Raw genomic sequence first — 57,671 nt, 5'->3', positions numbered from 1 at the left:
CTGCGGGTCAGCTCCGCCGGCGGCTTCGTCCCCCCGCACCTGCTCCTCGGCCGGCTCCCGGAGACCAGCGTGTACGCCGACGGCCGGGTGATCTTCAACGGCCCGGTCCCGGCGGTGTATCCCGGCCCGGCCCTGCCCAACCTGCAGTGGGGCACGCTCTCCCCGGCGAACCTGCGGCAGCTGCTCGACAAGGCGGTCGCGGCCGGCGTGAAACCGGGCACCGATTTCGGTCAGCCGGGGGTCGCCGACGCGCCGACCACCGAGGTCACCGTCGTGACCGCCGACGGCAAGCGTACGGTCGGGGCGGTTGCCCTGCGCGAGGCCCGGCCCGACGACCCGCAGCTCACCAAGGCCCAGCAGCAGGCCCGCAAGAAGCTGCGCGCCTTTGTCGACCAGCTCGGCGACCTGACCACCGCGATGATGACCGGCGAGCCCCAGCCGTACCGGCCGGTGGCGCTGGCCGCGATCGCGCAGCCGTGGGTCGATCCCGGTGACCCGACCGGCCGCCCGCGCAGCGTGCCGTGGCCCGGCCCGGCGCTGCCCGGCGAGAAGCTGAGCCCGACCGTCGACCCGACCTGCGTCGTCGCCACCGGCGCGCAGCTCGACGCGGTGCTGGCCGCGGCCGCGGACGCCACCGCGAACACCCCGTGGGTCTGGGAGAACGCGAGCTGGTCCGTGCTGCTGCGCCCGCTGCTGCCGGAGGAGACGGGCTGTGCGGACCTGAAGGCCGCCCGGTGACCCCGATCGGCGAGCCGTTCGACCCGTCGCCGGGTCAGCGGCCCGACACGGGGGTCACCGGCAGCGGCGGGCCGGGACAGGCGACGCCCGTCCCGGCCCGCGCCGCCTGCCGGCCCTGGCTTACTGAACGCCGAGCAGATCCACCACGAAGATGAGGGTCTCGTTCGGCTTGATCACGCCACCGGCCCCGCGGGCGCCGTAGCCGAGGTGCGGGGGGATGGTCAGCTTGCGGCGGCCGCCGACGCGCATGCCGACCACCCCCTGGTCCCATCCACCGATGACCTGACCGGCGCCCAGGCCGAAGTCGAACGCCTCGCCGCGGTTGTACGACGCGTCGAACTCCTTGCCCGAGGAGAACGCGACCCCCACGTAGTGGACGGTGACCTGGTGACCCGGCTTGGCCTCGTCGCCGTCGCCGACGACCAGGTCCTCCGAGACCAGCTCGGCCGGCGGCTCACCCGTGATGGGGCCGACGTCGGGCTTCTCCATGTGAACTCCTCCAGTTGTGTGACTCCCTGGCCATGCAACCACAGCGTGAGGTTTTTCCGGGCAGCGCCACCCTCGGTAGTGAACGACTGGGGCCTGATCTCCGTACTCTTCCCGGAGGAGGCCCACTCATGATCGTCGTTCGCCGCACCGCTGCCCTCGTCGTGGTCGCCGTCGCGACCCTGTTCCCGGCAGCGCCGGCGCTCGCGCACGGCGCGCCGATCCAGCCGATCAGCCGCACCGCGGCCTGCGCCACCGGCGGACAGCAGGCGGACGCGGCGGCGTGTCAGGCGGCCCGCGCGGCGAACGGGCGGCCGTTCGGCACCTTCGACAACCTGCGGCTGCCCAACGTGAACGGCCGGGACCAGGAGTTCGTCCCGGACGGCAGCCTGTGCAGCGGCGACCTGCCGGAGTTCCAGGGCCTGGACCTGGCCCGCACCGACTGGCCGACGACCAAGCTCGACGCGGGCAGCACGCTGACCATCCGCTACCGCGGCACGATCCCGCACCAGGGCACCTTCCGGGTCTACCTGACCAAGCAGGGCTACGACCCGAAGCAGCCGCTGGGCTGGGCCGACCTGGGCAGCAAGCCGATTCTGACGGTGCAGGACCCGCCGCTGCGGGCCGGCGCCTACCGGATGAGCGCCAAGCTGCCCAAGGACCGCACCGGGCGGCACGTGCTCTACACGGTCTGGCAGACCTCGAGCACCCCGGACACCTACTACTCCTGCTCGGACCTCCAGCTCAAGGCGCCGCCCGCGGCGCCCGCCTCGACCGGGCCGGCCAAGGCCGCCGCGGCGCCGAAGCCGAAGGCCTCCCGCTCGGCCGAGCCCGGGGTGGTCGCCTCGCCGCAGGAGGCCGCCGGGCCGGCCGCCGCGGGCGGGCCGCGGGAGAGCGAGGAGACCTGGCTGCGCCCGGCCGCGGCGCAGTCCGACGACACCCAGGACCGGGTGGCGCTGGGTCACCAGATCATCATCGCGGCGCTGATCGTGATCGCCGGCGTGCTGTCCGCCGTCGGCTTCCAGCGGTTCCGCGCGAGCCGCCGGCCGTAGCACTGCCCGCTACCGCGCGTTCGATAGCGTGGCGGCGATGACGAGCAGAGTGCGGTGGCTGAGTGCCGGGATTGTCCTGCTGATCGTGCTCGCGGGCGTGGTGATCCGGCAGGCCGTCGCCGGCCCGGCGGCGCCCCGCGCGCTGCCGTCCGTCCCGGCGCTGCCGAGCGCCTCCACCGGCGCGCCCGCCGCCTCGCCGAGCGTCCCGGCGCCGTCCGCGAGCCCCGGGAGCTGCGCCGACACGATCCTGGCGGGACTGTCGGCGCGCGAGCGGGCCGGTCAGGCGCTGATGGTGGGCACCTCGGTGGCCGGCCCGCGCGACCTCGGCCCGGTGGTCGCCCGCCACCGTCTCGGCGGGGTGTTCCTGGCCGGGCGCAGCACGCGTTCCGCCGCCGGCCTGCGCGCGGACATCGCCGCCCTGCAGGGCCGGGCCGCCACGCCGCTGCTGGTCGCGCTCGACCAGGAGGGCGGCAGTGTGCAGACCCTCAAGGGCCGCGACTTCCCGCTGATCCCGTCGGCCAAGCGGCTGGGCGCCGGCCCGCGGGCCAAGCTGCGCGACACCGTACGCGACAGCGCCCAGCGCCTCGCCGGGATCGGCGTGACCGTCAACCTCGCGCCGGTCGCCGACACGGTCCCGGCGAAGCTGGGCGAGGGCAACCCGCCGATCGGTGGCTTCCACCGGCAGTACGGCTCCGACCCGGACCGGGTCGCCGAGGACATCACCACCGTGGTCGCGGCCTCGCAGGGCGCGGACGTGCTGACCATCGTCAAGCACTTCCCGGGGCTGGGCCGGGTCAGCGCCAACACCGACACGGCCGTCCGGGTCGTCGACAACACGACCACCGCGGACGACCCGTACCTGAAGCCGTTCGTGGCCGGGATCAACGCCGGGTCGGCCGGGGTGATGATCTCGTCCGCGACGTACCCGAAACTCGACGGGTCGGCCATCGCCGCGTACTCCAAGCCGATCGTCACCGGCCTGCTGCGCGACCGGCTCGGCTTCACCGGGCTGGTGATGTCCGACGACCTGGGCGCGGCCGACGCGGCCTCGTCGCTGCCGGCCGGCGAGCGGGCCGTGCGGTTCGTGGCGGCGGGCGGCGACCTGGCGCTGACCATCCGGCCGCAGGACGCGGCCCCGATGGCGGCCTCGCTGACCGCCGCCGCCCGCAAGTCGCCGGCGTTCGCCGCCCGGCTGACCGACGCGGCCCGGCACGTGCTGCGGGCCAAGGAGCGCGCCGGCCTGCTGAAGTGCTGACCGCGCCCGTATCCTGACCGCGTCCGCACGTCAGGAGGCCCGCAGTGACGCGTCCGTGGTGGCAGTGGTTCCTCGGCTGGCTCGGGTTCGCGGCGCTGCTCGCCACGCTGGTCTTCTATGCGGCCAGCGGCCTGCTCGCGCCGGCCTGGGCCGTGGTCCTGCTGCTGGTCGTCTGGCTCGCCCTGGTGCTGGTCGCGGCCGGGCTGCTGCGCCGGCGGCAGCCGCTGTGGGTGCTGCTGACCCCGGTCGCCGCGTGGCTGATCTGGTTCGCGGCGCTGACCGCCGGGGAGACCTGGCTGGGCTGGACGGGCTGAGCGTCAGCCGGCGGCGCGCAGCCGGGGTGATCTCGGCACGGGCGCGCTGCTGGTCGACGCCGAGCGCGGCCAGGGCGCGGGTGGCGGGGCGTCATCACTCCACTGTGCACGTCGGTGTTGACCTGGAGCGCGCTCCAGGTCCTAGCGTCGTCGGCATGGAAACGATCGAACTGGGCACCACCGGGCAGCGGGTCAGCCGGCTCGCGCTCGGCGCCATGCAGATGGGCAACGCCACGAACGAGCCCGACTCGGTGCACATCCTGGACCGCTACCTCTCAGCCGGCGGGAACTTCATCGACACCGCCGACTGCTACGAGTGGTGGGCGGCCCGGGGCAGCCGGGGCGGGGAGAGCGAGGAGCTGCTGGGCCGCTGGCTGCGCCACGGCGGGCGGCGCGACCAGGTGTTCCTGGCGACCAAGGGCAGCGGGCTGCCGGAGTACTCGCCGGAGCTGTGGGCGGCCGACGGCACGCCGAACTGGGACCTGGCCCGGCGCACCTTCGCGGGCGCCGGCGGCGACACGCTGCGGCACGCGCTGGACGGCAGCCTGCGGCGGCTCGGCACCGACCACGTCGACCTGTACTACGTGCACGTCGACGACCCGGGCACCCCGCTGGAGGAGACCCTGGAGGCGCTGGCCGGCCTGGTCCAGGCCGGGAAGATCCGGTACCTGGGCTGGTCGAACGTGCGGACCTGGCGGCTGGAGCGGATCCGCGGGCTGTGCGACCGGTACGGCTGGCCGGCCCCGGTCGCCCTGCAGCAGCAGCACTCGTACCTGCGCCCACGGGCCGGCAACGACTGGGCGTCGATCACCGGCGCCGAGCAGCTCGACTACCTGGCCGCGCACGAGGACCTGACGCTGGTGGCGTACTCGCCGATCCTCAAGGGGATCTACGACGACCCGGCGAAGCGGACCGGGCACTGGGCGATGCAGGCGTACGCCGGCCCGGACGCCGACGCCCGGCTCGCGGTGCTGGCCGAGGTGGCCGCCGAGGTCGGGGTCACGCCGAACCAGCTGGTGCTGGCCTGGTTGATGCGGCAGCCGCCGCGGACGGTGCCGCTGGTCGGGCCGCGTACCCCGGAGCAGTTCGAGGCCGTGCTGCCGGCCCTGGACGTCAAGCTCGACGAGGACCAGCTGCACCGGCTGAACGAGGCGGGAGCCTAACCCGGCTTCGGCCGGAAGCTGTCGAAGATCAGTTGCAGGTCGTCGCGGTCGGCCTTCCAGCGGGCGTCGCTGGTCTCCCACCAGATGCCGTAGGCCTGCTTCTTCGAGGTGATGAAACCGCGGTTGTTCACGTGCCGGCGGTTGCTGCCGTCGAAGGTGAACTCCCAGTCGGCGGCCTTCCGCCAGTACTTCACCGAGTCGATCTTGATCTCGTCATAGTCGGGGAAGTCGCCGGCGGCGACCCGGTACCTGGCCTTGCCGCGCCAGTCCGCCTCCGGGTCCGGCTGGGGCTGGTCGGTCTGGTCGATGCCGAGCACGTGGCCCTTGCCGTCGCGGAAGTAGACCATCGTGCCCCGCTTGGACTTGGTCCAGCCCTTCGGCACGTAGACCCGGAAGCCGGTGGGGTCGCGGTAGTCGCGCCAGCCGGCGGGCAGGGCCGGCCGGGCCACGGGGGTGCCGGCCTGCCCGGTCGCCGGGCTGGTCGCGGCGGTCCCGCCCGGCGCGGATCCCGACGGTACGGCGCCCGGCTGCGCGGCGCCCGGCGAGACGGGCGTCCCACCCGGGGCCGTGCCGGTCGTCGGCGCCGCCGCGGACCGGGTGGGCACGGCGGCGGGGGTGTTCCGGGGCGGGCCGTCGCCGTCGCGCTGGGTGTACCAGGCGGTGCCGGCGCCTGCCAGGACCACGGCGGCGACACCCGCGGCCAGCACGGACCGGCGCCGCCGGGACCGGGATGCGGGGTCGGCGACGGCTGACCCGGGCACGATGCCGGGTGCCGTGCCGACCGCTTTGCCGGGCGTTCTGCCGGGCGCGGCGCTGGGCGCGGTGCCGGCCGCTTTGTCGGACGCGGTGCCGGGCGCGGTGCCGGGCGCGGTGCCGGGCGCTGTGCCGACCGCTTTGTCGGGCGGGGCGGCGACCGCTTTGTCGGGCGGGGCGGCGACCGCTTTGTCGGGCGGGGCGGTGGGTGCCGGGCCGGTCGCTGGGCCGGGTGCGGCCGCGGCGTTCCCGGGTTTCCGCTGGCGGGGGATGGCCGGTGCGGCGGCCGTTTTCCGGCTCGGCCGGTTGTGCCAGGTCCACCGGGTTCCCGCCGGCGGCTCGGCGTCGTCCGGCCGGTCCTGCTCGTCCGTCCGGCGCGGTTCCGCCGGCGGCTCCCCGTCGGCCGGCCGGCTCTGCCAGGGCCAGCGCCGCCCGGCCGGGCGGCCGCCGGAGACCGCCTCCTCCAGCAGGCGCCGCGTCTCGGCGAGGTCGATCCGGGCCGCCGGGTCCTTGCGCAGCAGCCCGTTGAGCACCGGCGTCAGCACCCCGGCCCGCCGGGCGGTGCCCGGCTCGTCGGCGGCGACCGCGGTCAGCGTCTCGATCACCGACGCCCGCTCGTACGGCGAGTGCCCCTCCACCGCGGTGAACAGCGTCGCGCCCAGTGACCACAGGTCGGAGGCGGGCAGCGTGGTGCCGTCCCGGACCCGTTCCGGCGACATGTACTGCGGCGAGCCCATCACCATGTCGGCGCTGGTCACGATGCCGTCGCCCTCGATGCTGGCGATGCCGAAGTCGGTGAGCACCACCCGGCCGTCCTCGCCGAGCAGCACGTTGCCGGGCTTGACGTCGCGGTGCCGCACGCCCGCCCGGTGCGCCGCGTCCAGGGCGCCCAGCACGGCCAGGCCGATCTCGGCGACCCGGCGGGGCTCCAGCGGGCCCTCCGCGGCGATGACGTCCTGCAGGGTGCGGGAGCGCACGTACTCCATGACGATCCAGGTCGCGCCGTCCGCCGCGACCACGTCGTACACCTGGGCCGCGTTCGGGTGGCTGATCCGGGCGGCCGCCCGGGCCTCGCGCAGGGTGCGTTCCTGCACCGCGTCGCGGTCGGCGGCGATCATCTCGGCCGGCAGCACGATCTCCTTGATCGCGACGTCCCGGTCGAGGACCTCGTCACGGGCCAGGAAGACCCGGCCCATCCCGCCCCGGCCGAGCGTCTCGCCCAGCCGGTAGCGGCTGGCGACGACGACCGGGCCCACTGTCATGAAGCTCGCTGTACCCGATGACGGCGCCGGTCACTCCTGCTGCCCGCGAGGGAGTCGGCCGATCGCCGCGGCGCGCTGCCGCAGGTACTCCGCCGAGCTGGGGTAATCGCTGGGCCGGCGCAGCGGTGGGTCGAGCACCTCACCGTCCACCGGGCCCGCCCGCCACCGGACAACACCGCAGCTCCGGCAGGGTGATCGACACCCCGTGCACGCGGATCTCCAGGATCCCTGCCCCGGCTGGGCCGCCGTGGTCGGCAGCGACGACCATCGGACCTTTCGCCGCCGTAAATCAGACAGGCCGGAGTCCACCGGAAGTGGGCCCGATGACCTCTAGGGTGGTAGGTACCAGGCCTTGGGAGGAAACACATGCGGATCAGTGACGTTCTTCGTGTCAAGGGCGGGCGAGTGGTGACGGTGTCCCCGGAGACGCGCGTCGATGCCCTGCTGAAGGTGCTGGCCGAGAACCGGATCGGCGCCATCGTGGTCTCCGCCGACGGCTCCCGGGTGGACGGGATCGTCAGCGAGCGCGACATCGTGCGGGCGCTGGCCGTGCGCGGCGCCGCCGTGCTGGCCGAGCCGGTCACCGCCATCCACACCGCGGACGTGCACACGGTCGAGCCGGAGGCTCCCCTGGAGGACGTGGAGCGGCTGATGACCGAGCGGCGGTTCCGGCACGTGCCGGTCGTCGTGAACGGCGAACTGCGCGGCATCGTCAGCATCGGCGACGTGGTCAAGGAGCGGATCGGCGAGCTGGAGACCGAGCGCTCCTCGCTCGCCGGCTACATCACCGGCGAGCGCTTCTAGGTCACCGTCGGGCGCCGGCGGCCGGGCCGGGCCGCCCGGGGACGGCCGTGGTGCCCCCGGGCCGGTCCGGCGTGAGCCGCCGGGTCACCACGTGCAGCGCGAAGAGCGCGTAGCCGGCCAGCACCGGCACCAGCGCGGGGTGCACGAGCGCGGCGAGCAGCGCGGTCAGCAGCACCACGCCGGCCGCCGCCGTGGCCGCGCGGCCACGGCCGGGCACGGTGGCCAGCGCGGCGCGCCAGCCGTGGTCCGGGTCCGCGCCGACCGCCACGACCACCAGCGCCCCGTAGCCGGCGCCGGCCGCAGCGAGCGTCACCGTGAGCACGGCCAGCGGGGCGCCGCCCGGCACCGCGCCGCTGCGGACGGCCAGCAGGTCGACCACCAGCAGCAGCCCGGCCGCAGCGGCGATCAGGCCGGCCAGCAGCCCGGGAACCAGCGCGCGCCGGAACACCGCCCAGCAGGCCCGGGCGGTCGGCCACCGGTCGTGCTCGAGGTGGTGGTGCACCGCGGCGCTGCCGGCGGCGACCGCGGCGCCCGCCGTGACCAGCGGCAGCGCCGCGAGCGTGACCAGGAATCCGAGCAGCGCCAGATCGGTCGCCACCCGGACGGTCTCCCGCCAGTCGCGCCTCATCCCTTGAGCCCGCTGGTGTTGATGCCCTCGACGAGCATCCGCTGGAACGCCACGAAGAACAGGAACACCGGGATCAGCGACAGCAGCGACATGGCGAACATCGGGCCGACCGAGCTCTCGCTGGTCGAGTCGATGAACAGCGTCAGCGCCACCGGCGCGGTGTAGTCCTCCAGCGAGGACAGGAACACCAGCTGCCGGAAGAAGTCGTTCCAGGTCCAGATGAACGAGAAGATCGCCGTGGTCACCAGCGCCGGCCGGCTCAGCGGCAGGATGACGTGCCGGAAGATCGAGTACGGCGACGCGCCGTCGATCTTCGCGGCCTCGTCCAGCTCGCGCGGGATGCCCCGCATGAACTGCACCATGAGGAACACGAAGAACGCCTCGGTGGCCAGGAACTGCGGCACCAGCAGCGGCAGGTACGGCCACTCGCCGCCGACCCAGCCGAGGTTCCGGAACAGGATGTACTGCGGGATGATCAGCACGTGTCCCGGCAGCAGCAGGGTGGCGATCATGATGGAGAACCAGAACTTGCGCAGCCGGAACCGCAGCCGCCCGAAGGCGTACGCGGCCAGCAGGCAGGACACCGTGTTGCCCAGCACGGTCAGCCCGGAGACCATGGCGCTGTTCAGGAAGAACCGGCCGAAGTTGACGTCGAACTTCTGCCAGCCGGAGCCGAAGTTGCCCGGGGTGAAGCTCTCCGGGATCAGGCCGATGTTGCTGGCGATCTCCTCGGGCGACTTGAAGGACGTACCCACCATCCAGATCAGCGGGTAGAGCACGACCGCGAGGATCAGGATCAGGACGAGCAGGCGCAGCCGGCCACGCATCAGTGCTCCTCGGCGTCGGAGTAGTGGACCCAGAACCGGCCGGTGCGGAACAGCACCACCGTGATCAGGCCGATGGCGAGCAGGAACACCCAGGCCATCGCCGAGGCGTAACCCATGTCCAGCTCGACGAAGCCCTTGATGTAGAGGTTCAGCGTGTACATCAGGGTGGAGTCGACCGGCCCGCCGGTGCCGTTGCTCAGCACGAAGGCGGACGTGAAGCCCTGGAAGCCGTTGATCGTCTCCAGCACCAGGTTGAAGAAGATCACCGGGGACAGCATGGGCAGGGTGACGTTGCGGAACTGCCGCCACGGGCCGGCGCCGTCGACCTGCGCGGCCTCGTACAGCTCGGTCGGCACCTGCTTGAGCCCGGCCAGGAAGATCACCATGGGGGCGCCGAACTGCCAGATGGCCAGCAGCATCAGGGTCTCCAGGGCCCACTCCGGGTCGTTGACCCAGGGCGCGCCCTCGATGCCGAACAACCCCAGGAACGAGTTGAAGGCGCCGTCGCGGTTGAACATGCTGACCCAGACGATGGCCAGCGCCACGCTGCCGCCGAGCAGCGACGGCAGGTAGAACAGGCCGCGGAACACGCCGATGCCCCGCATGGCCCGGTTGAGCAGCAGGGCCACGCCGAGCGCGGTGGCCAGCTTGAGCGGCACCGCGACCAGCGCGAACGTCAGGGTGACCCGGACGGCGTGCCAGTACGACGGGTCGGCGGTGAACATCCGCTCGTAGTTGTCCCAGCCCACCCAGTTCGCCTCCGACAGCGGCGTGAGCACGTCGTAGTCGGTGAAGCTGAGGTAGAGCGAGAGCAGCATCGGGATGGCCGTGATCGCGAGCAGCCCGACCAGCCAGGGGGACAGGAACGCGTACCCCGGGAGGTTCTCGGAGTGCTTGCGCCGCCGGTGGCCCGGGCCCTGCCGTGTGGCAGGACCCGGGCGGGCGGGTTCGATCCGGCTCTGGGCCGTTCGCACCGAGGTCACGACAGTCGTCAGCCCTGACCGATCGCGGCCTTGGCGGCGGTGACGAAGGCGGTGCCGCCCTGGGCCGGCGTCTGGCGCCCGTACAGGACCTCCTCGGCGACCCTGGTCAGCTCGCTGCGCACCTTGCTGTGGCCCTTGAGCGGGACGGCCGGCGCGGTGCCGAAGGTCTTGCCCAGCTCGTTCTGGACCGCGATGGTCTGCTTCATGCTGGGGTCGGTGACGGTGTCGGCGACCACCTGGCGCACCTCGAGGTTGGCCGGCAGGCCCCGGTCGGTGCCCAGGATCTTGCCGGCCTCCGGGTCGTTGGCCAGGAAGTTCAGCACGTCGACCGCCTGCTCCTTGTGCGGGCTGCCGCGGAACACCGAGAAGTACATCGAGGCCCGGGCCCACTGCGCCTTCGGGTCACCGGGGTACGCCACGACGCCGAGCTCGTTCTTGGTGTTCTTCTTCATCTCGGGCATCTGGTTGGCCCACACCCAGGAGGTGGCGGCCTTGCCGGTGACCACCAGCTGCTTGCTGATGTCGGTGGCGTTGCCCTCGTGGATCACGTCCGGGGTCGGGGTGGCGCCACGGTCGCGGGCGCCCTTCCAGAGCTCGAACCAGGCGGTGACGTCCTGCTCGGTGAAGCCGAGCTCGTTGCCCTTGTACAGGTCCTTGCCCTGCTGCCGGAGCCAGACCCAGAACGCCTGGTAGACGGCGCTCGCGTCCTGGGTGCCCGGCACCTTGGCGGCCTTGGACACGTTCGCCGCCCAGGCGATGTAGTCCTCCCAGCTCATCCCCGTGGTCGGGGCGGGCAGCTTGAACTTGTCGAGCACGGTCTTGTCGTAGACCAGGCCCTGGGTGTTCTCGCCGGAGGCCACCCCGACGAGCTTGCCGTCGACCGTGCCGTACTCCTTGAGCCCGGGCCCGAACTTCGACACGTCGAGCTTGCCGTCACCCGCGTACGAGGTCAGGTCGAGGGTGACGTTGCGGCCCGCGTACTCGGCGATGTAGTTGTCGTCGATCTGGAACAGGTCGGGCGCGTTGCCGCCGGCGGTCAGGGTGGCCAGCTTGTCGAAGTAGCCCTGGTTGGCCTGCCAGGTCTTCTTGAAGGTCACGTCCGGGTGTTTCTGGGTGTAGAGGTCGAGGGCCTGTTCGGTCAGCTTGGCGCGGCCCTCCGCGCCCCACCAGAAGATGGACAGCTCGACTTTCTTGTCGTCGCCGGCATCGTCGTCGCCACAGGCGGCGGCGCCGAGAGCCAGGGGTATGACCAGGGCCGCGGCGAGGAGCCGTCGACGGGTCGCGGTACCGTGGCGACGCGTGGTTCGCGCGTCCGCCGGCGGGGCTTTGTCGGGGTACATGGTGCTCACTCCTTGGCGTAGGAGGCGACAGCTTCGGGGGCGGCGGCTGCCACGTCGCCCGGGTCCGCATGGCTGTGCGGATCCGGGCCCGGTCCCGTCGAGTCGCGGATGACCAATGCGGTCTGAAGGCTCGCGTGTGCAGTGGTGCGACGGTCGTCGCCATGCGCGAGAAGCATGTCGACGGCCGCTCTTCCCGCGGCGGCGGCAGGTGTGGCCACCGTGGTCAGCTTGGGATGGATGAGGCGGCTCAGCGCGATGTCGTCTATGCCGACGACGCTGATGTCCGCCGGGACCCGCGCGCCCTGGGCGTGCAGGCCCTCGATGAGGCCGATGGCCATGAGGTCGTTGTAGGCGAGCACGGCGCTGACGCCGCTGCGCAGCACCTGCTCGGCCACCGCTACGCCGCCCTGCTCGGTGGGTGGGTTGGGGCCGAAGACGGTCAGATCGGCGCCGCCGGCCCGGGCGGCCAGCGCCGCCGAGCGGCGGATCTCCTTGCTGGTCCAGGAGCCGCGCGGCCCGGCGACCAGGCCGATCCGCCGGTGCCCGAGGCCGGCCAGGTGGTCGATCGCCAGCCCGGCGCCCTGTGCCACGTCCATCACGACCGTGGGCAGGCCGGTGATCTGCCGGTTGACCACCACCAGCGGCACCTCGCGGCTGAGCAGCTCGATCAGGCTGTTGCTCATCCGCGGGCTGCACAGCAGGATGCCGTCGACCTGCTTGGCCAGGGCCCGGACCAGGTCCTCCTCGACCGCGGCATCCTCGTTGGAGTCGGCCACGAAGATGTGGTAGTCGCGTTGCCGGGCCTGGCTCTCGGCGGCCTTGATCAGCGGCGGGAAGAACGGGTTGGCGATGTCGGCCACGATCAGCCCGACGTTGTAGGTGCGGCCGGTGATCAGCGCCCGGGCCGCCCGGTTGGGCCGGTAGCCGAGCTGCTCGGCACAGGCCAGCACCCGGGTACGGGTGTCCGGGTTGACCAGGTGCGGCGCCGAGAACGTCCGGGAGACCGTGGAGATGTGCACTCCGGACTCCCGGGCGACGTCGCGGATCGTGGCTGGCACGCCTGGCCCTTCCTTCGCGGTGATGACCTGTGGTCGGGGTCACTCTGGGGGCCAATTAATGCAAACGGTTGTAGCTGTGTCAACGGCCTTTTGTTGCAGGTTCATGACGGCTGTCCGCATCGCAGGTGCTCCCGACCAGCGCTAAAGACCATAAAAGCGGACGTACCAGCCCTGAATTCTTGACGCGGGCCGATCGACGTGTTTAGTTCTGCTGCAAACGTTTGCAGTGAGGAGACGCGGTGGACGAACGACGGCGCTACGCGTTGGTCGGTGCCGGGGCCCGGGCCGAGATGTTCCTGCGGGCCCTGGCCGTCGAGCACGCCGGCACGGCCGAGCTGGTCGGGCTGGCCGACGTCAACCCGAGCCGGATGGCCGCGCACAACCGCTGGCTGGCCGACCTCGGGGTGCCGCCGGTGCCCACCTACCCGGCCGCGGAGTTCACCACCATGCTGGCCGCGGAACGGGTCGACGAGGTGCTGGTCACCAGCGTTGACCGGACCCACGCCGACTACGTGGTGGCCGCCCTCGAAGCCGGCTGCGACGTCGTCACCGAGAAGCCGATGACGGTCGACGCCGAGGGCTGCCGGCGCATCCTGGACGCGGTCGCGCGCACCGGAAAGCGGGTGCAGGTCGCGTTCAACTACCGGTTCAACCCGCTGCACGAGGCGGTCCGCGAGGTGCTGGCCGCCGGCGAGATCGGCGAGATCGGCTCGGTGCACTTCGAATGGCTGCTCGACGTCCGGCACGGCGCCGACTACTTCCGGCGCTGGCACCGCGACAAGGCCAACTCCGGCGGCCTGCTGGTGCACAAGTCCGGCCACCACTTCGACCTGGTCAACTGGTGGCTCGGCGCGGCACCGGCCGAGGTGTACGCGCAGGGCCGGCTGTTCTTCTACGGCGAGCCCGGCCGGCGCCACGGCTACGCCCGGGACTACACCCGCGCGCACGGCGACCCGGCGGCCGAGGGCGACCCGTTCGCCCTGCGCCTGCGGGACAACCCGCGGCTGCGCGAGCTCTACCTGGACGCCGAGGCCGACGACGGGTACCGGCGTGACCTCAACGTGTTCGCGCCCGGCGTCAGCATCGAGGACGACATGGCGGTGCTGGTCCGCTACGACACCGGCGCCACGATGACGTACCACCTGACCGCGTACGCGCCCTGGGAGGGCTACCGGCTGATGGTCAACGGCAGCCGGGGCCGGCTGGAGCTGGAGGTGGTCGAGAGCGACCACGTCAGCCCGGCGGGCGCCAGCGAGGTCAAGGGCGCCGCGATCCACGGCGTGACCGAGGCCGAGGAGCGGGGCCGGTCGACGCTGACCGTACGCCCGTTCTGGGCCCCGCCCCGGCAGGTGCCGCTGCCCGCCGGCTACTCGCGGACCGGCCACGGCGGCGCCGACACCCGGATGCTCGACGTGCTGCTCGGCGCCGCCAAGGATCCCCTGGAGCGTTCCGCCACCGCCCGCGACGGCGCGCTCGCCCTGCTCACCGGCCTCGCCGCCAACCGGTCGATGGAGACCGGCGCCCCGGTGCGCGTGGCCGACCTGCTCGACCTCACCTGACCGTCGAATCCCCGAGGTGTCCATGTCCGACCTCATGTTCGCGGCCGAGCCCCGGCAGCGTGACATCGCCCGCGAGCTCTACGCGCTCGTCCGGGACCTGCCGCTGATCTCGCCGCACGGCCACGTCGATCCCGGCCTGCTGGCCGGCGACGAGCCGTTCCCCGACCCGGCGCGGCTGCTCATCGTCCCCGACCATTACATCACCCGGATGCTGCTCAGCCAGGGCATCCCGCTCGCCCGGCTGGGGGTGCCGAGCCGCACCGGCGTCGCCGTCGAGGACAACCCGCGGAAGATCTGGCGGCTGCTCGCGGACAACTGGCACCTGTTCCGCGGCACCCCGTCGCGGCTCTGGCTGGAACGCACGTTCGCCTCGGTCTTCGGCGTCACCACCCGGTTCGGCCCGGCGACCGGCGACGCGGTCTACGACGAGATCGCCGCGCGGCTGGCCGAGCCGGCCTTCCGCCCGCGGGCGCTGTTCGAGCGGTTCGGCATCGAGGTGCTGGCCACCACCGAGTCGCCGCTGGACGAGCTCAGCCGGCACGCCAAGCTCGAGGCCGACGGCTGGGGCGGGCCGGGCGGGCGGGTGATCACCACCTTCCGCCCGGACGACGTGGTGGACATGGAGTTCGAGGGCTGGGCCGAACGGATCGTCCGGCTCGGGGAGCTGACCGGCGAGGACACCACCACGTACCGGGGGTATCTGGCCGCGCTGTGGTCGCGGCGGCAGGCGTTCAAGGCCGCCGGGGCGACGTCGTCGGACCACGGGCACCCGACCGCGCGTACCGTGCAGCTCACCGGCGCCGACGCCGCCCGGCTGTACGAACGCGGTCTGCGCGGCCGGGCGTCGGCCGCCGACGCCGAGGAGTTCCGGGCGCACATGCTGGTGGAGTTCGCCCGCATGTCGATCGAGGACGAGCTGGTCATGCAGCTGCACCCGGGCGCCGTGCGCAACCACAACAAGAGCCTGCACGCCGTGCACGGCCGGGACGTCGGCGGCGACATCCCGCAGCCGGTCAACTTCGTGCAGGCCCTGCAGCCGCTGCTCGACGCCTACGGCAACGACCCCCGGCTGCGGGTGGTGCTGTTCACCCTCGACGAGGACACCTTCACCCGGGAGCTGGCCCCGCTGGCCGGCGGGTACGCCGCGCTCTACCTCGGCGCGCCGTGGTGGTTCCTCGACTCGCCGGACGGGTTGCGCCGGTTCCGTGACGCGGTCACCGAGACCGCCGGCTTCTACAACACCGCCGGGTTCACCGACGACACCCGCGCGTTCTGCTCCATCCCCGTCCGTCATGAGGTCTCCCGGCGGGCCGACGCGGCCTACCTGGCCCGGCTGGTCGCCGAGGAGCGCCTGCCGCTCGACGAGGCCGCCGAGACCATCGCCGACCTCGCCTACCACCTGCCGAAGAAGGTGTTCCGCCTGTGACCAGGATTCTCTCCGTCGACGTGCACGACGTGCGGTTCCCGACCGCCGCGGCCGGCGACGGCTCCGACGCGATCAACCGAGGCGACTACTCGGCCACGTACGTGGAGCTGCGGACCGACGGGCCCCACGTCGGCGCCGGCTTCACCTTCACCAACGGCCGCGGCAACGAGCTCACCTGCGCGGCCGTGCGGGCGCTGAGCCACCACGTGGCCGGACGGACGCTGAGCGAGCTGACCGCCGACCCGGCCGGGTTCGTCCGCAGCCTCACCGCCGACGTGCAGCTGCGCTGGCTGGGCCCGGAGAAGGGCGTCATCCAGATGGCGACCGGCGCGCTGGTCAACGCGGTGTGGGACCTGCGGGCCAAGTCCGCCGGCGCGCCGCTGTGGCAGCTGCTCGCCGAGATGTCCACCGACGAGCTGGTCGCCTGCGTGGACTTCCACCACATCAGCGACGCGATCACCCCGGCCGAGGCGACCGCGATCCTGGACAAGGGCATGGTCGGGATGGCCGACCGGCTCGCCGAGGTGGCCCGCGACGGCTTCCCGTCGTACACCACCTCGGTCGGCTGGCTGGGTTATCCGGACGACAAGGTGCGCGCGCTGGCCCGGCAGGCGTACGCCGAGGGCTGGCGGGCGATGAAGATGAAGGTCGGCGGGCCGCTGGCGGACGACGTCCGGCGGGCCCGGATCATCCGGGCGGAGATCGGCCCGGACGCGCTGCTGATGATGGACGCCAACCAGGTGTGGGACGTCGACGAGGCGATCGCGGCGATGACCCGGCTGGCCGAGTTCGACCCGTACTGGATCGAGGAGCCGACGCACGCCGACGACGTGCTCGGCCACGCCACCATCCGGCGCGCGGTCGACGAGCTGACCGGCGAGCGCTGCCGGGTCGCCACCGGCGAGGTGGCTGCCAACCGGGTGATCTTCAAGCAGCTGCTGCAGGCCGAGGCGATCGGGGTCATGCAGGTCGACGCCTGCCGGGTGGCCGGTGTCAACGAGGTGCTGGCGGAGCTGCTGATGGCGGCCAAGTTCGGCGTGCCGGTCTGCCCGCACTCCGGCGGCGTCGGCCTCTGCGAGCTGGTCCAGCACCTGGCGATCTTCGACTACCTGCGGGTGGGCACCTCGCTGGACGGCCGGATGGTCGAGTACGTCGACCACCTGCACGAGCACTTCGAGGATCCGGTACGCACCCGCGACGGCCGCTACCTGCTGCCGGACCAGCCCGGCTACAGCGCCACCATGCGTCCCGCCTCGATCGCGGAGTTCTCCTTCCCGGACGGCCCGGCATGGCGGTGACCACCACGCCGCTGCTCGGGCTGGACACGCTGGCCCGGCTGCCCGAGCGCAGCCGCCCGCTGGTGCGTCCCGGCGACGTCCCGGCCGGCATCGTGCACCTCGGGCTCGGCGCGTTCTTCCGGGCGCACCAGGCGGTCTACACCGAGGAGGCGATCGCCGCGGCCGGCGGCGACTGGGGCATCGTCGGCGTGGCGCCGCGCTCGGCGCAGATCATCGCCGACCTCGCGGCCCAGGACCGGCTGTTCAGCGTGACCACGATGTCCGGCGCGACCGCCGGCACCCGGGTGGTCGGTGCCCTGGCGGGGGTCCGGCACGCGGCCGCGGACCCCGGCGCGGTGGTCGCCCTGCTGGCCGATCCCGCGGTACGGGTGGTGACGCTGACCGTCACCGAGAAGGGTTACCGGCTGGACCCGTCGACCGGCCGGCTCACCGTCGACGGCGACCTGCGGGCCGACCTGACCACGGCCCGCGCCCCGGTCACCATCCCCGGGCTGCTCCTGCGCGGCCTGCTGGCCCGCTTCCGCGCCGACGGCGGCCCGCTCGCGGTGCTCAGCTGCGACAACCTGCCGTCGAACGGGCGCCGGGTGCGGAGCCTGGTGGAGCAGGCCCGGGCGCTGGTGCCGGGGGACACCACGGCGTTCGGTGAGTGGCTGGGCGCGAGCGTGACGTTCCCCGGGTCCATGGTGGACCGGATCGTGCCCGCGAGCACGCCGGCGACCCTGGACCTGGCGGCCGCCGCGCTCGGTGCGCGGGACCTGGCCGCGGTGCACGGGGAGCCGTACCGGCAGTGGGTCATCGAGGACCGGTTCCCGGGCGGGCGGCCCGCCTGGGACGTCGCCGGCGCGGTGCTGACCGACGACGCCGGCCCCTGGGAACGGCTCAAGCTGCGCACGCTCAACGGGGTGCACTCGGCGATCGCGTACCTGGGCGCGGTGGCCGGCCGCGAGACCATCGCGGCGGCACTGGAGATCCCCGGCATGCGCGCGGCGATGACCCGCTTCGTCGCCGAGGACGTGGCCGGCAGCATGCAGCCGCCGCCCGGCGTCTCGGTCATCGGTTACGGTGCATCGGTGCTCGACCGCTTCGCCGACCCGGCCATCGCGCACCGCACCCTGCAGGTGGCGATGGACGGCACCCAGAAGCTGCCGCAACGGGTCCTGCACACCATCGCGGACCGGCGCGCGGCCGGCGCGTCACCGCGCTGGGGCGCGCTGGTGGTGGCGGCCTGGATGCGGTACGCCCAGGGCGTCGCGGACGACGGCCGGGCGCTGCCACTCGACGACCCGCTGGCCGACCGGATCCACGAACGCCTGGCCACGGCCGGCGCGACACCGGCGTGCGTGGTCGAGGCCCTGCTCGGCCTGGACACGGTATTCCCGCCGGAACTCGCCGCCGACAACACGGTCCGCGAGCTGGTCGTGGAATGGCTGACCGCCCTGGAGAAACACGGCGTCGAGGCGACATTGGCAGGCGCGGCATGACGGCATCCTCTGGTGCCGGGCCGGCGGCATGCGGTGGTGGGGCGTCCTCTGGTGCTGGGCTGGCGGCAGGTGCTCGTGGGGCGTCCTCCGGTGTTGGGCTGGCGGTTAGCGGTGTTGGGGCGTGCTCTGGTGTTGGGCTGGCGGTTAGCGGTGTTGGGGCGTGCTCTGATGTTGGGCTGGCGGTTAGCGCTGGCGGGACGCCCTCCGGTTTCGGGCCGGCGGTCAGCGGTGGTGGGGCGACCTTGAAGGGTGTGGCATGACGGCGACCGTGGGGCTGATCGGCGCGAACGGGCACGGCCGGGCGCACCGCCGCCGGATCGCCGAGCTCGAGGGGACCGGGTCGGTGCTGTTGGTGGCGCTTGCCGACGTACAGCCGATCGAGCCGGACCCGCCGGTGCCGCGCGGCGCGGCAGTCTTCACCGACCACCGCGACCTGCTCGCGACGGCGGAGCCGGATGTGGTGGTGATCTGCACGCCGCCGCACACCCACCTGCCGATCGCCCTGGACGCCCTGGCGGCGGGCTGCGACGTGCTGCTGGAGAAACCCCCGGTGCCGAACCTCGAGGCGCACGCCACCCTGCAAGCGGCGGTGCTCTCCTCGGGCCTGGCCTGCCAGGTCGGCTTCCAGGCGCTGGGCTCGCTGGCGGCACAGACCCTGTTCGACGCGGTCGCCGCGGGCCGCCTCGGCGCGCTCGACAGCGTGGCCACGATCGCATCCTGGCGCCGCGACGACGCCTACTACGCCCGCTCGCCGTGGTCCGGCCGCAAGGTCGTCGACGGTCGCCCGGTGCTCGACGGCGCGCTGGTCAACCCGCTGGCGCACGCGGTGATGCAGAGCCTCGCGGTGGCCGCGGCGGCGGACGCGGGAGAGCCGGTGCTGCTGGAGGCGGAGCGATACCGCACCCGGGACATCGAGGTGGACGACACGGCATTCGCCCGGGTGACGTTCGCGAGCGGCCTGCGCCTGATGGCCGCGGTGACGCTGGCAGGCGAGGACTTCATCGCCGGCTCGGTGATCGTGACCGGCGCCGCAGACCGGGCAACCCTCGAATACCCGACCGACCGGCTGGAACTGCCCGGCCAGACCGGCCCGCCGGGCCGGACCGACCTGCTGGAGAACCTGGTGGCCCACCGCCGGAACCGGTCCGGCGTCGCCCTGGTCGCACCGCTGGAACGCACGGCGGGCTTCACGGCAGTGGTGCAGGCGCTGACCGGGCCGGGCGCGGACCCGCCGACCCCGATCGACGACGCGTTCGTGATGTCGGTGGGGGAGGGCCCGGAGCGGATCCAGGTGATCCCGGGCATCAACGAGGTGCTGCGGGAGGCGGCGGAGACGCTGAAACTGCCATCGGAGTCGGGGGTGCCGTGGGCGGTGCCGGCGTATTCGGTGGCGGTGCCGAGGTCCTTTCCCGGCCGGGGGTGACCTTCGCGCGGCCGTGCGGGTGGACAGGCCTTCGCGACCGTGCCGGCGGCTCGGGCGGAAAGGCCGGATTGATGTCGATGATCCGTCACTTTCTCCGGCTGCCGGGATGCATTTGTCGAGTGGCTGCGGGGAATGATGCTGCTCGGATTTGACGGCCGTTTCGGGGCGGGTGGAATAGGTTGATGTCGGCGGTGGACTGCTTCTTGTCGTGACGGCTTCTGCGGGGCTGCGGTCATTTCGGGGAAATGGTAGCGGTGAGGGATGGGAGTGCGCTCTCGTCGGTGCCTGGGTTGGTCGATGGCTCTCCGGCGCGGGCCGCACCGAGGACGCACAGTTGCTGCCGGTCCTGGCTCGGTCGGCTGGCCGGCGGTGATTGCCGGGCGTGCGTTGGCCGTTGGGCCGGCGGTGGTTGCCGGGCGCGGGTTGGTCGGGTTGTTGGCGGTGGTTTCCGGGCGCGGGTTGGTCGTTGGGCCGGCGGTGGTTGCCGGGCGCGGGTTGGTCGTTGGGTTCGCGGTGGTTGCCGGGCGCGGGTTGGTCGGGTTGTTGGCGGTGATTGCCGGGCGTGCGTTGGTCGGCTGGCTGGCGGTGGTTGCCGGGCGTGCGTTGGCCGTTGGGGCTGGCGGTGACTGCCGGGCGCGGGCTGGTCGGCTGGCTGGCGGTGATTGCCGGGCGGGGTTGGTCGTTGGGCTGGCGGTGGTTGCCGGGTGTGGGCTCTTGGTTGTTGCCGTTGTTGTGCTGGTCGGGCGGCTTGCGGTCGCGTGCACCGGCGACCCCGTGATCGGCTACCGGCTTGGCGGCGGGTGTCGGCCGCTGGTGGCGTGCGCCGACAGATCCCCCTCGGGCGCAGGTTGCCGCTGATGGCGTGCCGACGTGGGCTCGCCGGTCGGGCCTTGCTCCGGCTCGTTCGCGCGGCGCTGCGGGCCCCGAACGATCCGGCGCCGGGTCTGCCGGCCGGAACTCGCGGGACCTCACCCGGCGTAGGCGTTCGGCGTGGCGGCGGGCCAGTCCCCAATCGCGATGGCGCTGATGCACGCGGCGGAATTCGTCACCTTCCGGCGAGTAGTTGCGGGATGCGGTCCGGTCGCGCATAGCCGCCAGTTCCGCCGTGGTGAACAGTTGTAGCTGCCGCATGGGTCCATTATCTCGCGCCCGGCCGACAATTTTCGCGCTCGATCGTGCCAATTACCTGGGCTTCGAGAATGCATTTTGCAGGAATGCTGGGCCGCGCCTGGACTTTCGATCGACGGGGCGGTCGCGGCGGTCCGGCGGTCGAATTCCGATGACGGCAGCTGACTGCGGGGAACACGTCCCCGTGGCGGGACCTGCGGTGGTCACGGGTCCCGGCAACGCGCCGCCCCCGGCGATGCGGCCTGGCTGGTGGTGCTCACGCGGCCTGGCTGATGGTGCTCACGCGGCTTGGCTGGTGGAGAGCCCACGCGGCCTGGCTGATGGTGCTCACGCGGCCTGGCTGGTGGAGAGCCCACGCGGCCCGGCTGGTGGTGCTCACGCGGCCTGGCTGATGGTGCCCACGCGGCTTGGCTGGTGGAGAGCCCACGCGGCCCGGCAGATGGAGCCCCCGCGGCCATCCTCCGGGCCTGGGCGGATCGGGCCGTCGGGCGTTACCGGCTCTCGGGGGACAACCGGGCGATTTCCGCTGCCAGCGAGCGGGCGTCCGGGTGGTCCGCGCCGTGGACGCGGACCAGGTCTGTATGGAGCAGGTGGAGTTCGTCCAGGGCGCGCTTGTCCTCGCCCGCTTCCCGCAGCACGTCCGCCAGGAGCCACCGGGCCAGCAACGTGTCGATGTGGTCGGCGCCCAGGGCCGATGTGGAGTTCGCGCACAGGCTTTCGGCCAGGTCCCGGGCTTCCGGATAGCGGCCGGCGCGGCGGAGCCAGTCCGCGAGGTGGTAGCTGACGTCGAGGGTGCGGGAGCGATCCTCGCCGAAGGTCGCGCGGTGGTCGTCGGCCAGTTGCCGGAGCCGGGTGATCGCGGCCTCCGGGCCGTCCGTCTCGCCGCGCCACAGGGCCAGGCTCAGCCGGGTGTTCAAGGTGTCGCGGTCCCGTGGGCCCAGCACGCGGACGTAGCTTGCCAGCACCTCCTCCATCGCCGCCACCGCGCCGGCCGGGTCGCCGGAGTCGTGTTGCCAGAAGGCGATGCCGTGCCTGGTGGCCAGGGTGTTGACGGCGTCGGGGCCGAGCACCCGGGCGCGGGCCGGCAGCAGGGCCCGCAGCTCGTGCAGCGCCCGCGCCGGGTCGCCGGCCCGGCCGTACGACCAGGCGCGGTTGTTCCGGATCGTCAGGGTGTCGGGGTGGTCGGCGCCCAGCCGGGCGGTCGCGGTCGGCAGGAGGCGCTCCCAGAAGTCGGTCGACGCCGCCGTCAGGCCGTCCCGGGACAGGCTGTTGCCGGCCTGGAAGACCACCTGGTGCAGGCGGCCGGGCCAGAGCGCGTCGCCGGAGTGGTCGAGCAGGGCGAAGGCGTTGGCGCGCAGCACCCGTTCGAACTCGATGCGCTGGTCCTCGTCGGGCCAGCAGGCGAGCAGGGCGTCGGCGGCGGCGAGGGCGGCCTCGGTGGCGTCCCGAGGGGTCATGGACTCGCGGACGGCGCGTTGCAGGACCCGGTTGATCCGGAGCCTCGTGAAGCTGGTGTCGAAGTCGACCAGGCTGAGCCGTTGCAGGCAGTGCAGCGCGTCGCCGGCGTCGCTGTCCGTCGTCGCCCGGCCGCGCCGCCGGGTCAGGTGCCGGTTCGCGGCGGCCGAGGTGAACACCTCGGCGGGGATGCCGCCGGGGTCGAGCTGGGCGGCCAGTTCCAGGATGGGCCGGGCCAGGCCCTGCGGCGACAGCTCGTCGGCCCGTTCCACCGAGATGGCCCAGGTGCGCACCAGCGGCTCGGTGTGGTCGTCCGGCAGCGGCTTGGGCGCCACGTCGACCAGCCGGCTGTGGTGCAGCCGGTCCCGGTAGGCCTGGCAGTCGAGCCCGCGGTCCTTCATGAACGCGGTTGCCTGGGCCATCGCGATCGGCAGGTGACCGAGGTCCGCGGCGACCAGCCGCGCGGCGTCCCGGCCGGCCGACGGGAACCGGATCCGGCGGTGCAGGTAGCGCAGCGCCTCCTCCGGCTCGAACGGGCCCAGGTGCAGGAACTGCCGGTCCTCGCCGTCCAGGGCCGCGTCCTGCCGGTTGGTCGTCACGATGGTGTGGCCCCACTCGGTGGTCGGCGGCCACAGCCCGCGGATCTCGCCGGGATCGGTCAGGTCGTCGAGCACGGTCAGCCAGCGCCGGCCGTTCGGTTCGCCCAGCGACGCCAGCAGCCGGTCGGCGGCGGTCGCGGCATCGGCCTCGCCGCCGACCCGCAGCACCCGGGCGGCCTCGGCGTAGCCGGCGACGATCGTGGCGCGGGTGGACGCCGCGATCCAGATCAGCGCGTCGAGTTCGTGGGCGTCCCACACGGACCGGGCGATCCCCGCCGCCAGCTGCGTCTTCCCGACGCCGTCCAGACCGGAGATCACCACGGTGGCGTGGGCGGCGAGGAAGGTGCGGGCCGTCTGGGCCGCGCTCCGGTGCTGGTACGCGCCGGCCTTGCGCGGCAGCCGCCCGGCGATGCGCGGCCACTCCGGGTTGCCCTGCCCGAGCCGCGCGATCTGGCGCTCCATCTCGTCGAAGTCCTCGTGCCACTCGTCGAGATCAAGATCGCCTTCGCGGTCCCGGAGGAGGTAGCAGGCGCGCAGGAACGTCTCGCCGAAATCCCACCGCACCGCTGTCCTGCCGGTGATCCGGTCGGCGATGGACGTCGGGGGGTAGGTGTGGCCCAGCCGCGTGGTCAGCTTCGTGAGCCGGCGGAGGGAAGCCCCGGACCGGGTCTTCTCCTCGTGCAGGCGCTTCGCGAAGGCGTGCTTGATCCGGTCGGCGGGGTCCGGGCCGTCTTGATCACTACGCGAGTGCTCGGGGTAATCACTCATGTACCGAATGTAGGCGACGGCGGATGGGTGCTGTCGAGACGGCAAGTCCGCGAAAACTGTTCGGGTTTGTTCGGCGTGATGGCCGTACCGGATGTCCGGGCTTGACGATGGAACGACCCATTCACGTGGATGAGAGGAAGTTCATCTCATGTGGTCCTGGCTTCCCGACGCCGCGTCGGTCCTTGACTTCGTCAGCGCCGCGCTCGGTGTGGTCCTGGCCGCCCTGGCCGTCGCCAAGAAGGTGCGGCGGGAGGAACCACCCGCTCCGGGGACGGATGACGAGGGCAAATGATGCACGGCTACGGGGCTGCCTCCGCGCCCGGCAGCCGCCGCCGAGCAGCGGCCACCCGCGCGGCGAGGCCCGGCCTCGCGCGTACCTGTTCGACCGCGTCGTCCAGCAGCTCCAGCTCGGACAGCACCTCCGCCAGCTCGTCATCGTCGCCGACCACCTCGTCCGGATCCGACGCCAGCAGGCACTCGACGACCGGCACCAGGTGCGACCGGGCGTCGAAGTACTCGCTGGACCGGATCGTTCTCAGCAGCTGCCGTACGTCCGCCGCCGGCAGCCGGTGGGCGTCGGTGCCGAGCGCGTGCAGCACCAGGCCGATGGCCGGAGCGGCCGAAGCGATGGCGCTGCCGGGCGGCCCCCACGCCCGGATCGCGACCGCGGTCACCGCCCGGCGGTACGCGGTCAGCAACAGTTCCGCCGGCTCGTCGGACGCCGAGGCGAGCCAGAGCCGGACCAGGCTGTGCGCGATCGACTCGGCGTCCTCGGGGCCGTGGATCGCGAAGGTCACCACGGTGTCCGGCAGGCGCTCGATCAGCGGTTCCACGACGTGCCGGAGGGCGTCGTCGCTGAGGGCGTTGATCAGGTGCATCGACTTCAGCACCGGGCCGAGCGGGAAGTAGTTGCTGAAGCCGCCGCCCGGATAGGAGTCGCGGATGTCCTGGTCCGGGCCGTGGCGGTGCGACCAGTACGGGTCGATGTCCGCGACGTGGTTCTCCGCCGACGCCGCCAGGATCAGGTCGCGGCGGCCGTCGCCGGCCCAGCACCGGGTGATCTCCATGGTCTCCATGGCGTCCAGCCACATGTCGCTCGGCACCGCCGCCCGCCACTGCAGGGCCGTGCCGCGCAGCCAGTCCGCCGGGTCGCTCGCGTGCCGGAAGAGCTCGGTCGCCCGCACCGGCTCGCCGCAGGCCAGGGTGAGCAGCATGAGGTTGAACGAGTACGTCGCCATCCAGTGGTCGATGCGCTTGTCCACCGGCTGGTACGGCCGCCGCACGTATTGCGGACGGGTGACCGCCACCCGCAGCCGTTCCACCAGCCAGTCCCGCAGGGTCGCGCTGCCGGACCGGCGCAGCAGCGCGGTGGCGAACGGCAGCACGGTGGTGCGGGCGGTCAGCGGGGTGAACCCGAGCAGCGACTGCACCAGGTCGTCGTCGTCCGCGGCACCCAGCCGCAACGTCCGGGCGTTCGCCCGCGCGGCCGCGTCCTGCACCGCCTGCACGACGAGCCGGGCCACCAGGTACTCGCCGAAGGTGGCGTGCAGGAACTCGTACGTCTGCAGGGTCTGCTCGTCGCGGCGGGCCTCGGCCCGCTGGATGAAGAAGAACCGGCCGACCATCTCCTGCCCGGCGGTCAGCGGCGTCCGGAACGCCTCGGTGCGCGCCGGCGCCGACGGGTGCAGGCCCAGGCCCGCCAGGTCGGCGTCGAGCTCCGCCGTGGTGGCCCACAGGCGCAGGCGGTGGAACATCGCGAAGGCGACCACGGACAGCCGCAGCAGCTCCGCCTCGACCAGCTCGGGCATGGCCTGCTCGGGCCGGCCGGCGTGCACCCGGCGCACCTCGCGGTCGGCGAACTCGGTGAGCAGCCGCTCGTAGAGCTGGCCGGTGTCGAAGCTCTCGCCGTCGTCCTGCAGCGCGTTGCCGGCGGCGTCGTAGAGCGCGAGCATCAGCAGCAGCAACGGCTGCGACGCGAGGTCGGGGAAGCGCCGCAGCACCGCGACCGGCAGCGGCCGCCGGCCGGCCCGGGCCAGCCGGTCGGCGTTGGCGGCGTTCCAGATGGCCAGCCAGCGTTCCCGCTGCGGGTCGTCGAACGGCTCCAGCCGCACCGCGAGACCGCCGGTCGGCAGCCGCGCCCGGTCGGCCACCGCCACCCGGCTGGTGACCAGCACCGCCACCGGCCGGCCGAGGACCGCCTCGCGGTGCTGGAACGCGGCCACCCGCTGGAGGTAGTCGGACTGGTGGATGCCGGTCGCCTGGAGCAGCTCGTCGAAGCCGTCGAGCAGGATGACCGGCAGCGCGCCGTCGGCGTCGCGGGCCAGGTCGGCCCAGGACACGGTCTCGCCGATGGTGCGGCGCAGCGCCTGCTCCACCTGGTCCTGGATCTCCGCCTCGGCCGGCACCTCGCGCAGCGCGACCCGCACGACGAGGAAGTCCGCGGCCGGCAGCCGGGCGGCGAGGATCCTGGTCAGCGACGACTTGCCGGCGCCGGGCTGGCCGAGCAGCAGCATCGGGGCGTCCGCCGCCTGCGGCGTGGTCACGTAGGTGGCCAGGAAGCCGGCGAAGTCGCCGCGCGGCTCGGTGTCCCACCACTCCTCCTCGGCCGGCCGGGAGCCCGCGCCGGCCGGCTTCACCCGGAAGCGCGGATCGACGTACGCGGCGCCGAGGGCCGGGATCAGCAGGTCGCCGACGTCGCCGCCGAGGATCGGCCGGTCCAGCTCGGCCCGGTACGCGGTGGCGAGCGCGGCCCGGTGCCGGACCGGGTCGCGGTGGGAGGTGACGCGCAGCAGTGCCGCCTCCAGGGCCTCCAGGCCGCGCGCGGCGGCCCGGGACTCCAGCAGCCGCGTCCAGATCGCGAACTCCGGCACCTCCGCGGCCAGCCGGCGGGCCGCCTCCTCGTACCGCTGCACCGCCCGCTCGGGCAGGCGGTCGTGCAGCAGGTCCGTCACAGCGCGCCGGGTGCGTTCGTCGGAGCCGTCCCAGACGGCGAGGCCGGCGAGGTGGTCGATCATCGTGACCGCCAGCACGTCGAAGTGCTGCTCGAGGTCGCGCAGGAACCGGTCGTAGGGCTGCGCCGGGGACGGCACCGGGAGGTCCCCGGCGAGCAGCCGTTCGGGCCAGTCGCCGGCCACCCGGGTCCGGGCGGCCAGCATGATCTGGTCGTCGCGGCCGAAGCCGGGCGGTGCCAGGCCGGCCGTGCCGAGACAGTCGTCGAGCGCCTCGAAGAAGGCGGTCACGACCAGCACGCCGTGCGCGGCCTGGAGCCGCCGGCTGCGGTCGTGGCGGCCGAGTCCGCGTACCGTCTCGGTGATCTGCCCGGCCACCAGGTGGCCGAGCCGGATCACCTCGGTCTTGGCGTCGAACAGGCTCAGCGCGACGTCGCTGCCGCCGCCGGTGGCGAGCGCGAGCGCGCCGCCGAGCACGGTGTCGGCGGCCCGGACGAACGGGCTCGACCCGCCCAGCAGCCTGACGGCGTCGGCGTAGGTCAGCCCCTTCGGCACCACACCACTATGGACGACGGCCGCGCGGCCCGGCAACGACGGCCGGGCCGGCGGTGAGCTGTACCGCGACCTGACGGCCCCGCGATCCTGAACGGTGAACGGCGCTTGACAGTTCGGTAGGCAGACCCTTTGCTGAACGCATTGACAGTCACGGATGGCCCGGCCGTCCGGGGAGAGGACACCCATGCGCCGCTGGCTTGCGCTCCTGCTCGTGTTCGCCGCACTGACGCCCGGGTCACCCGCTCGGGCAGACAGCAACGCGCCCGCGACACCGCAGCGGCTGTCGCTGGGCGCCGGCACGACCTCGATGAGCCTGTCCTGGGAACAGCCCCGCACCGGCCCACGGGCCCAGGGGTTCCAGGTGTACGAGGACGGCCAGGTCGTCGCCCGTGCCACCACCACCTCCGCGACGGTGGCGGTGGCCTTCAACTCCACCCACACCTACACCGTCACCGCCGTCGACGGCCAGGGCCACGAGTCGGCCCCGACCGCACCGGTCAGCGGGCACGCCTGGGCGTCCGGCGTGAACCCGGAGTGCCTGAGCCCCGCCCCGCTGACGATCACGGCCACCGCGATCACCGCCTCGGCTGCCTCGCTGTCGTGGCCGCGGCATCCCCTGTGGCAGGACCTGGAGCTGCGGGTCGGCGGTGTCAGCCTCGGCCGGACCACGCGAACCAGCGCACGGGTCGGCGGACTGGCCCCGGAGACGACGTACAGCGCGGGGCTCTACCGCTACAACAACTGCCTGGGGCAGACCGTCCCGGTCGCCCTGGGCTCCCTGACGACCGCCGCCGGCAGCGCCGCCCGCCCGGCCGCGCCGTCCGCCCTGACGGTCGCGGGCCGGACCGACACCACGGTCCGGCTCTCCTGGACCGCAGCCGAGGGGCCGGCCCCGTCCCGGTACGCGGTGTACGACGGCGACACCCTCGTGGCCCGCACCAGCAGCACGACCGTGACGGTCGGCCGCCTCTACCACGCCTCGTGGCACACCTTCACCGTCGCGGCACTGAACGCCGCCGGCGACGAGTCCACCCACACCGCACCGCTGCCGGCGAGCACCGAGGCGTGCCAGGCCGTCCCGCCCCGGCCGATCGGGCTCACCGCCACCGCGGTGTCCCCGTCCTCGGTGCGGCTGCGCTGGGTCTTCCCATCCGCGGCCACGTCCTACACCGTCCTCGACGGCGACCGGCCGGTCGTCACCGCGGCCGGACCGGAAGCCATGGTCACCGGGCTGGCGTCCGGCTCCCGGCACACCTTCCGGGTGACCGCCACGCTCCCGAACGGCTGCGGCGAGACCCCCCGCGGCACCGCGGTCACGGTGACCACGCTCGCCGGCCCGGCCGGCCGTGCCGCCCAGCCCGCCGACCTGACGCTCACCGGCAACGCGCCGCTGGGCGTGGACGCCACGGCGATCACCCTCGCCTGGACCGCCTCGTCCGGCGAGGAGCCCGCGACCGGCTACCGGGTCTACGAAGGCGCGACCCTCGCCGGCGAGACCACCGGCACCGAGCTGTCCCTGACTGTCGGCGCCGGCACCCGGCATACCTACACGGTGGTCGCCGTGGCAGCCGCCGGCACGGAGTCGGCGCAGAGCGCACCCCTCACCGTGTACGCCACCTACCTGCCACCCCCGTAGCGCCGCCTCGCCTCAAAGGGACACGAGGTATCGATGGCCGCTCGGGAACGCGGACCGCGGGGGAGGGGTGACGGCTGGCGGGCAGTGTGGTCCTGGAAGGGATTGCTTGACGAGGCCTTGGCAGTGGCCGTCGGGGACTGTCCACCGTCTCGGAGCAGGGTCTGTCGCGGCTCCTGGGGCCCCGCCCAGGCCCTTTTCACCCAACGACTCTCGTCCTCCCTGACGCCGGTGGGTGCACGGGCCTGTCCGGAGGCGGGGGTGCGGATGTCGGTAACCCGATGCGCCGACCGGGCACCCGCCGGGCTGCGACCGGTCCACGAGTGACCGGGGGATTCCATCGTGGTGTCGATCTTGGTGCGTTGTGGTTCGCTCCTGAGTCTTTTGCATGGCTGTTGTGATGATCGATCGCCATCCCCCGGACGGGCGACACGCTTCTGCCGCGCCGAACGGCCGCGCCAAGCATTGCCGGAGGCCTGCCCACCGCCGAACCCGCAGCACCGGCCCACACATTGAGCAGGATTCTCACACCGCAGAACCCCTAAGCGAACAAAGAGCGTAAAAGACACGAAGCGAGCAGCGAATTGTCGATCTTGTGGACTTAAGGTTCGGAGCTCACACCACATCAACAAGAACGAAATCCTGCGCGTCGGTGGCGGTCGGCGCGCGGCCCACGTCACTCCGGCGGGCTATTGCCATCGCCCGATACACCAACCACGCAAAAGACTCTCCTCACCCTGCCGTCACAAGATTGCGCGTGGACCCTCGCCGGACGCGGGTTTTCGGGCGAAATGTGAAGTTTCATGGGCGCGAGGGGTCCGGATGGTGAAACACCTACCTGCCTGGTGGGAGGCCGGCCCGAAATCCGGGACGACCGGATACGGTCAGTGTCCCCTTGGCATCGATCGTCGGGGAGTCCGCGGGAATATCGGTCGCGAGCTGGTCCACGGCCGGGTCGAGGAGGTCGTTGAGCGCGCGCACCAGCACCGTCACCGCCCGGTGCGCCGACCGCTCGACCTCGTCGCCGTCCGGGCGCCTGCGCCAGCAAAGGTGGCCCGCAGGTGCGGCCACGGGTCAGCTCCTGTTCGGACGGTTGGACCTGAGGGCCGAACAGTTGCGGCGGTCCTGGTCCCGGTCCCGCTGCTGGCTCCGGGTGAGCTGGGTCGGCCACGGCAACACAGCGTGACGTCGCAGACCGGGTCGCAGTCCCCCGCGGGAGACCACCGGGTCGTTGTCGTCCCGGCGACCGGGGTTCAGACCTCCCGCGCGGCCGGCCGGGAGCCGGTCACGTGGTGATCTGGTCCCGGGTGAGCTCGCCGTCGGCGACCAGCACGGTCAGGTCCCGTTCCAGCGGCGCCCCGGGCCGGATCACCAGAGGTTTTTCGAAGGCCAGGGCCGCGCACACGCCCGAGTAGCCGCCCTCGCCGGTGCGGACGAACCAGCGGTCGTCGCCGCTCAGGCCCCGGAAGACCAGCGTGTACGGCCCCTGCCCGGTCAGCGCCACCCACGGCTCGTCGCTGCCGTTGACCGTCTCCTCGCCCCGCCGGGACGCCGTGAACGTCGACGTCGGGCCGGGGGCGACGCGCCAGAAGAAGCCGCCGTAGCCGGCACCTCCCGGGCGCCCGTTGGTCGCGGGGCTGCCCAGGGTGACCTCGTCGGCGGCGCTCAGCGCGTACGAGAAGCAGAGCTCCCAGCCCAGCGGGACCGCCCGGGCCGCCACCGCCCGGGTCTCGGTCAGCAGCGTCTCGCCCCGCGTGCCGAGCCAGAGCAGCCGCTCGGTGAAGCCGTCGGGCGCCTGCGCCAGCCACCCGGCGTGGCTGATCCGGCCGTGGTCGTCGAGCCAGGTGTAGCCCTGGCCGCGGACGTAGGTGCGGCCGCCCCACAGGTTGACGCCGTTGACGTCCTGCATCGCGACCGAGACGCCCAGGTGCCAGCGGTGGTCCTCGGGCAGCACGTCGGTCACCGGCACGCCGGCCAGCGTGCGCACCGGGTGCAGGTAGGGCCGGGGGCCGTCGCGGGGGTCCACCGCGGGGTCGGCCACGTACTCCGCGACATCGACGTCTCCCACTGCCAGGCGCATGCAGGGACGGTACCTCAGGACGGCAGCAGCAGGTCGAGATGGGCGTCCAGGGCCCGCAGCGCCTGCTCGGCGGTGTACTGCCCGCCCAGCAGGTAGATGCCCAGGCCCTCCATCAGCGCCAGCAGGCCGGCCGCGGCGCCGGCCGGATCGGGGACGCGCAGCAGGCCCGCCACGAAACCGGCCAGCTGCGCGGTGTCCTCGTGCAGCTCGGCCGCGGCGGCCGGCCGGACCGCCGTGTACGCGAGGAACGCCAGCGCCACCCGCCCGTTGTCGCGGCTCGGCTCGTCCAGCGGCAGCAGCGCCGCGATCATCGTCCGCAGCAGCAGCCGCGGTGGCGGGTCGGCGCCCAGCCCGGCGAGCGCGTCGGTCACCCGGGCCTGGGTGCGTTCCCGCACGACGCTGAGTGCGAAGGTCATCATCTCGTCGCGGGTGCGGAAGTAGTGCTGCACCATCCCCGCGGAGACGCCGGCCCGCGCCGCCACGTGCCGCAGGCTGACCGATTCCAGGCCCTGCTCCGCCGCCACCCGCATCAGCGCGTCGGCGATGAGCCGGCGGCGTTCCTCGGGATCAACCTTCTTGGGCATGGGGCATGATCGCATGCTCGGCGTCGAGGGCCCGCCGGGCCGCCCGGACCAGGCCGTCGGGATCGTCGGCGTACACCCGGAGCTCGTCGACCGGCGCGGACCGGCCCTTCGGCAGGCCGAAGGCGACCGGCCGGCGGAGCCGGAGGTCCACACTGGTCTGGCTGCCGACGACGATGTTCAGCACCGTGCGGTCGCCGTCCGGCTCGAGCTGCACGCTCCTGCTGGACGGCAGGGAGCGGTAGGCCTTGCTCACCGACGCGACGTCGGCCCAGGGCACGGTGAGGTCGAGCGAGGAGCTCATCCGCACCCGCAGCCCGGCCGGGCCGGCCACGTGCGGGTGGATCTTCATGCCGGCGTACAGGCCGATCATCCACAGCAGACCCCAGACGCCCAGCGCCAGCACGATCCAGCGGGCCGGCTGCCAGGGCACGACGTGCCGCACGATCAGGTCGAAGATCGGCACCTCGACCGCGGAGAGGCCGATGAAGACGCCGAGGATCGGCTTGACCACGCCGAGATAACCGAACGGCTGCTCGCCGGGAGCGAGTGGCAGCGGCTTGCGGCGGAGCCAGACGGCCGTGCTGCGCCACATGGCGGCCTCCAGGGCGGCCACCCTGCGGAGGGTCGGGACCATCTGCATGGGGTCACGGTAGCCGTTATAAAATACAAGTGCAATGTAAAAGTTGGTCACGACGCCTCGCCGCTCCTGCCGTGCCGGCACCCGCCGCACGGCCGGCCCCCGGGCCAGGGACCGGCGCGCCGCCCGTCAGAGGTTGATCATGTGGCCGGTCAGGCCGTGGAACGCCTCCTGCAGGGCCTCGCTCAGCGTCGGGTGGGTGTGCACGTTGCGGGCCAGCTCGTTCGCCGTCAGGTCCCACTTCTGCGCCAGCGTGAGCTCCGGCAGCAGCTCGGAGACGTCCGGGCCGATCAGGTGGCCGCCCAGCAGCTCGTGGTACTTCGCGTCGGCGACCAGCTTGACGAAGCCGGTCGGCTCGGCCAGGCCGTGCGCCTTGCCGTTCGCGGTGAACGGGAACGTCGAGACCTGCACGTCGTAGCCCTCGTCGCGGGCCTGCTGCTCGGTCAGGCCGAAGCTGGCCACCTGCGGCTGGCAGAACGTCGCCCGCGGCATCATCCGGTAGTCGCCCAGCGTCATCGTCTCCGCGCCGCCGATCGTCTCCGCGGCCACCACGCCCTGCGCCTCGGCCACGTGGGCCAGCTGGAGCTTCGCGGTGACGTCGCCGATCGCGTACAGGTGCGGGATGTTCGTGCGCATGTGGTCGTCGATCTCGATGGCGCCGCGGTCGGTGAGCTCGACCCCGGTGTGCTCCAGGCCGAAGCCCTCGACGCGGGGGGGCGAAGCCCACCGACATCAGCACCCGGGCCGCCTCCAGCGTCTCGCTCTTGCCGCTCTTGGCCGTGTAGCTGACCACCACCGACGAGCCCTTGTCGGTGACCGTCTCGACCTTGGCCGAGGTCAGGATCGGGATGCCGAGCTTGCGGTACTGCTTGGTGATCTCCTTGGAGACGTCCGCGTCCTCGTTCGGCAGGGCCCGGTCCAGGTATTCGACGATGGTGACGTCCACGCCGTAGTTCTTCAGGACGTAGCCGAACTCCATGCCGATCGCGCCGGCGCCGACGATGACGATCGACTCGGGCAGGTCACGATCGAGGATCTGGGTCTCGTAGGTGACCACGTTGTCGCTCAGCTCGACGCCGGGCAGCAGCCGCACGGTCGAGCCGGTGGCGATGATCGCGTTGTCGAAGGTCAGCGTCTCGGTGCCGCCGGCGCTCAGCGTCACGTCGAGGGTGTTCGCGTCGCGGAACGAGCCTCGGCCGTCGTACTCGGTGATCTTGTTCTTCTTCATCAGGTAGTGCACGCCCTTGACCCGGCCGTCGGCGACCGTGCGGCTGCGGTCGAAGGCCACGCCGTAGTCGAAGCTCACCTCGCCGCTCATGCCGAAGGTCTTCGCCTGGGTGTGGAAGATGTGCGCCAGCTCGGCGTTGCGCAGCAGCGCCTTGGACGGGATGCAGCCGACGTTGAGGCAGACGCCGCCCCAGTACTTCTCCTCCACCACGGCGGTCCGCAGGCCGAGCTGGGCGGCGCGGATCGCGGCGACGTAGCCGCCGGGACCCGCGCCGAGGACGATCAGGTCGTAGTGCTCGCTCATCCGCCCAGTATCGCGCAGACCGGCTCAGGTCAGCAGGAAGACCGTTGCGTCGCCGGTCACCACCGCCCCGTCCTGGTGCCGCAGGTAGCGGGTGGGGTCGTCGGCGAGCTGGAGCCGCACGCCGCGGCCCGCCGGCACCCGCCGGAGAGCCGCCGGTGCGCCCGCCTCGACCCGGACCGTGCTGTCCACGACCCGCACGTGCCGGTCGGGGAAGTCGACGGACTGGAGATGCTCGCCGCCGCCGGCGCCGGCGACGAAGCGGAACTGGGTGGTGGCCGGCGCGTGGTCCGGCGGGCGGACCGCCAGCGCGGCGCCGTCGCGGGTGACGAACCGGCCGGGTGCGTCCGCGGGGGAGAGCCGGACGATCGGGCCGCCGGCCCCCACCGGTACGCCGAACAGCGGCGTGCCGTCCGGGTGCCAGTAGAGGCGCTGGACCCGGGTGTGCCGGTTGGGGTCGTACAGCGGGTCGCCGGTGATGTCCCGGTAGTCCCGGGCGTGGTAGACCATGACGTCGGTCCTGCCGTCCTCGGCGACGGTGAAGCTGTTGTGCCCGGGGCCGTACTGCTTCGTCTCCACGTTGGTGACGAAGACCGGGTCGGGGGACTTGGTCCAGGACGCGTGCTCGAGCAGGTCGGCGCGGGCGTCGGCGGTCAGCAGGCCCATGCAGTAGCGGGCGTCGGTGGCGCTGGCCGAGAAGGTCAGGAACACCCGCCCGTTGCGGATCAGCACCGCCGGGCCCTCGTTGACCCGGAAGCCCTGGATCTCCCAGCTCTTCGTCGGGGTGGCGATCCGGGTGGGCTTGGTGCGCAGCGCCCACGGTGAGCTCATCTCGGCGATGTAGAGGCTGGTGTTGACCGCGATCTCCGGCTCGCTCTGCGCCCACACCAGGTAGCGGCGCCCGCGGTGGGCGAAGGTGGTGGCGTCCAGCGAGAAGCTCTCCCACTCGGTGGCGATCTGGCCCTTCAGCGTCCAGCCCGCCGGGTCGGTGGGGTCGGCCAGCGCCGACTCCAGCACGTACATCCGGATCCGGAAGACGTCGTCGGAGTCGCCGGCGGCGAAGTAGATGTACCAGCGGCCGTCGATGCGGTGCAGCTCCGGCGCCCAGATGTGCCCGCCCATCTTGCCGGTGGCCGGGCGGCGCCAGACCACCGACTCGGTGGCGGTGGCGAGCCCGTCGATGGTGGTCGCGCCGCGCACGATGACCCGGTCGTACTCCGGCACCGAGCCGGTGAAGTAGTACCGGCCCCGGTGCCGCGGCGTGATGAACGGGTCGGCCCGCTGCTCGATCAGCGGGTTGCGGGTGGTGACGCCGTAGATCTCGGCGTCGGTGCGGGCCTTGCGGGCCTGCGCGGGAGACGCGGCGAGCAGTCCGGCCCCGGCGACGCCCACGCTTGCCAGCAGCAGGGTCCGGCGGCGAATGTCGTATGTCATCTGCAACCTCACTTGGTCCGGATGCGCAGGAAGGTCACGGAGTTCGGCGCGAAGGTGCGCGTGAACTTCGCGGAGATGCCGCTGACGGTGGTGGTGACCGGCTGGATGGGCTCGGCGGAGCGGGTGTTCTGCTCCTGCGGGTCGCCGGTGAGCACGGTCATCCGGGCCTGCTTGGCCACCTTGCGGCCGCCGAGGTCCACCGTGGTCACGGCCGGGGTGTCCTGGGCGTTGACCACCTTGACGATCAGCTCGCCGGTCTTGTCGTCGTGCGTGACCACCTGGGCGAACGGCTCGGTCACCTGGTCGTCGGTGAAGCTGCCCCATTCCGTGCCGTTGAGGAAGAGGGTCACCTGGGTGCCGCGCACCTGGATCCGGATGTCGTACGTGGTGCCGGTGGCGATCGAGTTCGGCTTGGCGAGCACGATCTCCTTGGACCCGCCGGCGCCCTTCTGGATCGCGCCCTGGGTGTTGTTCCAGCCGCCCAGGTTCCACCAGTACAGCTCGCCGGAGGGCTGCACCCCGAACGCGACCAGGAAGCCCTCGGCGCCGGCCTGCTTGGTGGCCTTGAGCGTCAGGTCGTAGTCGGTGGCGGTGATGTCGCCGGCCTTCACCAGGGTGTCCAGCGCGGCGGTGTCGCTCTGCCGGTAGGCGCCGTCGACAACCGACCAGGCCCCGCGCGGCTCCACCGGCGTCCACTGCCCGGCGCCGGCGGAGAAGTCGTCGCTGAACAGCACGGCGCCGTCCGGCGAGGTCACCTTGATGTCGTCGTAGGTGGCGGCGGTGGCCCAGGTGGACAGGCCGATGGCGCCGGTGATCGGCTTCGGCTGCACCACCTTGCCGGTCGACTTGCTGGGCACCACCCGGTCACCGACGTTGGTCATGAACAGCTTCTGCATCTGGTAGCTGGTCGAGCCCCAGGACTCGTCGTTGTCGAACCAGATCATGTCCGGCTTCCACTGCACGTGGTCGATGTTGGCCAGCAGCGGCGCGTACGAGGCCAGCTTGACCACGTCGGCGTTGCGTTCCAGCCCGGTCATGTACGACGCCTCGGCCAGGGAGTTGAACAGCTTGTTGTCCAGCGACGCGTACTCGCCGAGGAAGACCTTCGGGCCGGCGCGGTCGTAGGAGTCATACCGCTTGTTGTTGCCCAGGAACCAGGCCGGGCTGTTGTAGTAGTGCTCGTCGACCATCGCCACGTTCGCGGCCTTGTTCTTGGCCCACAGGTTGTCGAAGGTCGCGCCCTGGTCGTCCGGCCCGGAGTTGCTCACCACGGTGATGTCCGGGTACTTCGCCGCGATCGCCTCGCGGAACTTCAGGAAGGTGGTGAAGTACTCGTTGGGCAGGTTCTCCTCGTTGCCGACGGCCACGTGGGTCAGCCCGAACGGCTTCGGGTGGCCCATCTCGGCGCGCAGTCTGCCCCAGGTCGAGGTGGCCGGGCCGGTGGCGAACTCGATCAGGTCGAGGGCGTCCTGGATGTGCCGCTGCAGCAGGGCGGGGTCGTTGGTGGCCCGGTTCTGCCCGCAGCCGGTGACCAGCGCGGGCAGCACCGGCAGCGGCATCGCGCCGATGTCCTCAGAGAACTGGAGGTACTCGTAGTAGCCGAGCCCGTAGGACTGGTTGTAGCCCCAGAAGTTGGCGTTGGTGGCGCGGGTCTCGACCGGCCCGACGGTGTCCTTCCACTGGTACGAGCGGGCCCGCGGGAAGTTGTTCGCGGCGTCGTAGCCGTACATGCTGCCGGTGTTGACCAGGCAGCCGCCGGGGAAGCGCACGAACCCGGGCTTCAGCGCGGCGATCTTGTCGGCCAGGTCCTTGCGCAGGCCGTTGGGGCGGCCCTTGTAGGTCGCCTCGGGGAACAGCGAGACCATGTCGAGGCGCAGCGTGCCGGTGCCGCCGGCCAGCACGGCGAGCCGGCCGGCGTCGGTGGTCCGGGTGGCCCGGACGGTGGCCGGGTAGCGCTTCCAGGCGTCGCCGGTCACGGTGAGGGTCACCGGCGCGGCGAGCGGCTCGCCGGCGGTGTCGCGCAGGGTCACCGTGACCGGCGTGCCGGCGGGGGAGTCGCTGCGGGCCCAGACCGAGAAGTCGTACGTGGCGCCGCGGGTCACCGCGAAGCCCTTGTTGTAGCCCGCGTTCGTCACGCCGTAGCGCCCGCCGGCCGGGTTGGCCAGGGCCAGCTTGAGGTAGGTGCGGTTGCGGTCGTTGAGCCGGGCGGCGTCGTCGACGGTGGACGCCGTGCCCGCGCCGCCGGCCTCCGCGCCCGGGGTCCAGGCGGTCAGTCCGGTGTAGGCCGAGTTGTCGACCGGGAGGAACTCGAAGGAGCGGTTGCGGACCAGTTCGGCGTAGAGGCCGCCGTCGGCCGCGAAGTTGATGTCCTCGAAGAAGACGCCGTACATGGAGTCGGAGATCTCCGGGCCGGTGGCGGCCGGGTCGACGGTGATCGTGTAGTCGGGGGCGGCAGCCGGGGCCTGGGCCAGGCCCGGCGCGGCACCACCGACGGTGGCGAGCAGCACTGTCACGGTCGCGAGACCGAGGAGCGCGCGGGACGGGGACATTTGCGTCCTCCAATGTGAACGTTAACAACGCTCGGCCGATTATCATCGACGCGTAACACGTCGTCAATGCCCTTGTTACGAGGGCCAGGCGTCCCGGGCGGCGTAGACCTCGCGCAGCAGCGCCGGGTGGTCGGTCATGATGCCGTCCACACCCAGGTCGAGCAGCCGGGCCATCTCCGCCGGATCGTCGATCGTCCAGACGTGCACGTGCAGGCCGAGCCGGTGGGCGTGGGCGAGGAAGCGGCGGTCCACGATCGGCACGGGGCCGTGGCGGACCGGCACCTGGGCGGCGACCGCGGTCGGCGGCAGCCGCAGCCGGGTGCCGAGCAGTGAGGAGATCCGCAGCCGGGCCACCTCGCCGCGGCCCAGCGAGGTGGCGACCCGGGGGCCGGCCAGGGTGCGCAGCCGGGCCAGCCGCGCGTCGCTGAACGAGGCGAGCAGCACCCGGTCCGTCGCGGCGGCGGCCCGGACGGCGTCGACGGTGGGCGCCACCGCGGGGTCCGCCTTGACGTCGATGTTGAACCGCACCTCGGGCCACGCGCCCAGCACGTCGGCCAGCCGGGGCACCGCGCCCGCCCCGCCGATCCGCAGCGTCGCCAGGTCGGCCCAGCGCAGGTCGGCGATCCGCCCGGTGGTGCCGGTGAGCCGGTCCAGCGCGGCGTCGTGGAACACCACCGGCACGCCGTCCGCAGTGGCGTGCACGTCCGTCTCGACGTACCGGAATCCCAGGTCGATCGCGCGGCCGAACGCCTCGGCCGTGTTCTCGTCGCCGTCGGCGGCGCCGCCCCGGTGGGCGAACGCCAGCGGCAGGGGGGACTCCAGGAAGGTCAGAGGCACTCGTCGTCCAGGTCGGCCAGCAGCGTGTCGCGGCTCTCCAGCAGGTCGAACCAGGCGGCGGTGCGGGGCAACTCGTGGGTGAAGAAGTAGCGGGCGGCCAGCCGCTTGCCGTCGTAGAACGATCCCTGCTTGCCCGCCGCGGCGGTCGCCTGCTCCAGCCACATCCACGCCACGACCAGGTGGCCGGCCGCGTTCAGGTACGCGGTGGAGTTGGCCAGGGCGATTTCCGGGTCGGCGTCGGCCCAGAGCTTGGCGGTGACCTCGACCAGCCGCTGGCAGCCGCTCTCCAGCAGCGCGGCGAACTCGGCCAGCTCGGCCGGCGCCCGCTCGGCGGCGGCGCGCATGGTGCCGACCAGCAGCTTCAACCCGGCGCCGTCCTGCATGACCACCTTGCGGCCGAGCAGGTCCAGCCCCTGGATGCCGTCGGTGCCCTCGTGGATCGGGTTGAGCCGGTTGTCGCGGTAGAACTGCTCGACCGGATACTCCCGGGTGTAGCCGTAGCCGCCGTGCACCTGGATGGCGTGGTCGTTGGCGAGCAGGCACCACTGCGAGGGCCAGGCCTTGACGATCGGCGTCAGCACGTCCAGCAGCAGTGTGGCCGCCGCCCGGTCGCCGGTGTGCTGCTCGTCGACGAGCTTTGCCGCGTACAGGACCAGGGCCAGGCCGCCCTCGACGTAGGTCTTGGACGCCAGCAGCATCCGGCGCACGTCCGGGTGCCGGATGATCGGCACCGGCGGGGCGGCCGGGTCCTTGCCGGCCACGGGCCGGCCCTGCAGCCGCTCGCGGGCGTACGCCAGCGCGTGCAGATAACCCGTGTAGCCCAGCGCCACCGCGCCGGCCCCCACGCCGATCCGCGCGTCGTTCATCATCTGGAACATGTAGGCCAGCCCGCGGCCCTCCTCGCCGACCAGGTACGCCTCGCTGTCGGTGAACGCCAGCACCGCGTTGGTGGTGCCGCGGAAGCCCATCTTGTGGTTCAGCCCGGCCAGCACCACGTTGTTGCGCGCGCCGGCCCGCCCGTCGTCGCCGACCAGGTGCTTGGGCACGATGAACAGCGACAGCCCCTTGACCCCGGCCGGCGCCCCGGCGACCCGGGCCAGCACCAGGTGCACGATCGTCTCGCTGAGCTCGTGGTCGCCGCCGGAGATCCACATCTTGCTCCCGGTGACCCGGTACGTGCCGTCGCCGGCCGGCACCGCGCGGGTGGTGACGTCGCTCAGCGACGAGCCGGCCTGCGGCTCGGACAGGCACATGGTGCCGGTGAACCGGCCCTCGATCATCGGGCCGACGAACCGCGCCACGTGCTCCGGGGCCGCGTGGGTGAGCAGCAGGTTGGCGTTCGCCATGGTCAGCAGCGGGTACGCCGAGGTGGCGATGTTCGCGGCCTGGAACCACAGGAAGCAGGCCCGGTGCACCACGTGCGGCAGCTGCATGCCGCCGACCGCCTCGTCCATCCCGCCGGAGAGCAGGCCGGAGTCGTTGAACGCGCCCAGCGCCGCCCGGACCTCGGGGATGATGTGCACCCGCTCGCCGTCGAAGCGCGGCTCCTCGGCGTCGTTGCGCCGGTTGTGGGTGGCGAACTCACGCTCGGCGATCTGCGCGGACACCGCCAGGAACGCGTCGAACGTCTCCCGGGAGTGCTCGGCGAACCGGGGCCGCGCGGTCAACGCGGTGACGTCGAGCCACTCGTAGAGCAGGAAGTCGAGGTCGCGCTGCGAGAAGATGCTGGACATCACCCCACCCTAACGGCGTACCGCGGGCCGGGGCGGTGCCGTGCGCCCCGGCCCCCGGCTCACCGGCAGCGCCGGCCGCCGTTGAGGCAGGCCGTGATCCGCTTCATCTGCCGGTCGGAGTTGACGTTGACGAAGTCGTCGTGGTCGGAGAACGGGTTGTGGTTCTCCTCGGGGAACGAGTCGAGCGCGAACCGGCCCTGCTGCTGGACGTCGCGCGGGATGGCGTAGGAGATGGTGATCCGCAGCTGCGGGATGGCGACGAAGCCCGGCGGGCAGGCGCCGTCGCGGCCGGCGAAGGCCAGGTGGGCGCGGTGGTTGTCGCTGTCGACGTCCGTGCCGTTCCAGCAGCCGGGGAAGTCGTGCACCCGCAGCACCCGGCGGCCGGCCGGGCAGATCGGGTACTTGTCCGACAGCCGGTCGGCGAAGCCGGAGCAGGTCCAGGAGTTACGGGCGTTCGCCGGGCCGCGGCTGGTCGGCTTGGCGTCACCGGTCAGCGCGCGCAGGAAGCGCGGCATCGGGGTGACCTTGCCGGCCGGGTTGCCGCGGTACTCGATCAGCACGGCGGCCGGGCGCACGATGGCGCCGGTGTTGCCGGGCAGCTCGAGGTTCGGCCCGCTCGGCGCCGGTAGCTGCGGGTCGCCACCCGCGGCTGGGGTGTCCGTCCCCTTGCCGACGGTGCAGGCCGCGAGCTTGCCGAGGCCGGTCGGCCGGGTCGCGCGGCGGCCGATGGCGATGACGATCCGATCGATCGTGGCGGTCCGCCGGGCTTGCAGGGCGCCGAGCACGCCGCTGTCGCCGGGCGCCTCGACCAGGCGCTCGTTCGCCCGGGCGATCTGCTGGTCCAGCTCGGCCAGGTTGCGGTCCACCTCGGTCAGTGCCTGGTCCGGTACGGCGGGCAGCCCGGCGCGCACGGACGGGCAGCGCACGCTCGGGTTGGCGACGCTGCGCGGGGACGCGCCCGCGTGACCGGCGTGCAACCCGTCGTAGCTGACCTCGCACTCCACCAGCGACACCAGCCGGCCGGCCCGGCCGTTCAGCAAGGCACTGATCGTCTTCAGCGCCCGGGCCCGCTGCGCGCGCAGCGGCCCGGTCACCGAGTTGTTCAGGTCCGCGTCGATCCGGCCGCGGCTCGCCGCGATCCGCTTGTTCGCCGCGGCCAGTGCGGTGTCGAGCCGGGCCAGTTGCCGGTTCACCGCGGCGCGGTCGCGGGCCGGGACGGCCGGGAGCTTGTCGCGCACCTGCGGGCACGAGACGGCCGGCCCGGCGGTGGCCGGATCTGCCGCGGCCCGGACCGCCTTGTCGATGCGGACGACCGGCCAGAAGTACGAGGACCGGTCTCCGTTGCGGCAGGTGGTGCCGGCGGCGGCCAGGGCCGCGTCCGGGGTGTCCGCGGTGATCGCCTGGTTGCCGACGAAGTCGTGCACGTGCTCGGCGCCGTTCCTGATGCCGGGCTGGGCGACCGGGTTGTCCGGGCTGAACTTGCCGTTGCCGTTGGTGCCGCAGTCGACGGTGAACGTCCCGGTGGCCGCGCCGCGCCGCGGCTCGGGCGTGACGACGTTCGGCGTGACCCGCTCGATCGCCACGTAGTCGGCGAGGCTCGTCCCGGCGGACGCCTCGCCCTTGCCCCCGGCGGAGACGAAGTACGCCGTGGCCCCGGCGGTGACGACCAGCGTCGCGGCGACCGCCACCAGCCGCGCCGGACCGGTCCTGTTGCTGACTCTCATGGGTGCTTGCCTCCAGACGCAGGCGGCCGACCGCCTGCTGCGCACCGGGATACGCCGCAGGGATCGAGGCCGATCAGCGTGGAGGGCTCACGTCACCGGGCGGTAAGATCTGGTCACCCTGTGCCGCCAGGAAGGTCACCCAGGGTCAGCCGCGCGGCGGGCGGGTGCTGTCCCGGACGATCAGCTCGGTGGCCAGCTCGATCCGCGGCGCCTGGATCTCCTCGCCCCGGGCCAGCCGCAGGATGGTCCGGGCGGCGAGCCCGCCCATCTCGGCCAGCGGCTGGCGCACCGTGGTCAGCGGCGGCGACGCCCAGCGCGCCTCCGGCAGGTCGTCGAAGCCCACCACGCTCAGGTCGTCGGGCACGCGCAGGCCGCGCTGCCGGGCCGCCTCGTGCACGCCCAGCGCCATCGTGTCGCTGGAGGCGAAGATCGCGGTCGGCGGGTCGGCCAGCGACAGCAGCGACGCGCCGCCGGCGAAGCCCGAGTCGTAGAGGAAGTCGCCCTGGCGGATCAGGTCCTCGTCGGGGACCAGCCCGGCGGCCTCCAGCCCGGCCCGGTAGCCGTCCAGCCGGGCCCGGCTGCAGAGCAGGTTCTTCGGGCCGGCCACGAAGCCGACCCGGCGGTGGCCGAGCTGCACCAGGTGCTGGGTCGCCGACAACCCGCCGGCCCAGTTGGTCGCGCCGATGGTGGGCACGTCGACCATGGCCCCGCCGGCCGGGTCGATCACGACCACCGGGATGTTGAGCCGTTGCAGCTCCGCGTAGACCGGGGTGGTGAGGTCGGACGTTACGAAGATCACGCCGTCGGAGGCCCGGGCGTAGAGGTTCTGGAGCCATTGCCGGGTCGCCGTGCTGCGCCGGTGCACGGCGGAGACCACGGTGCCCACGCCGGAGTTGTGCATGACGTCCTCGACGCCGCGGATCAGCTCGACCGCCCACGGGCTGTCCAGGTCGTTGAAGACCAGGTCGACCAGGGCGGCCTTGCCGGCCTGCTGGCGGGACGCGCGCCGGCGGTAGCCGTGCTGCTTGAGCAGGTTCTCGACCGTCTCACGGGTCTGGGGCGACACGTCGGCGCGGCCGTTGAGCACCCGGGAGACCGTGGGTACCGAGACCCCGGCCTCGCGAGCGATCGCGGCGATGGTCACGCGGGCCACAAGCGTCTCCTCGGAAGTTTCGGATGCAGTTTTCGGAAGTATTCCACAGTCCCTGCGGGAAAACATGAAAGGTATTAACATCCGTGAATATTGATCGCCCTCGGTGTCTGCCCGGAGGTGCCCGTGTCCCGTCTGCTCACCGCCCTCGCCGCCGTCGTCCTGCTGCTCCTGCCCGCCCCGCCCCCGGCCGCTGCGGCCCCCGCCGGCTATCAGGTCGGCGCCGGGATCGGCGACATCACCGCCGCCCCGGCCGAGGTCGGGATGCTCGGTTACGCCGACCCCGCCCAGACCACCGCCGGCCTCGCGTCCCGCCTCCGGGCCCGGGCCTTTGTCATCGCCGACGGCGCCGGCCAGCGCGTCGCGTTCGTCACCGCCGAGATCGACTTCGTCACCCAGGCCGTGCAGGTCGAGGTGCTCAAGCGGCTCAGGGCCCGCTACGGCACCACGTACACCGACCAGAACGTGGTGCTGACCGCCACCCACACCCACTCCGCGCCCGGCGGCTTCACCGAGTACACGCTCTACAACCTGACCACCCTGGGCTTCGAGGCGCCGGTCTTCGAGGCCACCGTGGCCGGCATCGTGCGCGCCGTCGACGCGGCGCACGCCGGCCTGGCGCCCGGCACCGTGAAGATCGCCGAGGGCACCCTGACCGGGGCGAACGTGAACCGGTCGATCGAGCCGTTCCTGGCCAATCCGGCCGCCGACCGGGCGAAGTTCCCGAACGCCGTCGACACCCGGATGACCGTGCTGCGCTTCGAGCAGGCCGGCCGGCCGATCGGCCTGCTGAACTTCTTCGCCACCCACGGCACCTCGATGACCCAGTTCAACCACCTGATCAGCGCCGACAACAAGGGGTACGCCGCGCACCTGATCGAGGACGCGTCCGGCGGCGGCTTCGTGGCGGCGTTCGCCCAGACCAACGCCGGGGACATGTCGCCCAACCTGCGCAACGGCGGCGCCCAGGGGCCCACCGACAACGAGTTCGAGAACACCCGGATCATCGGCAAGCTGCAGGCCGACAAGGCGAAGCAGCTGTTCGACGGCGCCACCGAGGTGCTCTCCGGGCCGATCGCCGCCCGCAGCCGGTACGTGGACTTCTCCGCCGTCCAGGTGGCCGGGGCGTACACCCCGGACGGCCAGGCGCACCGCACCTGCCCCGGCGCGCTGGGGCAGAACTTCACCGCGGGCGCCGAGGACGGGCCCGGCCCGGACATCGTCGACGAGGGCGACCTGAGCACCAACCCGCTGCTGCTGGTCGCCGGGATCGTGGTCAACCCGACGCCGGCCGCGGTCCGGGCCTGCCAGGCGCCCAAGGACGTGTTCCTCGGCACCGGCAGCCAGAACCCGCCGTGGACCCCGCAGGTCATGCCGCTGCAGGTGCTGCGGATCGGCCAGCTGGCGCTGACCACCGCGCCCGGGGAGTTCACCATCGTCGCCGGCCAGCGGGTCCGCGAGGCGGTCGCCGCGCAGCTCGCCGGGGTGGTCACCCACCAGGTCCTGGCCGGCTATGCCAACGCGTACGCGGGCTACGTCACCACCCCGGAGGAGTACGACCTCCAGCACTACGAGGGCGCGGCGACCCACTTCGGCCGCTACACCCAGTCGGCGTACGCGCAGGAACTGGCCGGGATCGCGGCGGCGCTGCGCGACGGGCAGGCCACGCCCAGCGCGGTCCAGCCACCCGCGCTGCCGCAGAACCGGATCAGCGTGCGCCCCGGCGTCGTGCTGGACTCCCCGCCGCTGGGCAAGTCGTTCGGCAGCGTGCTGACCCAGCCGGCGGCGTCTTACCCGCGCGGCGCCGACGTGCGGGTGGACTTCGTGACCGGCCACCCGAACAACAACCTGCACACCGAGGGCACGTACCTCGAGGTGCAGCGCCAGGCCGGCAGCGCGTGGCAGACGGTGGCCACCGACTCGCAGTGGCAGACGATCTACCGCTGGAAGCGCGAGTACCTGGGCGTCTCCACGGCCCAGATCACCTGGACCGTGCCGGCCGACGCGGCGGCGGGCACCTACCGGATCGTGCACCACGGCGACGCCAAGAGCCTGACCGGCGCGATCCGGCCGTTCACCGGGACCAGCCGGACCTTCACCGTCACCCCGTAGCGGCGTGGTGTGAGCCAGGCGACGGATCGGCGCTCGCGTCCTTTGGGCGCGAGCGCCGTTACCTACCGTTGTGCGCAATAACCGAAATGGCTTGAAATCCGCAGCACGCCGACTGGCCCTCGTCGGCGTCTCCACCGTGGTGGTCGCCGTGGGCGGCGCCGCCCTGGCCGAGGTGGTGTCGGGCACGCCGACACCGTCGCCGTCGTTCAACGGGGCGGTGTACGCCATCGCCCACCGCGGCGACGTCGTCTACGTCGGCGGCAACTTCACCGGGGCGCTCGTCGGCGGCAAGACCATCGCCCGGCAGCGGCTGGCGGCCTACGACGCGCGGACCGGCGGCCTGCTGGCCTGGAACCCCGGCGCCGACGCGACCGTCCGCGCCCTGGCCGTCGCCGGCGGCACCGTCTTCGCCGCGGGTGACTTCGACCGGGTGGCCGGGACGGCCCGGGACGCCGTGGCCGGCATCACCGCCGACACCGGCAAGCTGACCACCCTGCGGCACACCGTGCTCGGCCAGCCCAACGCGCTCGCGGTGGGCAACGGCCGGCTCTACCTGGCCGGGCGGATCACCGCCGTGGACGGCGCGCCGCGGGCCAACCTGGCGGCGTTCTCGCTGGCCACCGGCGCGCTCGACGCCTGGGCGCCGACCACCGACGACGCCGTCAACGCGCTGGCCGTGCAGGGCAGCCGGGTCTACCTCGGCGGCGGCTTCCACAAGACCAACGGGGTCCGCTCCACGCTGCGGCTCACCGCGGTCGACGGTGTCACCGCGGTGCTGGACAAGAGCTTCCTGCCCAAGCCGATCTCCCAGGTCTTCGCGCTGACCGCCGACGCCACCGGCGTGTACGCGGCGCTCGGCGGCCTGGGCGGCCGGGCGGTGGCCTACACGTCCGGCGGCGCGGCGCGCTGGACCCGGGTCTTCGACGGCGACGCCCAGGCGATCACCATCATGGACGGCATCACCTACGTCGGCGGGCACTTCGACAAGGCCTGCACCACCACCAACAACGGGATCAAGGGCGTGTGCACCGACGGCTCGGTGCCGCGGGTCAAGCTCGCCGCCGTCGACACCGCCGGCAACCTGACCGAGTGGGCGCCGCAGGCCAACGGCGTGGTCGGGGTCCGTACCCTGGCCGCCAACCCGGCGCTCTCGCTGCTCAGCGTCGGCGGCGACTTCACCACGCTGGGCGGGACCGCGCAGAAGCGGTACGCCTCCTTCGGTGGCCCGCAGTCCCGTGAGCCGGTGCCGCCCACGCCGCCGTCGCCGTACGTGGCGTCGTACAACTTCGACTCGACCGTGGCCGACGGCACGTTCGACGACGGCTCCGGCAACGGGCACCTGCTCAAGACGCTGGCGGTCAACGGCGGCGCGCTCAGGACCGTGCCGCACGGCAACGGCCAGGCCATCTCGTTCCCGCCGAAGTGCGCCGGCGCGGACTGCCCGCGGGTGGTGCTGCAGGCGACCGACGTCCCGGACCTGAACCCGGGCACGAAGAACCTCCGGTACGGCGCGCGCGTGCTGCTCTCGCCGGCCGAGACCTCGTCGGGCGAGAACGTCATGCAGAAGGGCTACGCGACCGCCGGTGGCCAGTACAAGCTCCAGGTCGACGGGATCTCCGGCAGGCCCAGCTGCGTGCTGAGCGACAAGACCGACCCGGCGATCCACGTGGCGAAGAGCCGGACCTCGGTGGCGGACGGCGACTGGCACGCGGTGGAGTGCCGGCGCACCGGCACCGAGCTGGCCATCCTGGTCGACAACCAGGCCGGCGGCAGCGTCACGGTGCCGGCGGCGCTGGCGGTCGTCACCACGCAGCCGCTGAGCCTGGGCGGCAAGGGCACCGGCGTCAACAACGACCAGTTCCACGGCAGCCTCGACGACGTGTGGATCAGCGTCGGCTGAGACGGCGCGGTGGGTTCCCGGCCGCCAGGTCCGGGGCGTGATCACCGCGACCGGCGACCGGCGACCGGTGGGTCGGTCGGGTCACGGTCAGGCGAGCTGTCCTTGAGCATCCGGCCCGAGCCGGCCGACAGCCGACGGTGATCTTGCCGACCATGTCGCCGGACGGCCGCGGCGCTGCCGGCGGCCATGCAAGAAGGCGCCGGGGTCCGATGGGGACCCCGGCGCGCGGTGCTGCGGTCAGTCCCGGGGCGGGCCGGGCCGCCGTGGCAGCCAGAGCGCGACGATGCCGCCGGCCGCCACGATGGCGGCCCCGACGATCACCGCGGGCACCAGCCCGTCGACGAAGGACTGCCGGCTGGTGTAGTCGCCGGCCGAGCTGAAGATCGAGGCGAGCACCGCGATGCCGACCGCCACCCCCAGCTCGCGGATGGTGTTGTTGGCCCCCGAGGCGACGCCGCGCTCCTGGGCGGTGACGCTCGACAGGGCCATCGTGCTGATCGGCGCGAAGGTCAGGCCCATGCCGACCCCGGCCAGCACGAACGCGATCGCCAGGTCGCCGTAGCCGACCTCGGTGGTGATCGCCAGGGCGATCCACAGGATGCCCGCGGCCAGCAGCGCCTGGCCGGCGACGATCAGGTTCCGCACCCCGAGGCGGTCGGCGAAGATGCCGGCCAGCGGCGCGACGACCATCGGCGCCATCGTCCACGGCAGCGTCCGGATGCCCGCTTCCAGCGCGTTCAGCCCCTGCACCACCTGGAAGAACTGGGCCAGCAGGAAGACCGCGCCGAAGGTGCCCGCGGAGAAGGTCAGGGTGACGACGATGACCAGGCTGAAGCCCCGCGAGCGGAACAGCGACAGCGGCAGCATCGGCGTGCGGTTGCGGCGCTGCCAGGCGACGAACGCGATGAGCAGCGCGGCCCCGGCCAGCAGCATGGACACCACCCGGGCCGACGACCAGCCGTGGTCCGGGCCGTCCACCACACCCCAGACCAGCAGCAGCATGCCGGCGGCGGACAGCAGCAGGCCGAGCGGGTCGAGCCGGACGGCGCCGCCGCGCGACTCGCGCAGCACGGTGCGGGCCAGCACCACGGCCAGCACGCCGACCGGGACGTTCAGCCAGAAGATCCAGGACCAGTCGAGTCCCTCGGCGACGGCGCCGCCGACCACCGGGCCGACCGCGACCCCGAGGCCGCTGATCCCGCCCCAGATCCCGACCGCCGCGTTGCGCATCCGGTCGGGCACGGCCTCGGCCAGCAACGTCAGCGACAGCGGCGCGACCGCCGCGCCGGCCAGGCCCTGGACCGCGCGGGAGGCGGTGAGCATCCACGACTCGGTGCTCAGCGCGGCGGCGGCCGACGCGAGCGTGAAGAGCGCGATGCCGGCCACGAACATCCGGCGCCGGCCCAGCCGGTCGCCGAGCGCGGCGGCGGTGAGCAGGAAGGCGGCGAAGGGCAACGTGTACGCGTTGACGAACCATTGCAGGTCGGTGACCGAGGCGCCGAGCTCGGTGCGGATCACCGGCAGCGCCGTGGTCACCACGAGGTTGTCCAGCGTGACCATGAAAATCGGGATGCCGACGGCGGCCAGCACCGCGGCGAGGGGGCGGGACCGCTGCTGCGCCGCCGCCGGAACGGGCCGGCCGGGTGCGAGGGTGGACATCCGGAGCTCCTAGTTGTTATTCACTGATAACTAGCCTGCCGCCCACCGTAGTTATCAACTGATAACCTGTCAACGCCCGAACCGGAGGAGCCCGCAGTGACCAGGACCCGCCTCACCGCCGGCGAACGCCACGACCAGCTGATCGCCGCCGCGGTGACCGCTTTCGCCCAGGGCGGCTACGCCGGCACCACCACCGATCAGGTGGCCCGGCTGGCCGGCGTCTCGCAGCCGTACGTGATCCGGCTGTTCGGCTCCAAGCAGGCGTTGTTCCTGGCCGCCGCCACGCACGCCACCGACCGCATCGAGCAGCGCTTCCGGGCGGCCGCCGCGGAGAGCGCCGAGCTGGAGAGCCTCGGCGCGGCGTACGACGAGCTGCTGGCCGAGCGGGAAGTGATCACCATGCTGTTGCACGGCTTCGCGGCCGGCGCCGACCCGGCCATCGGGCCGACCGTGCGCGAGTGCTTCGGCCGGGTCTATCGCTCGGTCCGGGAGCTGACCGGCGCCGACGAGGAGGAGGCCCGCGACTTCATGGCGCACGGCATGCTGCTCACCGTGCTGGGCGCGATGCAGATCGTCGGCCCGGACGCGGTGCCGCGCGAGCCGTGGATGGACGAGCTGCTGGGCGGGATGGACATGAAGAAGTCGTTCCCCGGCGGGCGCTGAGGACCGGCTACCTCAGTCCGACCAGGACGTTGCCGCCGCCGTCCCGCCCGGCGATGCCGGAGTAGACGATCACCGCGCCGTTCCCGGCGACCAGCTCCAGCGGGTGATCGGCGCTGTGGTCGTCGCGCGGCCCGAGCTCCACCGGCAGCTCGGCGGTCTGCGCGGTGGCCAGCGAGGTGAGCCGCAGGGTGGCCCGGCCGGTGTCGAACAGCGTCAGGATCCAGCCGTCGTCCCGCCGCAGGCACAGCACCATGTCCGCCAGCAACAGGCCGGAGAACGCACAACTGCCGATCGTCTCCGGGTAGCGCACCTCGCCGGTCCGGGCATCGCGCAGCGCGGGTGGCCTGGTGGTGGTGCCGCCGGTCGCCAGGCCGTACCCGATGAGCCGCTCCAGCCGGAACGGCATCGGCAGGATCCGGTCGCCGTCGACGTCGAGCAGCTGATAGACCTGGTCCGGCCGTACCGCGTAGGTCGCGTGCAGCAGCGCCAGGGGCTGATCCGGGGCGGTGATCACCTGCGCCGGCAGGTTCCGCTTCGTGGTGATCGCGACGACGTGCTCGCCGACCTGGCGGCCGGTGGCGCTGTCGAGCACGACGAACCGGGCCTGGGCGCCGCACGTCACCGCGATGACGACCCGGTGCGGCAGCGCGCCGACGTCGTTGAGACTGTCGGCGCGGCAGCCCTCCGGCCGGTGCCAGGTCCAGGCCGTACGGCCGTCCCGCAGCGAGATCGCGGGATAGTCGCCGTTGCTGTCCCATAGCGCCCGGCCGACCAGCACGTCGTCGGTGATCCCGCGCTGGCTGGGGTTGGCGAGCCCGGCCGGGTAGCCGCCGGAGAACCGGACGGCGCCGGTCATCGCGTCCAGGATGAGCATCGTCCGGCCGCCGTTGCTGCCCTTGGGCGGCCGCATGCCCAGCACCACGGTCCCGCCGCCGGGGGCGGCCACCATCCAGGCCGCCTCCGCGCCCAGCCGCCGGTAGGACCAGCGGACCGCGCCGCTGCGCCCGTCCACGCCGAGCACGCCGTCCTCGAGCAGCACGACCGCGCCCGCGCCGGCCCGGCGGACCTCGCGGACCGGTCCGGGCATCGGGGTGGTCCAGCCGACCCGGGTGACCGCGCCGGGCACGGGCAGCACCTCGACCGCATCCGCGGTTGCCGACCTGACCGCCCAGCCGTCCGAGGTGAGCGTCACCGCCACGCAGCCGGCCGCGAGCAGCGCCGACCCGCCCGCGACCGCGGTGAGCCGGCGCAGGTTCCAGCGGCGCCAGCGGCCCTCGGCCGGCCGGGTGACGCCGAGCAGCAGGCCGGCGGTGACCGCGGCTCCGCCGATCACCCCGAGCGGGGCCACCAGGCCCGGATAGCCGTCGCCGTAGCGGCGCAGCACGTCCACGGCGTGGAACGCGGTGGCCGCCACCGCCGCCACCAGGGCGAGCCCGGTGACCACCCAGCGGCGCGTCACCGATCCGGGCGCCGCACGGTGCCGGGCCCCCGCGACCACGGCACAGAGCAGCAGCACGAGCCCGCCCAGCCACCGGCCGGCCACCGGGGACAAGCCGCTGTGCCCCGCGGTCTCGTGGCGGAACCAGCCGATCAGCAGCAGCAGCGCGCCGAGCGCCACCAGCGTGCCGGCCAGGGTGGACCGGAACTCCGGACCGGACGGGCGGCTTCCGTCGTGCGACACGCGACCTCCCCAGGTGGCAGTGAGCCGGACAGATGGTCGCAGACGGCCGCCGGTGCGTCGGAGCTAGATGTTGTGCCGGGTGTAGGCGGGCGCGCGCAACCCCAGCATCGCCTCGGTCATCCGGACCGCGTCCACCGCCGCGCGCACGTCGTGCACCCGGACGATCCGGGCGCCCTGGGTCACGCAGAAGACCACCGCCGCGACCGTGCCGACCAGGCGTTCCTGTTGCGGGCGGTCCAGCGTCTCGCCGATGAAGTCCTTGTTGCTCAGGGCCGCCAGCGTCGGGTAGCCGAGCGCGGTGATCTCGCGCAGCCGCCGGGTCAGCTCCAGCGAGTGGTGGGTGTTCTTGTTCAGGTCGTGGCCCGGGTCGACGATGATCTGGTCCGGCCGGACCCCGCGGGACAGTGCCAGCTCGACCCGGGCGCGCAGGAACGCGGTCACCTCCGCGACCACGTCGGCGTACTGCGGGCTCGGGTGCAGGGTGCGGGGCGCGGCCAGGCTGTGCGTGATCACCAGGGCGGCGTCCGTGCCCGCCACCGCGTCCGCGACAGCCGGGTCGCGCAGGCCCGAGGTGTCGTTGATGACGCCGGCGCCCGCCGCGATGACCTCCCGGGCCACCTCCGGCCGGTAGGTGTCCACCGAGACCACGGCCAGCCCGCGCGCCGCCTCGACCACCGGCAGCACCCGGCCCAGCTCCTCGGCGACGGTGACCTCCGGCCCGGGCGCGAACGGCACCCCGCCGATGTCGATCCAGTCCGCCCCCGCCTCCGCCGCCGCCCGGACCGCCTCGGTCGCCTTCGCCAGCGCGAAGGTGCGGCCGCGGTCGTGGAAGGAGTCCGGCGTGCGGTTGACGATCGCCATCACCGCCACCCGGCGCGAGAAGTCGTGCGGGCGCCCCCCGATGACACGGTCGGCGCTGATCAGCGGGGGTGTGTAGGCGGTCACGACCGGAGACTAACCCGGCGTCGAGGATGTCCTCGATTCGGGCTCCCGCCGATGATCGCTGCTGCTCTAAGGTGCAAGGCGTGACGGAAGCAGGACACGCGGTTGCCGACGTGCGTGGTCCGCTGCCGTACCTGTGGTGGCTGGTACGGCGGCAGAAGCTGCGGATCACCGCCGGGGCGCTGCTCGGCTCGCTGTGGATGGTGGGGCTGACGCTGCCGCCGTACCTGCTCTCCCAGGCCATCGACCGCGGCCTGCAGCGGCGCGATATGCCCGCGCTGGCCGGCTGGGTGGCCGCGCTGTTCGTGGTCGGCGCGGTCAACGCGGTGCTGGCCATCCTGCGGCACCGGACCATGACGAAGATCCGGCTGGACGGCGGTTTCCGCACCGTGCGCGCGGTCATCGCGCACGCGACCCGGCTCGGCGCCGCCCTGCCGCGGCGGATCGGCGCCGGCGAGATCGTCACCATCGGCATCGCCGACGTCTGGGTGCTGGCCCAGGCCCTCACCGTGACCGGCCCGGGGTTCGGCGCCGTGGTGGCCTATGTGGTCGTGGCCGCGCTGCTGCTGGAGATCTCCCCGCTGCTGGCGGTCGTGGTGCTGGCCGGCGTGCCGGTGCTCGCCATCGTGGTCGGGCCGATGCTCGGCCGGCTGCAGCGGGCCGGCGCCCGCTATCGCGACCACCAGGGCGCGCTCGCCGACCGGCTCGTCGACATCATGTCCGGCCTGCGGATCCTCAACGGCCTCGGCGGCAAGGAGGCCTACGCCCGGCGGTACCGGCGCGACTCGCAGCGGGTCGCCGAGGAGGGCTACCGGGTCGGCGCGGTGACCAGCTGGATCCAGGCGCTCGGCGTCGGCCTGCCCGCGCTGTTCCTGGCCGTGGTCATCTGGCTGGCCGCGCGGATGGCGGCCGCGGGCCAGATCACGGTCGGCGAGCTGGTCGCCGTCTGGGGGTACGCGGCGGTGCTGGTCGTGCCGGTCGCGTTCTTCATCGAGGGCGGCTTCGACGTCAGTCGCGCGCTGGTCGCCGGCGGCCGGGTCGTGGCGTTCCTGCGCCTGCCGGTGGACCCGCTGCCGCGCGGGACGGGCCCCGACGGCCCGGCGGTGCTGCGTGATCCCGAGTCCGGCGTGGTCGTGGTCCCCGGCCGGCTGACCGTGCTGGCCAGCGCGCGGCCCGCCGACTCCGCCGCGGTGGTGGACCGGCTCGGCCGGTACGGCCCGACCGGCGCGACCTGGGGCGGGCTGCGGCTGGAGGCGCTGGCGGTCCGGGACCGGATCATGGTCGCGGACAACGAGGCGTACCTGTTCACCGGCACCCTCGGCGAGGTCGTCGCCGGCCGGTTGCCGGTCGACGGCCCGGCGGTGACCCGGGCGCTGACCGCGGCGGTCGCGGGCGACATCGTGGACGGCCTGAGCGACGGCACGGCCTCGGTCGTCGAGACCCAGGGCCGCAACCTCTCCGGCGGCCAGCGCCAGCGCATCCGGCTGGCCCGCGCGCTCTACGCCGACCCGGAGATCCTGCTGGCGGTCGACCCGACCTCGGCCGTGGACGCCCACACCGAGGCGGCCATCGCGCGGCGCCTGCCGCTGGCCCGGGCCGGCCGGACCACCCTGGTCGCGACGACCTCGCCGGCGCTGCTGGACCGCGCCGACATCGTGCACTACCTGGTCGACGGCTGCCTGGCCGCCACCGGCACGCACCGCGCCCTGCTCGACACCGAGCCCGGCTACCGCGCGCTGGTCACCCGGGCGGCGGGGGAGGCCGCCACCGCGGAGGCAGTGCGGTGACCGCCCTGCCGGTCGCCGGGAGCGCCCACGTGCGCCGCGCCGCGGCCGGGCTGATCCGCGACGACCGGCGGGCGGTCGCGCTGATGGTGCTGCTCAACGCGCTCGCCGCGGTCGCCGGGCTGGCCGGGCCGTGGCTGCTGGGCCGGATCGTCGACACCGTGGTGGCCGGGCACGCCGCGGTCCGGGCGGTCGACCAGCTGGCCTTCGCGATCCTGCTGTGCACGGTGGCGCAGACGCTGCTGGCCCGCTCGGCCCTGGCGGTCGGCTACCGGTACGGCGAGCGCACCGCCGCCCGGGTCCGCGAGCGATTCGTCGACCGCGCGCTGGCGCTGCCCGCCTCCGTGGTCGAACGGGTGCCGACCGGCGACCTGGCGGCGCGGGGGACCGGGGATGTCAGCACGGTCGCGGTCACCCTGCGCGACGCGGTGCCCGAGGTGCTCATCGCCGCGGTGCAGGCGCTGTTCGTGCTGGTCGCCGTCTTCCTGCTCGACCCGCTGCTGGGCGCGGTGGCGCTGGCCGGGCTCTCGGCGATCCCGCTCGCGACCCGCTGGTACCTGCGCCGGGCCCGGACGGCGTACCTGGACGAGGGGGCGGCCGGCTCGGCGCTGGCCGACGAGCTGGCCTCGACGATCGCCGGCACCCGCACCGTCGAGGCCCTGGGCCTGCAGCAACGGCGCCGCGCGGTGGGCGACGCGGCGATCGCCCGGGCCCGGCGGACCCGGTTGCGCACGCTGTTCCTGCGCAGCGTGCTGTTCCCCGCGGTCGACGTCTCCTACGTGGTGCCGGTGGTCGCGGTGCTGCTGGTCGGCGGCGCGCTCTACGTCGACGGGCTGCTGTCGCTCGGCGCGGTCGCGGCGTCCGCGCTGTACCTGCGCCAGCTCGCCGTGCCGCTGGACGCGATCCTGATCTGGCTGGAGCAGTTGCAGAGCAGCGGCGCCTCGTTCGCCCGGGTCGAGGGTCTCGCGGTGATCCCACGGGCCGCGGTGAGCGAGCGGCGCGCCCCGGCCGGTGACCGGATCGAGGCCCGCGGCGTCCGGTACGCCTACGACGGCGGCCGCGACGTGCTGCGCGGCGTCGACCTGACCGTGCGCCCGGGGGAGCGGCTGGCCCTGGTCGGCCCGTCCGGCGCCGGCAAGTCCACGCTCGGCCGGCTGCTGGCCGGGGTCGACCGGCCCCGGTCGGGCACGCTGACCGTGGGCGGGGTGCCGATCGCCGACCTGCCGCCGAGCCTGCTGCGCCGCCAGGTCGTGCTGGTCACCCAGGAACACCACGTGTTCCGTGACGCGGTCCGGGCCAACCTCACCCTGGCCGCGCCGGACGCCACCGACGACGACCTGCGCTCGGCGCTGGCCATCGTCGGCGCGGACTGGGCCCGCGAGCTGCCGGACGGGCTGGACACCCGGCTGGGCGGGGACGGCTTCGTGCTGGACGGGGCGCAGGCCCAGCAGCTGGCGCTGGCCCGGGTGGTGCTGGCCGACCCGCACACGGTGGTGCTCGACGAGGCGACGGCGCTGCTGGACCCGACGACCGCCCGGGACGCCGAGCGGTCGCTGGCGGCGGTGCTGCACGACCGTACGGTGATCGCGATCGCGCACCGGCTGCAGACGGCACACGACGCGGACCGGGTGGCGGTGATGGACGGCGGCCGGCTGGTGGAGCTGGGCACGCACGACGAGCTGGTGGCGGCGGACGGGACGTACGCGGCGCTGTGGCGCACCTGGCACGGCTGAGGAACCCGCCCCGGCCGGCACCGCCGCCGACGCGCTGCGGATGCCGGCGCGCGGGGGTGGCCGCCCCGGACCTGCCGGCACCCGGCCGTCAGACCGCGACCACCGGGTGCCGGACCACGGCGTCGAACAGGTAACCGAGCTTGTTGTACTCCGCCACGTCCGGCTGGGTGTTCCCGCGCACGTCGGTCGCCCGGGCCAGCAGCTCGTGCTGTCCCGCCGCCGGCCGCCAGTCGATCTCCCAGCGCTGCCACGCCGCGCCCTCGCTGCCGCCGACCCGCCGGGCGCGCCGCCAGGCCTGCCCGCCGTCCGTGCTCACGTCGACGTGCCGGATCGGGCCGCTCGCCGACCAGGAACGGCCGCGCAGCCGCAGCGTCGCGCCCGCGGGGACCTGCGCGCCCGGGTCCAGTTCGAACGCGCTCTTGACCACCTGACGGTCGAAGGGTTCGCCCTCGGCCGGGTGGCCCGGGCCGAACAGCCGGTAGAACTGGGTGTTCCACGGGGTGAACACGGGCTGGTCGGTGACCTCGATGCGGCCCAGCCACTTGATCGAGGCGATGCCGATCCAGCCGGGCACCACCAGCCGCACCGGGTGGCCGTGGTCGGCGGGCAGCGGTTCGCCGTTCATCTCGTACGCGAGCAGCACGTCGTGCAGCGCCTTGCGCACCGGCAGCGGCCGCCGGACCGGGCCCAGGTCCACCCCGCCGGTCACGTAGTTCGGGTCCAGCCCGATCGGGAGCACGTCCACGGCGTTGCGGCCCAGCCCGGCCCGGCGCAGCACCGTCGACAGCCGGACGCCGCGCCACCGGGCGACGCCGATCCCGCCGAGCTGCCACGCCGTGCCGGACACCGCCTGGCCCTGCTGGGTGGTGAACCAGCTGCGGCCGTTGCCCGCGCATTCCACTGTGGAAGTAATTGTCTCACTCGGCAGCCGGCGCAATTCCCGATAGCTCAGAGAAACGGGGCCGTGCCGCAGTCCGGCGCCGGAGATGTGCAATGACCAGGCGGTCGCGTCGATGATCGGCGTGCTGGTGTGGTTGCGGACGAAGAAGCGGTCGACCGGCACCAGATAGCCCTGGCCGGCCAGCGCGGACCAGCGCATCTCGGCGTTGGTGCCGAGCACGGTGAACAGCTCCGGCGGCAGCGGCTTGACGATCGGGCCGGCCGCGGCGGTGGCGGCCCCGGGCACCGCCACCGCCGCCCCGGCGAGCCCCGCGCCCGCCGCGGCGGTCAGTTTGAGCAGGTCCCGGCGGGAGAAGCCGGTGGCGCCGCCGGCCAGCCACCGGCCCAGCCGGTGCCTGTCGTAGGTGGCCTCGTCCAGCATGTCGTCCATCGTGGTGCTCCTCCGCGTACTCACCGGTCTCGATCGTCGTCAGCATGGTAAACCGATGGGCGCTGTAGGAGAAGGGCGGGCCGGGAGAGTACCCGGGAAAAACGGATCTATTCCTGATTAATCTTGTTGATTGTCTGAGGGCAATTATGTGTTCGGCGGCGGGCGGCGGGTATTCAGCTGACCGTAGCCAGACAACGGACGAACACCTTGATGGAGGCAGCAATGAGTGACCCGTTTGCGGGCGCCCGCGCGCCGGACACCACGACCTACCCCGCCACCACCTACCCCGAGACGACGTACCCCGAGCAGGGCGCGGCGACCGGCGACCAGCCGGCGGTGAAGCAGGCCGCGGGTCAGAGCGCCCAGGCCGCCGGCCAGGCCGCCGGTGAGGTCAAGGACACCGCCAAGGAGCAGGCTCTCCGGGTCGGTTCCGAGGCGAAGACCCAGGTCCGCAACGTGGCTTCCGAGGTGCGCGGCAAGGTCTCCGCGCAGGCCCGGACGCAGAACGACAAGCTCGTCGGCAGCATCCGCGACATGGCGGACCACCTCGACGAGATGCGCGGCGACCGGTCGGAGTCGCCCGCCACCCAGATCGTGTCCCGGGTCGCGGACAGCGGCCGGCAGCTCGCCGGCTACCTGGAGACCAAGGGTCCCGAGGGCGTGCTGCGCGAGGTC

At 73.2% G+C, this 57,671-nt stretch carries 43 protein-coding genes and 1 pseudogene (2 of these 44 only partly in view); 19 read left to right on the top strand and 25 right to left on the bottom strand.

The annotated features are described in order from the left end of the window. On the top strand, nucleotides 1-738 hold the 3' portion of the coding sequence (locus ACIBQZ_RS04080; RefSeq protein ID WP_396086964.1) for a hypothetical protein. It extends 162 nt beyond the left edge of the window; only the last 738 of its 900 coding nucleotides appear in the window; its start codon lies beyond the left edge, outside the window; the stop codon is at nucleotides 736-738. Between the two features lie 120 nt (nucleotides 739-858). Here the strand turns inward: ACIBQZ_RS04080 and ACIBQZ_RS04075 are convergent, their stop codons facing one another. Continuing rightward, nucleotides 859-1,227 carry an FKBP-type peptidyl-prolyl cis-trans isomerase gene (locus ACIBQZ_RS04075; protein ID WP_396086963.1) on the bottom strand — a complete coding sequence of 123 codons (369 nt, stop codon included), beginning with the start codon at nucleotides 1,225-1,227 and terminating at the stop codon, nucleotides 859-861. A gap of 128 nt (nucleotides 1,228-1,355) precedes the next feature. Here ACIBQZ_RS04075 and ACIBQZ_RS04070 point away from each other — a divergent pair, with 128 nt between their 5' ends. The 4 genes from ACIBQZ_RS04070 to ACIBQZ_RS04055 all read left to right on the top strand — a co-directional run bounded on the left by ACIBQZ_RS04070 (nucleotide 1,356) and on the right by ACIBQZ_RS04055 (nucleotide 5,008). Further along, nucleotides 1,356-2,276 (top strand): lytic polysaccharide monooxygenase, encoded by a 921-nt coding sequence (locus ACIBQZ_RS04070; protein ID WP_396086962.1) that lies wholly within the window; start codon nucleotides 1,356-1,358, stop codon nucleotides 2,274-2,276. Between the two features lie 37 nt (nucleotides 2,277-2,313). Further along, nucleotides 2,314-3,531: a glycoside hydrolase family 3 N-terminal domain-containing protein gene (locus ACIBQZ_RS04065; RefSeq protein WP_396086961.1), complete on the top strand. Its 1,218-nt coding sequence runs from the start codon at nucleotides 2,314-2,316 to the stop codon at nucleotides 3,529-3,531. A gap of 44 nt (nucleotides 3,532-3,575) precedes the next feature. Further along, nucleotides 3,576-3,845, top strand: a complete 270-nt coding sequence (locus ACIBQZ_RS04060) for a hypothetical protein (protein ID WP_396086960.1) — start codon at nucleotides 3,576-3,578, stop codon at nucleotides 3,843-3,845. Between the two features lie 155 nt (nucleotides 3,846-4,000). Then, nucleotides 4,001-5,008 (top strand): aldo/keto reductase, encoded by a 1,008-nt coding sequence (locus ACIBQZ_RS04055; RefSeq protein WP_396086959.1) that lies wholly within the window; start codon nucleotides 4,001-4,003, stop codon nucleotides 5,006-5,008. Here ACIBQZ_RS04055 and ACIBQZ_RS04050 read toward each other — a convergent pair. Then, nucleotides 5,005-7,023 (bottom strand): protein kinase, encoded by a 2,019-nt coding sequence (locus ACIBQZ_RS04050; protein WP_396086958.1) that lies wholly within the window; start codon nucleotides 7,021-7,023, stop codon nucleotides 5,005-5,007. The two genes, ACIBQZ_RS04055 and ACIBQZ_RS04050, sit on opposite strands and share 4 nt — an antisense overlap. 366 nt (nucleotides 7,024-7,389) lie before the next feature. Here ACIBQZ_RS04050 and ACIBQZ_RS04045 point away from each other — a divergent pair, with 366 nt between their 5' ends. Then, nucleotides 7,390-7,827, top strand: a complete 438-nt coding sequence (locus tag ACIBQZ_RS04045; protein ID WP_396086957.1) for a CBS domain-containing protein — start codon at nucleotides 7,390-7,392, stop codon at nucleotides 7,825-7,827. Nucleotide 7,828: 1 nt separating this feature from the next. On the opposite strand, the gene ACIBQZ_RS04040 is transcribed toward ACIBQZ_RS04045, so the two are convergent. The 5 genes from ACIBQZ_RS04040 to ACIBQZ_RS04020 are packed head-to-tail and all read right to left on the bottom strand — an operon-like array spanning nucleotide 7,829 to nucleotide 12,663. Then, nucleotides 7,829-8,455, bottom strand: coding sequence for a DUF624 domain-containing protein (locus tag ACIBQZ_RS04040; RefSeq protein ID WP_396086956.1), 627 nt, complete (start codon nucleotides 8,453-8,455; stop codon nucleotides 7,829-7,831). Then, entirely contained in the window at nucleotides 8,452-9,282 is an 831-nt protein-coding gene (locus ACIBQZ_RS04035; protein ID WP_396086955.1) for a carbohydrate ABC transporter permease, read from the bottom strand. The genes ACIBQZ_RS04040 and ACIBQZ_RS04035 overlap by 4 nt, the downstream gene beginning before the upstream one ends. After that, on the bottom strand, nucleotides 9,282-10,256 hold the full coding sequence (locus tag ACIBQZ_RS04030; RefSeq protein WP_396086954.1) for a carbohydrate ABC transporter permease: 975 nt from the start codon (nucleotides 10,254-10,256) through the stop codon (nucleotides 9,282-9,284). The genes ACIBQZ_RS04035 and ACIBQZ_RS04030 overlap by 1 nt, the downstream gene beginning before the upstream one ends. 17 nt (nucleotides 10,257-10,273) lie before the next feature. Further along, complete coding sequence (locus ACIBQZ_RS04025; RefSeq protein WP_396086953.1) at nucleotides 10,274-11,605, bottom strand: ABC transporter substrate-binding protein; 1,332 nt, start codon at nucleotides 11,603-11,605, stop codon at nucleotides 10,274-10,276. A gap of 5 nt (nucleotides 11,606-11,610) precedes the next feature. Further along, nucleotides 11,611-12,663: a LacI family DNA-binding transcriptional regulator gene (locus tag ACIBQZ_RS04020; RefSeq protein WP_396086952.1), complete on the bottom strand. Its 1,053-nt coding sequence runs from the start codon at nucleotides 12,661-12,663 to the stop codon at nucleotides 11,611-11,613. A 239-nt stretch (nucleotides 12,664-12,902) separates the two neighbouring features. On the opposite strand from ACIBQZ_RS04020, the gene ACIBQZ_RS04015 reads away from it, so the two are divergent. The 5 genes from ACIBQZ_RS04015 (at nucleotide 12,903) to ACIBQZ_RS03995 (ending at nucleotide 19,850) form a co-directional block, all read left to right on the top strand. Continuing rightward, nucleotides 12,903-14,222, top strand: coding sequence for a Gfo/Idh/MocA family protein (locus ACIBQZ_RS04015; protein WP_396086951.1), 1,320 nt, complete (start codon nucleotides 12,903-12,905; stop codon nucleotides 14,220-14,222). A 22-nt stretch (nucleotides 14,223-14,244) separates the two neighbouring features. Beyond that, nucleotides 14,245-15,648 carry a glucuronate isomerase gene (gene uxaC, locus ACIBQZ_RS04010; RefSeq protein ID WP_396086950.1) on the top strand — a complete coding sequence of 468 codons (1,404 nt, stop codon included), beginning with the start codon at nucleotides 14,245-14,247 and terminating at the stop codon, nucleotides 15,646-15,648. Then, nucleotides 15,645-16,946 (top strand): enolase C-terminal domain-like protein, encoded by a 1,302-nt coding sequence (locus ACIBQZ_RS04005; protein ID WP_396086949.1) that lies wholly within the window; start codon nucleotides 15,645-15,647, stop codon nucleotides 16,944-16,946. Before uxaC ends, ACIBQZ_RS04005 begins: the two co-directional genes overlap by 4 nt. After that, entirely contained in the window at nucleotides 16,937-18,427 is a 1,491-nt protein-coding gene (locus tag ACIBQZ_RS04000; RefSeq protein ID WP_396086948.1) for a mannitol dehydrogenase family protein, read from the top strand. Before ACIBQZ_RS04005 ends, ACIBQZ_RS04000 begins: the two co-directional genes overlap by 10 nt. A gap of 256 nt (nucleotides 18,428-18,683) precedes the next feature. Further along, on the top strand, nucleotides 18,684-19,850 hold the full coding sequence (locus tag ACIBQZ_RS03995) for a Gfo/Idh/MocA family protein (RefSeq protein ID WP_396086947.1): 1,167 nt from the start codon (nucleotides 18,684-18,686) through the stop codon (nucleotides 19,848-19,850). A gap of 1,619 nt (nucleotides 19,851-21,469) precedes the next feature. Here ACIBQZ_RS03995 and ACIBQZ_RS03990 read toward each other — a convergent pair. Beyond that, nucleotides 21,470-23,800 carry a tetratricopeptide repeat protein gene (locus ACIBQZ_RS03990; RefSeq protein WP_396086946.1) on the bottom strand — a complete coding sequence of 777 codons (2,331 nt, stop codon included), beginning with the start codon at nucleotides 23,798-23,800 and terminating at the stop codon, nucleotides 21,470-21,472. Nucleotides 23,801-23,948: 148 nt separating this feature from the next. On the opposite strand from ACIBQZ_RS03990, the gene ACIBQZ_RS03985 reads away from it, so the two are divergent. After that, the gene (locus ACIBQZ_RS03985; protein WP_396086945.1) at nucleotides 23,949-24,092 is read left to right on the top strand and encodes a hypothetical protein; all 144 of its coding nucleotides are present in this window, start codon (nucleotides 23,949-23,951) and stop codon (nucleotides 24,090-24,092) included. Between the two features lie 7 nt (nucleotides 24,093-24,099). Here ACIBQZ_RS03985 and ACIBQZ_RS03980 read toward each other — a convergent pair whose 3' ends face one another. Continuing rightward, complete coding sequence (locus ACIBQZ_RS03980) at nucleotides 24,100-27,303, bottom strand: NACHT domain-containing protein (RefSeq protein ID WP_396086944.1); 3,204 nt, start codon at nucleotides 27,301-27,303, stop codon at nucleotides 24,100-24,102. Nucleotides 27,304-27,487: 184 nt separating this feature from the next. Here ACIBQZ_RS03980 and ACIBQZ_RS03975 point away from each other — a divergent pair, with 184 nt between their 5' ends. Next, nucleotides 27,488-28,939, top strand: coding sequence for a fibronectin type III domain-containing protein (locus ACIBQZ_RS03975; protein ID WP_396086943.1), 1,452 nt, complete (start codon nucleotides 27,488-27,490; stop codon nucleotides 28,937-28,939). 831 nt (nucleotides 28,940-29,770) lie between these two features. Here the strand turns inward: ACIBQZ_RS03975 and ACIBQZ_RS03970 are convergent. The 12 genes and pseudogenes from ACIBQZ_RS03970 to ACIBQZ_RS03915 all read right to left on the bottom strand — a co-directional run bounded on the left by ACIBQZ_RS03970 (nucleotide 29,771) and on the right by ACIBQZ_RS03915 (nucleotide 43,195). Continuing rightward, nucleotides 29,771-30,007 carry a hypothetical protein gene (locus tag ACIBQZ_RS03970; RefSeq protein WP_396086942.1) on the bottom strand — a complete coding sequence of 79 codons (237 nt, stop codon included), beginning with the start codon at nucleotides 30,005-30,007 and terminating at the stop codon, nucleotides 29,771-29,773. 214 nt (nucleotides 30,008-30,221) lie between these two features. Beyond that, nucleotides 30,222-31,016, bottom strand: a complete 795-nt coding sequence (locus ACIBQZ_RS03965; protein ID WP_396086941.1) for a PmoA family protein — start codon at nucleotides 31,014-31,016, stop codon at nucleotides 30,222-30,224. Between the two features lie 14 nt (nucleotides 31,017-31,030). Then, the gene (locus ACIBQZ_RS03960) at nucleotides 31,031-31,600 is read right to left on the bottom strand and encodes a TetR/AcrR family transcriptional regulator (protein WP_396086940.1); all 570 of its coding nucleotides are present in this window, start codon (nucleotides 31,598-31,600) and stop codon (nucleotides 31,031-31,033) included. Further along, entirely contained in the window at nucleotides 31,584-32,240 is a 657-nt protein-coding gene (locus ACIBQZ_RS03955; RefSeq protein WP_396086939.1) for a hypothetical protein, read from the bottom strand. Before ACIBQZ_RS03955 ends, ACIBQZ_RS03960 begins: the two co-directional genes overlap by 17 nt. A 126-nt stretch (nucleotides 32,241-32,366) precedes the next feature. After that, nucleotides 32,367-32,885, bottom strand: coding sequence for an FAD-dependent oxidoreductase (locus ACIBQZ_RS03950; protein WP_396087356.1), 519 nt, complete (start codon nucleotides 32,883-32,885; stop codon nucleotides 32,367-32,369). Between the two features lie 112 nt (nucleotides 32,886-32,997). Further along, nucleotides 32,998-33,768, bottom strand: a pseudogene (locus ACIBQZ_RS03945) (dihydrolipoyl dehydrogenase family protein); the annotation flags it as partial. A 24-nt stretch (nucleotides 33,769-33,792) separates the two neighbouring features. Next, nucleotides 33,793-35,199, bottom strand: a complete 1,407-nt coding sequence (locus tag ACIBQZ_RS03940) for a family 43 glycosylhydrolase (RefSeq protein ID WP_396086938.1) — start codon at nucleotides 35,197-35,199, stop codon at nucleotides 33,793-33,795. Nucleotides 35,200-35,207: 8 nt separating this feature from the next. Then, nucleotides 35,208-37,748 carry an alpha-L-arabinofuranosidase C-terminal domain-containing protein gene (locus ACIBQZ_RS03935; RefSeq protein ID WP_396086937.1) on the bottom strand — a complete coding sequence of 847 codons (2,541 nt, stop codon included), beginning with the start codon at nucleotides 37,746-37,748 and terminating at the stop codon, nucleotides 35,208-35,210. Nucleotides 37,749-37,823: 75 nt separating this feature from the next. Next, the gene (locus ACIBQZ_RS03930) at nucleotides 37,824-38,585 is read right to left on the bottom strand and encodes a glycerophosphodiester phosphodiesterase (RefSeq protein ID WP_396086936.1); all 762 of its coding nucleotides are present in this window, start codon (nucleotides 38,583-38,585) and stop codon (nucleotides 37,824-37,826) included. Further along, nucleotides 38,576-40,318 (bottom strand): acyl-CoA dehydrogenase, encoded by a 1,743-nt coding sequence (locus ACIBQZ_RS03925; RefSeq protein WP_396086935.1) that lies wholly within the window; start codon nucleotides 40,316-40,318, stop codon nucleotides 38,576-38,578. The genes ACIBQZ_RS03930 and ACIBQZ_RS03925 overlap by 10 nt, the downstream gene beginning before the upstream one ends. Nucleotides 40,319-40,377: 59 nt before the next feature. Beyond that, complete coding sequence (locus tag ACIBQZ_RS03920) at nucleotides 40,378-42,042, bottom strand: DUF1996 domain-containing protein (protein ID WP_396086934.1); 1,665 nt, start codon at nucleotides 42,040-42,042, stop codon at nucleotides 40,378-40,380. Nucleotides 42,043-42,187: 145 nt separating this feature from the next. Beyond that, the gene (locus ACIBQZ_RS03915; RefSeq protein ID WP_396086933.1) at nucleotides 42,188-43,195 is read right to left on the bottom strand and encodes a LacI family DNA-binding transcriptional regulator; all 1,008 of its coding nucleotides are present in this window, start codon (nucleotides 43,193-43,195) and stop codon (nucleotides 42,188-42,190) included. 123 nt (nucleotides 43,196-43,318) lie between these two features. Here ACIBQZ_RS03915 and ACIBQZ_RS03910 point away from each other — a divergent pair, with 123 nt between their 5' ends. Further along, entirely contained in the window at nucleotides 43,319-45,304 is a 1,986-nt protein-coding gene (locus tag ACIBQZ_RS03910; protein ID WP_396086932.1) for a neutral/alkaline ceramidase, read from the top strand. 91 nt (nucleotides 45,305-45,395) lie between these two features. Next, nucleotides 45,396-47,204 (top strand): LamG-like jellyroll fold domain-containing protein, encoded by a 1,809-nt coding sequence (locus ACIBQZ_RS03905; RefSeq protein WP_396086931.1) that lies wholly within the window; start codon nucleotides 45,396-45,398, stop codon nucleotides 47,202-47,204. A 237-nt stretch (nucleotides 47,205-47,441) separates the two neighbouring features. Here ACIBQZ_RS03905 and ACIBQZ_RS03900 read toward each other — a convergent pair whose 3' ends face one another. Then, nucleotides 47,442-48,863, bottom strand: a complete 1,422-nt coding sequence (locus ACIBQZ_RS03900) for an MFS transporter (protein ID WP_396086930.1) — start codon at nucleotides 48,861-48,863, stop codon at nucleotides 47,442-47,444. Nucleotides 48,864-48,959: 96 nt separating this feature from the next. Between ACIBQZ_RS03900 and ACIBQZ_RS03895 the strand changes: the two genes are divergently transcribed. Continuing rightward, a complete protein-coding gene (locus ACIBQZ_RS03895) occupies nucleotides 48,960-49,526 on the top strand; it encodes a TetR/AcrR family transcriptional regulator (RefSeq protein WP_396086929.1) in 567 nt (188 codons plus the stop codon). Nucleotides 49,527-49,533: 7 nt separating this feature from the next. Here ACIBQZ_RS03895 and ACIBQZ_RS03890 read toward each other — a convergent pair whose 3' ends face one another. Together ACIBQZ_RS03890 and folP are read right to left on the bottom strand one after the other, a co-directional pair. Next, nucleotides 49,534-51,207: a hypothetical protein gene (locus tag ACIBQZ_RS03890; protein ID WP_396086928.1), complete on the bottom strand. Its 1,674-nt coding sequence runs from the start codon at nucleotides 51,205-51,207 to the stop codon at nucleotides 49,534-49,536. A gap of 63 nt (nucleotides 51,208-51,270) precedes the next feature. Continuing rightward, nucleotides 51,271-52,152: a dihydropteroate synthase gene (folP, locus tag ACIBQZ_RS03885; RefSeq protein WP_396086927.1), complete on the bottom strand. Its 882-nt coding sequence runs from the start codon at nucleotides 52,150-52,152 to the stop codon at nucleotides 51,271-51,273. 164 nt (nucleotides 52,153-52,316) lie between these two features. On the opposite strand from folP, the gene ACIBQZ_RS03880 reads away from it, so the two are divergent. Next, entirely contained in the window at nucleotides 52,317-53,936 is a 1,620-nt protein-coding gene (locus tag ACIBQZ_RS03880) for an ABC transporter transmembrane domain-containing protein (protein WP_396087355.1), read from the top strand. Next, nucleotides 53,933-55,666: an ABC transporter ATP-binding protein gene (locus ACIBQZ_RS03875; RefSeq protein ID WP_396086926.1), complete on the top strand. Its 1,734-nt coding sequence runs from the start codon at nucleotides 53,933-53,935 to the stop codon at nucleotides 55,664-55,666. The genes ACIBQZ_RS03880 and ACIBQZ_RS03875 overlap by 4 nt, the downstream gene beginning before the upstream one ends. A gap of 88 nt (nucleotides 55,667-55,754) precedes the next feature. On the opposite strand, the gene ACIBQZ_RS03870 is transcribed toward ACIBQZ_RS03875, so the two are convergent. After that, a complete protein-coding gene (locus ACIBQZ_RS03870; RefSeq protein ID WP_396086925.1) occupies nucleotides 55,755-56,996 on the bottom strand; it encodes a sulfite oxidase in 1,242 nt (413 codons plus the stop codon). A 222-nt stretch (nucleotides 56,997-57,218) separates the two neighbouring features. Here ACIBQZ_RS03870 and ACIBQZ_RS03865 point away from each other — a divergent pair, with 222 nt between their 5' ends. Then, nucleotides 57,219-57,671, top strand: partial view of a hypothetical protein gene (locus ACIBQZ_RS03865; RefSeq protein ID WP_396086924.1) — the 5' portion only. It continues 369 nt past the right edge of the window; the window shows 453 of its 822 coding nt (coding positions 1-453); its start codon is at nucleotides 57,219-57,221; its stop codon lies off the right edge, out of view.

This window comes from Actinoplanes sp. NPDC049599 (genome assembly GCF_044465625.1).
Taxonomy (GTDB): Bacteria; Actinomycetota; Actinomycetes; order Mycobacteriales; family Micromonosporaceae; genus Actinoplanes.
This window is presented reverse-complemented; position numbering and strand designations above follow the sequence as displayed.

Coding starts and splice junctions, on each gene's coding strand:
- ACIBQZ_RS03985 (WP_396086945.1), top strand. CDS start 23,949: ATGTGGTCCTGGCTTCCCGACGCCGCGTCGGTCCTTGACTTCGTCAGC.
- ACIBQZ_RS04000 (WP_396086948.1), top strand. CDS start 16,937: ATGGCGGTGACCACCACGCCGCTGCTCGGGCTGGACACGCTGGCCCGG.
- ACIBQZ_RS04075 (WP_396086963.1), bottom strand. CDS start 1,227: ATGGAGAAGCCCGACGTCGGCCCCATCACGGGTGAGCCGCCGGCCGAG.
- ACIBQZ_RS04070 (WP_396086962.1), top strand. CDS start 1,356: ATGATCGTCGTTCGCCGCACCGCTGCCCTCGTCGTGGTCGCCGTCGCG.
- ACIBQZ_RS04050 (WP_396086958.1), bottom strand. CDS start 7,023: ATGACAGTGGGCCCGGTCGTCGTCGCCAGCCGCTACCGGCTGGGCGAG.
- ACIBQZ_RS03940 (WP_396086938.1), bottom strand. CDS start 35,199: ATGACATACGACATTCGCCGCCGGACCCTGCTGCTGGCAAGCGTGGGC.
- ACIBQZ_RS03920 (WP_396086934.1), bottom strand. CDS start 42,042: ATGAGAGTCAGCAACAGGACCGGTCCGGCGCGGCTGGTGGCGGTCGCC.
- ACIBQZ_RS04035 (WP_396086955.1), bottom strand. CDS start 9,282: ATGCGTGGCCGGCTGCGCCTGCTCGTCCTGATCCTGATCCTCGCGGTC.
- ACIBQZ_RS03975 (WP_396086943.1), top strand. CDS start 27,488: ATGCGCCGCTGGCTTGCGCTCCTGCTCGTGTTCGCCGCACTGACGCCC.
- ACIBQZ_RS04040 (WP_396086956.1), bottom strand. CDS start 8,455: ATGAGGCGCGACTGGCGGGAGACCGTCCGGGTGGCGACCGATCTGGCG.
- ACIBQZ_RS03960 (WP_396086940.1), bottom strand. CDS start 31,600: ATGCCCAAGAAGGTTGATCCCGAGGAACGCCGCCGGCTCATCGCCGAC.
- ACIBQZ_RS03925 (WP_396086935.1), bottom strand. CDS start 40,318: ATGTCCAGCATCTTCTCGCAGCGCGACCTCGACTTCCTGCTCTACGAG.
- ACIBQZ_RS04065 (WP_396086961.1), top strand. CDS start 2,314: ATGACGAGCAGAGTGCGGTGGCTGAGTGCCGGGATTGTCCTGCTGATC.
- ACIBQZ_RS04025 (WP_396086953.1), bottom strand. CDS start 11,605: ATGTACCCCGACAAAGCCCCGCCGGCGGACGCGCGAACCACGCGTCGC.
- ACIBQZ_RS04055 (WP_396086959.1), top strand. CDS start 4,001: ATGGAAACGATCGAACTGGGCACCACCGGGCAGCGGGTCAGCCGGCTC.
- ACIBQZ_RS03965 (WP_396086941.1), bottom strand. CDS start 31,016: ATGCGCCTGGCAGTGGGAGACGTCGATGTCGCGGAGTACGTGGCCGAC.
- ACIBQZ_RS03935 (WP_396086937.1), bottom strand. CDS start 37,748: ATGTCCCCGTCCCGCGCGCTCCTCGGTCTCGCGACCGTGACAGTGCTG.
- ACIBQZ_RS03955 (WP_396086939.1), bottom strand. CDS start 32,240: ATGCAGATGGTCCCGACCCTCCGCAGGGTGGCCGCCCTGGAGGCCGCC.
- ACIBQZ_RS04045 (WP_396086957.1), top strand. CDS start 7,390: ATGCGGATCAGTGACGTTCTTCGTGTCAAGGGCGGGCGAGTGGTGACG.
- ACIBQZ_RS03900 (WP_396086930.1), bottom strand. CDS start 48,863: ATGTCCACCCTCGCACCCGGCCGGCCCGTTCCGGCGGCGGCGCAGCAG.
- ACIBQZ_RS03990 (WP_396086946.1), bottom strand. CDS start 23,800: ATGAGTGATTACCCCGAGCACTCGCGTAGTGATCAAGACGGCCCGGAC.
- ACIBQZ_RS03995 (WP_396086947.1), top strand. CDS start 18,684: ATGACGGCGACCGTGGGGCTGATCGGCGCGAACGGGCACGGCCGGGCG.
- uxaC (WP_396086950.1), top strand. CDS start 14,245: ATGTCCGACCTCATGTTCGCGGCCGAGCCCCGGCAGCGTGACATCGCC.
- ACIBQZ_RS03870 (WP_396086925.1), bottom strand. CDS start 56,996: ATGGACGACATGCTGGACGAGGCCACCTACGACAGGCACCGGCTGGGC.